Annotated in this window: 60 protein-coding genes (1 of these 60 cut by a window edge); 28 read left to right on the forward strand and 32 right to left on the reverse strand. The window is 65.8% G+C overall.

Annotated features, from left to right (window positions below):
- Positions 1–125: 125 nt before the first annotated feature.
- Together ispG and ABD050_RS08490 are read right to left on the reverse strand one after the other, a co-directional pair.
- Complete coding sequence (gene ispG, locus ABD050_RS08485) at positions 126–1,244, reverse strand: flavodoxin-dependent (E)-4-hydroxy-3-methylbut-2-enyl-diphosphate synthase (RefSeq protein WP_343888846.1); 1,119 nt, start codon at positions 1,242–1,244, stop codon at positions 126–128.
- Between the two features lie 64 nt (positions 1,245–1,308).
- Complete coding sequence (locus ABD050_RS08490; protein ID WP_343888847.1) at positions 1,309–2,157, reverse strand: LytTR family DNA-binding domain-containing protein; 849 nt, start codon at positions 2,155–2,157, stop codon at positions 1,309–1,311.
- A gap of 89 nt (positions 2,158–2,246) precedes the next feature.
- On the opposite strand from ABD050_RS08490, the gene ABD050_RS08495 reads away from it, so the two are divergent.
- The 4 genes from ABD050_RS08495 (at position 2,247) to ABD050_RS08510 (ending at position 6,538) form a co-directional block, all read left to right on the forward strand.
- Positions 2,247–3,416, forward strand: a complete 1,170-nt coding sequence (locus tag ABD050_RS08495) for an acyltransferase family protein (RefSeq protein WP_343888848.1) — start codon at positions 2,247–2,249, stop codon at positions 3,414–3,416.
- Between the two features lie 115 nt (positions 3,417–3,531).
- The gene (locus tag ABD050_RS08500; RefSeq protein WP_343888849.1) at positions 3,532–4,695 is read left to right on the forward strand and encodes an acyltransferase family protein; all 1,164 of its coding nucleotides are present in this window, start codon (positions 3,532–3,534) and stop codon (positions 4,693–4,695) included.
- A 2-nt stretch (positions 4,696–4,697) separates the two neighbouring features.
- The gene (locus tag ABD050_RS08505) at positions 4,698–5,627 is read left to right on the forward strand and encodes an isoaspartyl peptidase/L-asparaginase family protein (protein WP_343888850.1); all 930 of its coding nucleotides are present in this window, start codon (positions 4,698–4,700) and stop codon (positions 5,625–5,627) included.
- 47 nt (positions 5,628–5,674) lie between these two features.
- Positions 5,675–6,538: a S1/P1 nuclease gene (locus tag ABD050_RS08510; RefSeq protein WP_343888851.1), complete on the forward strand. Its 864-nt coding sequence runs from the start codon at positions 5,675–5,677 to the stop codon at positions 6,536–6,538.
- Positions 6,539–6,708: 170 nt separating this feature from the next.
- Here ABD050_RS08510 and ABD050_RS08515 read toward each other — a convergent pair whose 3' ends face one another.
- Positions 6,709–8,157 carry an efflux transporter outer membrane subunit gene (locus tag ABD050_RS08515; protein ID WP_343888852.1) on the reverse strand — a complete coding sequence of 483 codons (1,449 nt, stop codon included), beginning with the start codon at positions 8,155–8,157 and terminating at the stop codon, positions 6,709–6,711.
- A gap of 88 nt (positions 8,158–8,245) precedes the next feature.
- On the opposite strand from ABD050_RS08515, the gene ABD050_RS08520 reads away from it, so the two are divergent.
- The 3 genes from ABD050_RS08520 (at position 8,246) to ABD050_RS08530 (ending at position 13,099) form a co-directional block, all read left to right on the forward strand.
- On the forward strand, positions 8,246–8,866 hold the full coding sequence (locus tag ABD050_RS08520) for a TetR/AcrR family transcriptional regulator (RefSeq protein WP_343888853.1): 621 nt from the start codon (positions 8,246–8,248) through the stop codon (positions 8,864–8,866).
- A gap of 67 nt (positions 8,867–8,933) precedes the next feature.
- Positions 8,934–10,031: an efflux RND transporter periplasmic adaptor subunit gene (locus ABD050_RS08525; protein ID WP_343888854.1), complete on the forward strand. Its 1,098-nt coding sequence runs from the start codon at positions 8,934–8,936 to the stop codon at positions 10,029–10,031.
- Positions 10,028–13,099, forward strand: a complete 3,072-nt coding sequence (locus ABD050_RS08530) for an efflux RND transporter permease subunit (protein ID WP_343888855.1) — start codon at positions 10,028–10,030, stop codon at positions 13,097–13,099. Before ABD050_RS08525 ends, ABD050_RS08530 begins: the two co-directional genes overlap by 4 nt.
- Before the next feature lie 210 nt (positions 13,100–13,309).
- Here the strand turns inward: ABD050_RS08530 and ABD050_RS08535 are convergent, their stop codons facing one another.
- The 9 genes from ABD050_RS08535 to ybgC all read right to left on the reverse strand — a co-directional run bounded on the left by ABD050_RS08535 (position 13,310) and on the right by ybgC (position 19,499).
- On the reverse strand, positions 13,310–13,579 hold the full coding sequence (locus ABD050_RS08535; RefSeq protein ID WP_343888856.1) for a hypothetical protein: 270 nt from the start codon (positions 13,577–13,579) through the stop codon (positions 13,310–13,312).
- A 112-nt stretch (positions 13,580–13,691) separates the two neighbouring features.
- On the reverse strand, positions 13,692–13,898 hold the full coding sequence (locus tag ABD050_RS08540; protein WP_343888857.1) for a type II toxin-antitoxin system antitoxin: 207 nt from the start codon (positions 13,896–13,898) through the stop codon (positions 13,692–13,694).
- 11 nt (positions 13,899–13,909) lie between these two features.
- Positions 13,910–14,812, reverse strand: a complete 903-nt coding sequence (locus ABD050_RS08545; RefSeq protein WP_343888858.1) for an SPFH domain-containing protein — start codon at positions 14,810–14,812, stop codon at positions 13,910–13,912.
- Positions 14,813–14,955: 143 nt separating this feature from the next.
- Positions 14,956–15,447, reverse strand: a complete 492-nt coding sequence (pal, locus tag ABD050_RS08550) for a peptidoglycan-associated lipoprotein Pal (protein ID WP_343888859.1) — start codon at positions 15,445–15,447, stop codon at positions 14,956–14,958.
- A 115-nt stretch (positions 15,448–15,562) separates the two neighbouring features.
- Positions 15,563–16,984: a Tol-Pal system beta propeller repeat protein TolB gene (gene tolB, locus ABD050_RS08555; RefSeq protein WP_343888860.1), complete on the reverse strand. Its 1,422-nt coding sequence runs from the start codon at positions 16,982–16,984 to the stop codon at positions 15,563–15,565.
- A gap of 11 nt (positions 16,985–16,995) precedes the next feature.
- Complete coding sequence (locus ABD050_RS08560) at positions 16,996–17,877, reverse strand: cell envelope biogenesis protein TolA (RefSeq protein WP_343888861.1); 882 nt, start codon at positions 17,875–17,877, stop codon at positions 16,996–16,998.
- 16 nt (positions 17,878–17,893) lie between these two features.
- Positions 17,894–18,343 carry a protein TolR gene (tolR, locus tag ABD050_RS08565; RefSeq protein ID WP_343888863.1) on the reverse strand — a complete coding sequence of 150 codons (450 nt, stop codon included), beginning with the start codon at positions 18,341–18,343 and terminating at the stop codon, positions 17,894–17,896.
- Positions 18,343–18,999: a protein TolQ gene (gene tolQ, locus ABD050_RS08570; protein WP_343888952.1), complete on the reverse strand. Its 657-nt coding sequence runs from the start codon at positions 18,997–18,999 to the stop codon at positions 18,343–18,345. Before tolQ ends, tolR begins: the two co-directional genes overlap by 1 nt.
- Before the next feature lie 32 nt (positions 19,000–19,031).
- Positions 19,032–19,499 carry a tol-pal system-associated acyl-CoA thioesterase gene (ybgC, locus tag ABD050_RS08575; protein WP_343888864.1) on the reverse strand — a complete coding sequence of 156 codons (468 nt, stop codon included), beginning with the start codon at positions 19,497–19,499 and terminating at the stop codon, positions 19,032–19,034.
- Between the two features lie 127 nt (positions 19,500–19,626).
- Between ybgC and ABD050_RS08580 the strand changes: the two genes are divergently transcribed.
- Genes ABD050_RS08580 through ABD050_RS08600 form a run of 5 tightly spaced genes read left to right on the forward strand, consistent with a single transcriptional unit; the run spans position 19,627 to position 22,934 of the window.
- Positions 19,627–20,064, forward strand: a complete 438-nt coding sequence (locus tag ABD050_RS08580; protein ID WP_343888865.1) for a hypothetical protein — start codon at positions 19,627–19,629, stop codon at positions 20,062–20,064.
- 37 nt (positions 20,065–20,101) lie between these two features.
- The gene (locus ABD050_RS08585) at positions 20,102–20,542 is read left to right on the forward strand and encodes a hypothetical protein (RefSeq protein ID WP_343888866.1); all 441 of its coding nucleotides are present in this window, start codon (positions 20,102–20,104) and stop codon (positions 20,540–20,542) included.
- Positions 20,535–20,744: a helix-turn-helix transcriptional regulator gene (locus tag ABD050_RS08590; protein WP_343888867.1), complete on the forward strand. Its 210-nt coding sequence runs from the start codon at positions 20,535–20,537 to the stop codon at positions 20,742–20,744. Before ABD050_RS08585 ends, ABD050_RS08590 begins: the two co-directional genes overlap by 8 nt.
- 22 nt (positions 20,745–20,766) lie before the next feature.
- Positions 20,767–21,501, forward strand: a complete 735-nt coding sequence (locus ABD050_RS08595) for an ABC transporter ATP-binding protein (protein ID WP_343888868.1) — start codon at positions 20,767–20,769, stop codon at positions 21,499–21,501.
- Entirely contained in the window at positions 21,498–22,934 is a 1,437-nt protein-coding gene (locus ABD050_RS08600) for a hypothetical protein (RefSeq protein ID WP_343888869.1), read from the forward strand. The genes ABD050_RS08595 and ABD050_RS08600 overlap by 4 nt, the downstream gene beginning before the upstream one ends.
- On the opposite strand, the gene ABD050_RS08605 is transcribed toward ABD050_RS08600, so the two are convergent.
- The gene (locus tag ABD050_RS08605; protein WP_343888870.1) at positions 22,935–23,483 is read right to left on the reverse strand and encodes a TetR/AcrR family transcriptional regulator; all 549 of its coding nucleotides are present in this window, start codon (positions 23,481–23,483) and stop codon (positions 22,935–22,937) included. It abuts the gene before it with no gap.
- A gap of 89 nt (positions 23,484–23,572) precedes the next feature.
- On the opposite strand from ABD050_RS08605, the gene ABD050_RS08610 reads away from it, so the two are divergent.
- Complete coding sequence (locus ABD050_RS08610; protein ID WP_343888871.1) at positions 23,573–24,289, forward strand: alpha/beta fold hydrolase; 717 nt, start codon at positions 23,573–23,575, stop codon at positions 24,287–24,289.
- On the opposite strand, the gene ABD050_RS08615 is transcribed toward ABD050_RS08610, so the two are convergent.
- From ABD050_RS08615 to ABD050_RS08625, 3 genes are read right to left on the reverse strand one after another with little or no spacing between them, the layout of a single operon-like run.
- The gene (locus ABD050_RS08615) at positions 24,258–24,863 is read right to left on the reverse strand and encodes a YdeI/OmpD-associated family protein (protein WP_343888872.1); all 606 of its coding nucleotides are present in this window, start codon (positions 24,861–24,863) and stop codon (positions 24,258–24,260) included. The two genes, ABD050_RS08610 and ABD050_RS08615, sit on opposite strands and share 32 nt — an antisense overlap.
- Before the next feature lies 1 nt (position 24,864).
- Entirely contained in the window at positions 24,865–25,851 is a 987-nt protein-coding gene (locus ABD050_RS08620) for an NAD(P)H-dependent flavin oxidoreductase (protein ID WP_343888953.1), read from the reverse strand.
- A gap of 29 nt (positions 25,852–25,880) precedes the next feature.
- Positions 25,881–27,140: an aspartate kinase gene (locus ABD050_RS08625; RefSeq protein WP_343888873.1), complete on the reverse strand. Its 1,260-nt coding sequence runs from the start codon at positions 27,138–27,140 to the stop codon at positions 25,881–25,883.
- A gap of 52 nt (positions 27,141–27,192) precedes the next feature.
- Between ABD050_RS08625 and ubiG the strand changes: the two genes are divergently transcribed.
- Positions 27,193–27,981, forward strand: coding sequence for a bifunctional 2-polyprenyl-6-hydroxyphenol methylase/3-demethylubiquinol 3-O-methyltransferase UbiG (ubiG, locus tag ABD050_RS08630; protein ID WP_343888874.1), 789 nt, complete (start codon positions 27,193–27,195; stop codon positions 27,979–27,981).
- Positions 27,982–28,542: 561 nt separating this feature from the next.
- On the opposite strand, the gene ABD050_RS08635 is transcribed toward ubiG, so the two are convergent.
- The gene (locus ABD050_RS08635; RefSeq protein WP_343888875.1) at positions 28,543–30,075 is read right to left on the reverse strand and encodes an ABC transporter permease/substrate-binding protein; all 1,533 of its coding nucleotides are present in this window, start codon (positions 30,073–30,075) and stop codon (positions 28,543–28,545) included.
- Positions 30,072–30,854, reverse strand: a complete 783-nt coding sequence (locus ABD050_RS08640; protein ID WP_343888876.1) for an ATP-binding cassette domain-containing protein — start codon at positions 30,852–30,854, stop codon at positions 30,072–30,074. Before ABD050_RS08640 ends, ABD050_RS08635 begins: the two co-directional genes overlap by 4 nt.
- Before the next feature lie 56 nt (positions 30,855–30,910).
- Between ABD050_RS08640 and ABD050_RS08645 the strand changes: the two genes are divergently transcribed.
- Entirely contained in the window at positions 30,911–31,717 is an 807-nt protein-coding gene (locus ABD050_RS08645; protein WP_343888877.1) for an SDR family oxidoreductase, read from the forward strand.
- Between the two features lie 39 nt (positions 31,718–31,756).
- Here the strand turns inward: ABD050_RS08645 and ABD050_RS08650 are convergent, their stop codons facing one another.
- A complete protein-coding gene (locus tag ABD050_RS08650; RefSeq protein WP_343888878.1) occupies positions 31,757–32,050 on the reverse strand; it encodes a 4a-hydroxytetrahydrobiopterin dehydratase in 294 nt (97 codons plus the stop codon).
- A gap of 48 nt (positions 32,051–32,098) precedes the next feature.
- Here ABD050_RS08650 and ABD050_RS08655 point away from each other — a divergent pair, with 48 nt between their 5' ends.
- The 3 genes from ABD050_RS08655 to ABD050_RS08665 are packed head-to-tail and all read left to right on the forward strand — an operon-like array spanning position 32,099 to position 33,740.
- A complete protein-coding gene (locus ABD050_RS08655; RefSeq protein WP_343888879.1) occupies positions 32,099–32,512 on the forward strand; it encodes a metallopeptidase family protein in 414 nt (137 codons plus the stop codon).
- Positions 32,509–33,099, forward strand: coding sequence for a heme ABC exporter ATP-binding protein CcmA (gene ccmA, locus ABD050_RS08660; protein ID WP_343888880.1), 591 nt, complete (start codon positions 32,509–32,511; stop codon positions 33,097–33,099). Before ABD050_RS08655 ends, ccmA begins: the two co-directional genes overlap by 4 nt.
- Positions 33,096–33,740: a heme exporter protein CcmB gene (locus ABD050_RS08665; protein WP_343888881.1), complete on the forward strand. Its 645-nt coding sequence runs from the start codon at positions 33,096–33,098 to the stop codon at positions 33,738–33,740. Before ccmA ends, ABD050_RS08665 begins: the two co-directional genes overlap by 4 nt.
- 39 nt (positions 33,741–33,779) lie before the next feature.
- On the opposite strand, the gene ABD050_RS08670 is transcribed toward ABD050_RS08665, so the two are convergent.
- The 11 genes from ABD050_RS08670 to coxB form a co-directional block, all read right to left on the reverse strand.
- Positions 33,780–34,649, reverse strand: coding sequence for a class I SAM-dependent methyltransferase (locus tag ABD050_RS08670; RefSeq protein WP_343888882.1), 870 nt, complete (start codon positions 34,647–34,649; stop codon positions 33,780–33,782).
- Between the two features lie 16 nt (positions 34,650–34,665).
- The gene (gene thrC / locus ABD050_RS08675; protein WP_343888883.1) at positions 34,666–36,066 is read right to left on the reverse strand and encodes a threonine synthase; all 1,401 of its coding nucleotides are present in this window, start codon (positions 36,064–36,066) and stop codon (positions 34,666–34,668) included.
- Positions 36,067–36,121: 55 nt separating this feature from the next.
- Complete coding sequence (locus tag ABD050_RS08680; RefSeq protein ID WP_343888884.1) at positions 36,122–36,754, reverse strand: SURF1 family protein; 633 nt, start codon at positions 36,752–36,754, stop codon at positions 36,122–36,124.
- Positions 36,751–37,134: a DUF983 domain-containing protein gene (locus tag ABD050_RS08685; RefSeq protein ID WP_343888885.1), complete on the reverse strand. Its 384-nt coding sequence runs from the start codon at positions 37,132–37,134 to the stop codon at positions 36,751–36,753. The genes ABD050_RS08680 and ABD050_RS08685 overlap by 4 nt, the downstream gene beginning before the upstream one ends.
- A complete protein-coding gene (locus tag ABD050_RS08690) occupies positions 37,121–37,627 on the reverse strand; it encodes a DUF3291 domain-containing protein (RefSeq protein ID WP_343888886.1) in 507 nt (168 codons plus the stop codon). Before ABD050_RS08690 ends, ABD050_RS08685 begins: the two co-directional genes overlap by 14 nt.
- A gap of 4 nt (positions 37,628–37,631) precedes the next feature.
- On the reverse strand, positions 37,632–38,561 hold the full coding sequence (locus tag ABD050_RS08695; RefSeq protein WP_343888888.1) for a cytochrome c oxidase subunit 3: 930 nt from the start codon (positions 38,559–38,561) through the stop codon (positions 37,632–37,634).
- 34 nt (positions 38,562–38,595) lie between these two features.
- Complete coding sequence (locus ABD050_RS08700) at positions 38,596–39,129, reverse strand: cytochrome c oxidase assembly protein (protein WP_343888889.1); 534 nt, start codon at positions 39,127–39,129, stop codon at positions 38,596–38,598.
- Positions 39,126–39,320 carry a hypothetical protein gene (locus ABD050_RS08705; protein WP_343888959.1) on the reverse strand — a complete coding sequence of 65 codons (195 nt, stop codon included), beginning with the start codon at positions 39,318–39,320 and terminating at the stop codon, positions 39,126–39,128. Before ABD050_RS08705 ends, ABD050_RS08700 begins: the two co-directional genes overlap by 4 nt.
- Complete coding sequence (locus ABD050_RS08710) at positions 39,317–40,225, reverse strand: heme o synthase (RefSeq protein WP_343888890.1); 909 nt, start codon at positions 40,223–40,225, stop codon at positions 39,317–39,319. Before ABD050_RS08710 ends, ABD050_RS08705 begins: the two co-directional genes overlap by 4 nt.
- Before the next feature lie 212 nt (positions 40,226–40,437).
- On the reverse strand, positions 40,438–42,099 hold the full coding sequence (gene ctaD, locus ABD050_RS08715) for a cytochrome c oxidase subunit I (protein WP_343888891.1): 1,662 nt from the start codon (positions 42,097–42,099) through the stop codon (positions 40,438–40,440).
- Between the two features lie 4 nt (positions 42,100–42,103).
- Positions 42,104–43,225: a cytochrome c oxidase subunit II gene (gene coxB / locus ABD050_RS08720; protein WP_343888954.1), complete on the reverse strand. Its 1,122-nt coding sequence runs from the start codon at positions 43,223–43,225 to the stop codon at positions 42,104–42,106.
- A gap of 212 nt (positions 43,226–43,437) precedes the next feature.
- Here coxB and pyrE point away from each other — a divergent pair, with 212 nt between their 5' ends.
- The 6 genes from pyrE to maiA are packed head-to-tail and all read left to right on the forward strand — an operon-like array spanning position 43,438 to position 47,837.
- Positions 43,438–44,022: an orotate phosphoribosyltransferase gene (gene pyrE / locus ABD050_RS08725; RefSeq protein ID WP_343888955.1), complete on the forward strand. Its 585-nt coding sequence runs from the start codon at positions 43,438–43,440 to the stop codon at positions 44,020–44,022.
- Positions 44,019–44,750, forward strand: coding sequence for a pyridoxine 5'-phosphate synthase (locus ABD050_RS08730; RefSeq protein WP_343888892.1), 732 nt, complete (start codon positions 44,019–44,021; stop codon positions 44,748–44,750). Before pyrE ends, ABD050_RS08730 begins: the two co-directional genes overlap by 4 nt.
- A 22-nt stretch (positions 44,751–44,772) precedes the next feature.
- Positions 44,773–45,177 (forward strand): holo-ACP synthase, encoded by a 405-nt coding sequence (gene acpS, locus ABD050_RS08735; RefSeq protein WP_343888893.1) that lies wholly within the window; start codon positions 44,773–44,775, stop codon positions 45,175–45,177.
- 9 nt (positions 45,178–45,186) lie between these two features.
- The gene (lepB, locus tag ABD050_RS08740) at positions 45,187–46,146 is read left to right on the forward strand and encodes a signal peptidase I (protein ID WP_343888894.1); all 960 of its coding nucleotides are present in this window, start codon (positions 45,187–45,189) and stop codon (positions 46,144–46,146) included.
- Complete coding sequence (locus ABD050_RS08745) at positions 46,147–47,214, forward strand: AI-2E family transporter (RefSeq protein ID WP_343888895.1); 1,068 nt, start codon at positions 46,147–46,149, stop codon at positions 47,212–47,214.
- On the forward strand, positions 47,211–47,837 hold the full coding sequence (gene maiA / locus ABD050_RS08750; protein ID WP_343888896.1) for a maleylacetoacetate isomerase: 627 nt from the start codon (positions 47,211–47,213) through the stop codon (positions 47,835–47,837). The genes ABD050_RS08745 and maiA overlap by 4 nt, the downstream gene beginning before the upstream one ends.
- A 379-nt stretch (positions 47,838–48,216) precedes the next feature.
- Here maiA and ABD050_RS08755 read toward each other — a convergent pair whose 3' ends face one another.
- Positions 48,217–49,311, reverse strand: coding sequence for a glycosyltransferase (locus tag ABD050_RS08755; protein WP_343888897.1), 1,095 nt, complete (start codon positions 49,309–49,311; stop codon positions 48,217–48,219).
- Between the two features lie 214 nt (positions 49,312–49,525).
- Between ABD050_RS08755 and ABD050_RS08760 the strand changes: the two genes are divergently transcribed.
- From ABD050_RS08760 to ABD050_RS08770, 3 genes are read left to right on the forward strand one after another with little or no spacing between them, the layout of a single operon-like run.
- The gene (locus tag ABD050_RS08760) at positions 49,526–50,428 is read left to right on the forward strand and encodes a hypothetical protein (RefSeq protein WP_425542422.1); all 903 of its coding nucleotides are present in this window, start codon (positions 49,526–49,528) and stop codon (positions 50,426–50,428) included.
- Positions 50,415–50,954, forward strand: a complete 540-nt coding sequence (locus tag ABD050_RS08765; protein ID WP_425542423.1) for a DUF2141 domain-containing protein — start codon at positions 50,415–50,417, stop codon at positions 50,952–50,954. Before ABD050_RS08760 ends, ABD050_RS08765 begins: the two co-directional genes overlap by 14 nt.
- Before the next feature lie 8 nt (positions 50,955–50,962).
- Positions 50,963–52,168, forward strand: a complete 1,206-nt coding sequence (locus ABD050_RS08770) for a glycosyltransferase (protein ID WP_343888898.1) — start codon at positions 50,963–50,965, stop codon at positions 52,166–52,168.
- On the opposite strand, the gene ABD050_RS08775 is transcribed toward ABD050_RS08770, so the two are convergent.
- Positions 52,147–53,610 (reverse strand): ArnT family glycosyltransferase, encoded by a 1,464-nt coding sequence (locus ABD050_RS08775; protein ID WP_343888899.1) that lies wholly within the window; start codon positions 53,608–53,610, stop codon positions 52,147–52,149. The genes ABD050_RS08770 and ABD050_RS08775 overlap by 22 nt on opposite strands.
- Before the next feature lie 115 nt (positions 53,611–53,725).
- Between ABD050_RS08775 and ABD050_RS08780 the strand changes: the two genes are divergently transcribed.
- Positions 53,726–55,063: the 5' portion of an alkaline phosphatase D family protein gene (locus ABD050_RS08780; protein ID WP_343888900.1), read on the forward strand. It continues 282 nt past the right edge of the window; the window shows 1,338 of its 1,620 coding nt (coding positions 1–1,338); the start codon lies at positions 53,726–53,728; its stop codon lies off the right edge, out of view.

The raw sequence follows: 55,063 nt of genomic DNA on the forward strand, positions 1-55,063 counted from the left end.
CGCTTGCTCCCGTCGTTCACACAGGAGCAACATACAATGTATCTTACTTCAGTTCCAGATGACTAGCCCGCCGCGGCTTAGATCAGCGATAACGCTTATGACGAAGAATGTCTTAAAGCCCCGGCTCAGGCCGCGGCGCGCGCTTCGTCAGCTGCCTCGATCTCGGCTGCCTTGTTCTCGACCAGCCTGACGATGTGCTCGATCATGTCCTCGCTCTGGACAGTGTGGTCGGTGACGCCAGAGAGATAGACCATATGCTTGCCGTTGCCGCCGCCGGTGAGGCCGATATCGGTCTCGCGCGCCTCGCCCGGGCCGTTGACGACGCAGCCGAGCACCGACAGCGACATCGGCGTGCGGATATGCTGGAGGCGCTCCTCCAATGCCTGGACGGTGCGGATCACGTCGAAGCCCTGGCGGGCGCAGCTCGGGCAGGAGACGACGCGGACGCCGCGATTGCGGATGCCCAGGGCCTTCAGGATCTCGAAGCCGACCCGCACTTCCTCCTCGGGCTCAGCCGAGAGCGAGACGCGGATCGTGTCGCCGATGCCGTACCAGAGCAAGGAGCCGATCCCGATCGCCGACTTGACCGTGCCGCCGACGAACCCGCCCGCCTCGGTGATGCCGAGATGCAGCGGGCAATCGACGACTTCGGCAAGCTGCTGATAGGCGGCGACCGCGAGGAACAGGTCGGACGCCTTCACCGCGACCTTGTATTCGTGAAAGTCATGGTCCTGCAGGATCTTGATGTGATCGAGCGCGCTTTCGACCAGCGCCTCGGGGCAGGGCTCGCCGTACTTCTCGAGCAGGTCCTTCTCGAGGCTACCGGCATTGACGCCGATCCGGATCGCACAGCCATTGGCCTTGGCCGCGTTGACGACTTCCTTCACCCGCTCCGACGAGCCGATATTGCCGGGGTTGATGCGCAGGCAGGCAGCGCCGGCATCGGCGGCTTCGAGCGCGCGCTTGTAGTGGAAATGGATGTCAGCGACGATCGGCACGCGGCTGGCGCGGACGATCTGGCGGAGTGCCGCGGTCGATTCGACATCGGGGCAGGAGACGCGGATGATGTCGACCCCGGCATCCTCGCAGCGCCGGATCTGGTCGATCGTCGCTCTGGCGTCGGAAGTCAGCGTGTTGGTCATCGTCTGCACGGTGACGGGGGCGTCGCCGCCGACCGGCACGTTGCCGACCATGATCTGACGGCTCTGACGGCGCGTGATATCGCGCCACGGGCGAAGGGACATGCGGGCAACCTTTCGAATTCACGCCTCATATAGCGCCGCATGCCGCGGCACGGAAGGCATAGGCTCAGCCCTGCACCGATTCGCGATAGCGCCTGCTTCCCTTCAGCTCGGTCCCGTTTTCGAGCACCACGGTGAAGTCGCCGCTGCGATCGGTCTCGATCCGGCGGATCGCCGCGCGGCGGACAAGTCGGCTGCGATGGATCTGGACGAATCCGGCGCCCAGTTCAGCCCCGACGCCGGCCAGCGTCGCGCGGTGAAGCAATGTCCGCGGCGCCCAGGCGATCTCGACATAATTGCCAGCGGCGGTGACATGATCGATCTGGTCGACGGGCACTTGGTGAGTCACCGCACCATCCGCGACGGTCAGCATCCGCTGGGTCGCGGGCACGGCGACGGGAAGGCCGGCACGGGCGATGAGCCACTGCGCGATCACGGCCAGGCCGGCAAACTGCAGATACGTCGCGAAATCCTTGCGATATTCGTAGAGCAGGCGATCGGCGATCGAGCCGAACAGATCGAAGAAGTGATAGCGCCCGCCCTCCATGGCGTAGAACAGCTTCCGCAGCCCGACCATGAGGGCGATATGCCAGAGCGAGACCGGCACGCTCGCAAGCAGAATCAGCAGCGCGACAACGACCCAGGAGAAGCGGGGCGGACGCACGCGGAGGACAAGCCACCAGATCGCCGGCGTCGCCGTCAGCCAGGCGATGATGCTGGTCGTTTCCCAGCTCCAGATATGGACCGCCGTGTCGTGTTTCCCGCTGAGCGCGAGATCGCTCATCATCGATTCGGCGTCGGCAACCAGGATCGCCAGCAGCACGATGGCGAAGCCGGCAGCGAGCAGCAGCGCGAGCCGGCGCTGCGCACCGTTCATCCCGTGTCGACCGCCGCTCGTCCCCATGCCCGTCGCCATCGTCCCTCCGGTGCCGCCTCCCGCCCCATCCCGATACCGGGGCCGGGCGCCGCTCGCTAGCCGTCACCCATCGATCATGGAGGCAAGGAATGGAACGGCATTGCGGCATGGACTGGCTGCGGATCGGGGCCTTTGGCCTGCTGATCTTCTATCATATCGGCATGGTCTTCGTGCCCTGGGGATTCCAGGTGAAGACCGCGCAGCCGGCCGACTGGGTCGCCGTGCCGATGCTGCTGACCAATGCGTGGCGCCTGACCCTGTTGTTCGTGGTGTCAGGCTATGCCAGCCGTGCCTTGTTCGCAAAATCGGCGAGCGTCCGCAGCTTCCTCGGCAATCGCAACACCCGCCTGCTCTTGCCGCTCCTCTTCGGCATGGCGGTGATCGTGCCGCCGCAAAGCTGGGTCGAGCTGACCACCCAGCACGGCTATACAAGGAGCTTCGCCTGGTTCTTCACCAGCGACTATTTCCGGTTCGGCACGCTCGACGGGATCATCCTGCCGACCTGGAACCATCTGTGGTTCGTTGTCTATCTCTGGGTCTACACGCTGGCGCTCGCCGCGCTGCTCGCACTGCCGCGTCTGGCGGGAGCGCAAGCTGCGTTCGACCGGGCCTTTGCGGGCCTGCGCGTCCTTTGGGTGCCGATCGCCTGGCTGCTCGTTTTCAACCTGCTCCTGTTCCGGCGTACCGAGGATACGCATGACCTGTTCCACGACGGCGTCGCGCATCTCGCCTATTTCCCCGCCTTTCTGTTCGGCTTCGGCCTTGCAGGGTCGAAGCCGGCAATGGCGGCGCTGGCGCGGCTCTGGCGGCCATCCGCCGTGCTCGCGATCGCGGGCTATCTGATCGTCGCGTCGGTCGAGATTGCCTATCCGGGCTTCGCCATGCCCTCCAAACCGATCGCCGCGCTCTACCATGTCGCGCGCGAAGTGCAGTGCTGGGCGAGCATCGCCGCGCTGATCGGAATCGCCGAGCGCTTCTGGAACAGCGACACGGCATGGCAGCCGATGCTGACCGAGGCCGTCTTCCCCTTCTACATCATCCATCAGACGGTGATCGTGGTCGCCGAATATTGGCTGCGGCCCCTCCAGATCGGCCCGGTCGCGGAGTTCGCGATCCTCGTGCCGGTCACGGTCGCCGGTTGCTGGGCCTTTTATCTGACCGGCCGACAGATTGCCTGGTTGCGGCCAATGATCGGGCTGCGCCGCCGGCCCCACCGTGATTCTTCCGACGTACCGGCGCCAGAATTGCGTAGCGCCTGACGCCGATCGAGCCCGGCCGCGACAACCGACGCGGCCGGGCCACCACCCGTCGCGCGACGGGGGTATGGCACACCTCAATGCTGGCCATCCGCGGCGGCCACGCTAAAGGCCGGGGATGGATCGGCACTACGGCCTCGACTGGCTGCGTATCGGCGCGTTTGCGCTTCTCATCTTCTATCATGTCGGCATGGTCTTCGTGCCGTGGGACTTCCATGTGAAGACCAGTCATCCGACTGAATGGGTCGCGATCCCGATGCTCGCGGCAAACAGCTGGCGGCTGATGCTGCTGTTCGTCGTCTCCGGCTACGCCAGCCGCGCGCTGCTGGTGAAGGGCGGCCATGTCGGCGGCTTCATCGGATCGCGCAGCAAGCGGCTGTTGATTCCGCTCCTGTTCGGCATGGCGGTGATCGTGCCGTTGCAGCCCTGGATCGAGCTGATGGGCAAGCATGGCTATGCTCAGGGCTTTGCCTGGTTCTGGCTCCACGACTATTTCCGCTTCGGCAGCCTGGAAGGGATGATCCTGCCGACCTGGCAACATCTCTGGTTCGTCGTCTATCTGTGGATCTACACCATGGCGCTGGCCGCCGGACTGTGGCTGGCGCGCGGCCGGAGTGTGCAGCCTGTGTTCGACCGGGTGTTCGGCACGGTCGCGGTGGTGCTGGTGCCGATCGCCTGGCTGCTCTTCGTCGACATGGTGCTGTTGCAGGGTGCGCAGGAGACTCATGACCTGTTCGACGACCCACTCGCTCATCTCCATTATCTGCCGGGCTTCCTGTTCGGCTTCGCGCTCGCTCGCTCGGGGCCGGCCATGGCGGCGATCGGCCGCTGGTGGCGGCCGGCGGCGGTGGTCGCGGCGCTGAGCTATTGCATCGTCGCCGCGATCGAGTGGCGCTGGCCGGGCAGTGCGATGCCCAGTCCTTTCGGCGCAATCTTCGCCGCGGCGCACGCGGTGCAGGGCTGGTGCACGATCGTCGCACTGATTGGCGTCGCCGAGCGTTTCTGGAACCATGATCACCCGTGGCGCAAGACGCTGACCGAGGCGGTCTTCCCCTTCTATATCGTCCACCAGACGGTGATCGTCGGCGTCGAGTGGATCTTGCTTGGCCAGAATCTGCCGGCGGCCGAGGAATTCGCCATTCTCGTGGCCGCGACCATAGCCGGGTGCTGGGCCTTCTATCTGCTCGGCCGCGAGATCAACTGGCTGCGGCCGCTGATCGGGTTGCGAACCAAGTCGGCGCGGCCTCGCGTCAACGATCGCCTGTCACCGTCGGGAGCCTGAGCATGACCGAACCGGCGATCTGGACCCTGGTGCTGCATGGCGGGGCCGGGATGATGACCCGGGAGCGGATCGACGCCGCAACCGATGCGGGCGCGCGGGCCGGGCTATCGGCGGCGCTCGACGCCGGATCGGCGATCCTGGCCGGAGGCGGCAGCGCCATCGATGCCGTCGAGGTGGCGGTGCGCGTGCTCGAGGACGATCCGCACTTCAACGCCGGGCGCGGCGCCGCGCTCAGCCATGAAGGCGTGGCCGAGCTCGATGCGGCGATCATGGATGGCAGCAGCCGCGCGGCTGGCGCGGTTGCCGGCGTGACGGCGACCCGCAACCCGGTCAGCCTCGCCCGCGCGGTGATGGAGGAGAGCCAGCACGTCCTGCTCGGCGGCGAGGGCGCCGACCTCTTCTCCCGCGAGCATGGGCTCGAACAGGCGGGGCAGGACTGGTTCATACTGCCCGAGCGGCGCCGGCAGCTCGAGGAGCTGAAGGCGCGCGGCGCCGACTCGTTCGATGTGGACATGAAATATGGCACGGTCGGCGCGGTCGCGCTCGACACGCGCGGCCATGTCGCCGCCGCGACCTCGACCGGCGGCGTCACCGGCAAGCGCTGGGGCCGGATCGGCGATTCGCCGCTGATCGGTGCCGGTACCTATGCCGATGATCGCGCCTGTGCCGTCTCGGCGACTGGATCGGGGGAATATTTCATCCGCCTTGGCGTCGCGCATGAGATCTGCGCGCGGGTCCGGCTGGCGGGAGAACCCATTCAAGCCGCAGCCGACGCGGTGATGGCCGAGGTGAAGGCGCTGGGCGGCCGAGGCGGCGTGATCGTGACCGGGCCGGGCGGCGAGACCGTCTGGAGCTTCAATACGGCCGGCATGTTCCGGGCGATGGCCGATTCGAGCGGTGCGCGGCGCATCGCCATTTACGGGGACGAATAGCCGCCCGCCCGCTTCCGCACCGCAGGCGCAGCGGCTAGAGCATTGCCATGAGTCGCATCCTCCCAGCTCTCGCCGCCGTCGCGCTCGCCGCGACCGCTTCCCCAGCCGCCGCTTATTGGGAATATGGCCACCAGACCGTCGCCGAGATCGCGCGCGCCAATGTCCGCCCGCAGACCCGCGTCGCGATCGAGCGCCTGCTCCGTCAGTCGACCGCGTTGCTCGACACGCCGACCTGCCCGACGCGCACGATCGAAGAGGCAAGCGTCTGGGCGGACTGCATCAAGACGATCAAGACCCCCGACGGCAAGCGGCCCTATGATTATGCGTTCGCCTGGCACTTCCAGGATGTGAACATCTGCAAGCCCTTCGACCTGGTCGAGCCCTGCAAGGACGGCAAGTGCGTCTCGGCGCAGATCGAGCGCGATGTGAAGCTGCTCAGGGACAAGCGCACGCCGGCCAAGGACCGCGTCCAGGCGCTTGTGTTCCTGATCCACTTTGTCGGCGATCTCCACCAGCCGCTCCATGCCGGCGAGAAGGACGACAAGGGCGGCAATGATGTCGGCGCGACCTATGGCATTTATGCGACTCCCCATTTCAACCTCCACTCGGTCTGGGATGGACCGCTCGCCGAGCGTGCGATCACGACCGGGCCATCACTGGTGCGGCGCTATCCCGCGGCCGTGCGCACCCGCATCGCGGCCGGCACCGTGACTGACTGGAGCCGCGAGAGCTGGCTGGTTGCGCATGACAGCGTCTATGCCAGCGCGCTCGGCGGCGACCCCTGCGCGCCGAACCCAGCGCATGTCACGCTCGACGAAGCGACGATCGACAAGCTCGTGCCGGTGGCCAAGCTTCAGGTCGAGCGCGGTGGTTTGAGGCTGGCGAAACTGCTCGACCAGGCCTTGAGTTAACCCGCGCTCGACGCTGGTAGCGCAGGTTTCGACGCGGTTGAATCGATGACGGGTGGACGGTGCGACGTCCTCCATCTGTTGGGAATGTCATGCAAGGCGCTGACATTTCCAATTGTACAGAACATTGTACAATGTTTCGTGCAGCCTGCGATATTCCTGAGCCTGCCGGCCTAGAGAGCTGCTCGCTCCGCACTCGACCATCCGCCACCCAGGGCCCGGAACGAGGAGATCGCCGCGCGTGCGGCTTCGGTCCGCGCCTGTATGCGCGCATCGCGGGTCGCAAGCAGACGATTGTCGGCATCCAGAACCTCGATCAGGCTGACAACACCGCCTTGATAGGCGGCAAACGAGGCCTTGCGCGCGCGGACCAGCGAGTCCTCTCCCTCGGCCAGAGTGCGTTCCTGCTGCTCGCGTTCGACCAGGCTCGAAAAGGCATTCTCCACATCTTCCGATGCACGCAGGACCGCCAGCCGATAGGCCGCCAGGGCCTCGGCATCGCGCCCCCGCGCAGCGGCGATTTCCGCATCGACCCTGCCAAAATCGAATAGCCGCCAACGCAGGCCCAACACCCCCTGCGCCTGGGTTGCCCCTGAACCGAACAGCCCGCCAGCCGCGGTCGTGGCGGTACCAAGCAACCCGCTCAGGGAGAGCTTGGGATAATATTGGGACACGGCCTCCCCGATCCTTGCATTGGCCGCGATCAGTCTCTGCTCGCTTGCAAGCAGATCGGGCCGCCTGCGCAGAAGCTCCGCCGGTCCGCCCGCATCAGCGATCGCGGGTGGAACCGGGATTGGGCTGGGCGCCGCCAGGCGGCCATGATTGCTGCCCGGCTGGGATCCGAGCAGCACATCCAGTGAATTCATGGCCGACTCGAGCGCTTCGCGCAGGACCGGCAGCGTCGCGGCGACTTGCGACAGCGCCCCTTTCGCCTGGTTCAGCTGCAGTTCGGCGGCGACGCCCTTGCGGTATTGAAGGTCAATGATGCCGACCAGGCGGCGCTGCGTATCGACCTGCTCCGTCGCGATCGCGATACGGTTTTGCAAGCCACGGATCGCCACATAGGTTTCCGCCGTCTGCGCCGCGACCGCTATGCGCGCGCCCGCGACGTCAGCCTGCGACGCGCCATAATCGGCACGCGCCGCCTCCCGTCCGCGACGCAACCCGCCGAACAGATCGATTTCCCAACTCGCGCTGACGCTTCCATCATAGAGTTCGCCGTCGCGCGCGAAGCCGGGCACGCCGCTCAGCAATCGACCCGTTGGCGTTTCGAGCGACTGATGCGCGGTGGCCGCATTGGCCGAAATCTGTGCCGATGGCAGCAACGCAGCGTTCGCGGCGCGGAGCCCCGCCCTTGCCTGGGAGACCCGCGCGACCGCCTGCGCCACGTCAAGGTTATGATCGAGCGCCTCCTCGATCAATTGAGTCATCAAGGGATCGTCGAAGCCGTTCCACCAACTCACCAGGTCCGATGGCACGGCAGCGGCACGCGCAGCGACCGCCGGCTGCCCCATGAAGCGGCCGGCCGACGCGACTTCCGGGCGGTGATAATCCGGCCCCACGGCACAACCACCCGGACCCAGCGCCACCAGAAGGAGACCGGCAATTCTGGCGTTTCGCATGACACTCGTTCCTTTCGTGAACGAGTAACTAATATACGTTTTGGTCACAAGTTGTCAAACATGGCCGCCATGGCTATACGTCCTGATGATGAACGACCTTCAGGAGAGCCCCGTGGACGGGCAACGCGGCCCGGCGGACCACAATATACGCGAGCAGATTATCGCCGCAGCCTATGACCATTTCGCGCACTACGGATATGGCAAGACCACGGTTTCCGATCTGGCCAAGGCAATCGGATTTTCCAAAGCGTATATATACAAATTCTTTGACTCTAAGCAGGCCATTGGCGAGGCTATTTGCAGCAATTTCCTATCCGAAATTATTGTGACTTTGGAAGAGTCGGTCTCATCCGGCCGTTCCGCGACCGAAAAATTTCGTATAATGGCCGAGACATTGACGGACACAGGGGTATTCCTGTTTTCCAATGACAGAAAACTTTACGATATCGCTATCCATTCGTGCACCGAAAAATGGTCTTCATCCCTCAAATATATCGAGAATATTGAGCATATTCTCGCACGAATCATCCTGGAGGGCCGGGAATCGGGCGAGTTCGAGCGCAAGACGCCGCTCGATGAGACCTGCCGAGCGATCATGGGGGCAATGAAGCCTTTCGTGAACCCAGTGATGCTTCAATATAATCTGGACGATCTGCCCCGTGACAAGAACGAGATGATCAGCCTGGTCCTGAGGAGTCTCGCGCCCTGAATTTGTAACCAGTGACCAATTGACATATCCGTCACAATCGTTCAGGCAGCATTTCTCCTCATGAGAGATGTCCGCCATGTCGTCCTGGTATCGAATCCTGTCCGCGCTTATCGCCACCACAGCATCGCTGTCCCTTGCCGGCTGCGGCAGATCCGAGGCCGATCCCCGGACCGCACCTCAGCTGGTGCGGGTAACGACCCCCATTCCGGCAGCGGGCGCTGAACGCGAATTCACGGGCGTCGTCTCGGCACGCGTCCAAAGCGACCTGGGATTTCGGGTCGGCGGCAAGATCACGGCGCGACTGGTCGATGCCGGCCAGAAGGTCCGGAGAGGCCAGCCGCTGATGCGAATCGACTCGACCGATCTGGCGCTCGCGGCGGCGACGCAGGACGGCGCGGTGACGGCGGCGCGCGCCAGGGCGGTCCAGACCTCCGCTGACGAGGCGCGATACCGCGAGCTTGTCGGCGCGGGCGCTGTGTCCGCTTCAGCTTATGATCAGATCAAGGCAGCGGCCCAATCGGCACGCGCGCAATTGGTGGCCGCCGAGGCGCAGGCGCGGGTTGCGAGAAACGAGACTGGCTATTCCACCTTGCTCGCAGACGCCGACGGCGTTGTGGTCGAGACATTGGCCGAGCCGGGGCAGGTGGTATCGGCCGGCCAGATCGTCGTCCGCCTCGCCCAGGCGGGGCCCCGCGAGGCAACGATCAGCCTGCCGGAAACCGTTCGTCCCGCGATCGGTTCGGCGGCACGCGCCAATATCTATGGCGTCCCGGCCTGGGGCGCCGCCCGGTTGCGCCAGCTATCCGATGCAGCGGACCCGAAATCCCGAACCTTCGACGCGCGCTACAGTCTGGAAGGTCCTCCGGCGGCGGCACCGCTTGGCGCCACTGTCCGCATCGCCCTGCCGCTGGCCGGCAAAGCCTCCGGCATGCAGATCCCATTGGCAGCGCTGTACGACAGCGGGCACGGGCCTGGGGTGTGGGTTCTCACCGGCGGCGAGCCAAAAGTCGCCTGGCGCCGCGTGACCATCGCCGGACTCAGCGACGAAACCGCAACGATCTCATCCGGCCTTGCCCCGGGCGAGCGCATCGTCGCGCTCGGTGCCCATCTCCTGCATGAAGGCGAGCGGGTCCGTGTGGATGCCGTCGCGACCGCTTCGCTGTGAGCGGGTTCAACCTCTCGGCGCTCGCGGTACGCGAGCGGTCGGTAACGCTCTTCCTCATCATCGCCATCTCAGCGGCAGGCCTGTTCGCCTTCCTCAATCTCGGCCGCGCCGAGGACCCCAGTTTCACGGTCAAGGTGATGACCGTCGTCAGCGCCTGGCCCGGTGCGACCGCGCAAGAGATGCAGGACCAGGTGGCGGAACCGCTCGAGAAGCGCATGCAGGAACTGACCTGGTACGACAGGAGCGAGACCTTCACGCGCCCCGGCCTGGCTTTCACCCAGTTATGGCTGAAGGACGCGATCCCCCCCGCCGCCGTTCCCGAACAAATCTACCAGGCCCGCAAAAAGCTCGGTGACGAGGCAGCGAAGCTCCCCCGCGGCGTGATCGGACCGCTGATCAACGATGAATTCGGCGACGTCACCTTCACGCTCTATGCGCTCAAGGCGAAGGGCGAACCGCAGCGACTGCTGGTGCGGGAGGCCGAGCGCATTCGGCAGCGGCTCCTGCATGTGGCGGGCGTCAAGAAGGTGGAGATCATCGGCGAGCGGCCGGAGCGGATTTTCGTCAATTTCTCGCACGACCGGCTTTCGAATCTCGGCGTTGCGCCACGCGATGTCTTCGCGGCCCTCAACAACCAGAATCTCCTTGTGCCGACCGGCACGGTCGAAACCAAAGGGCCTGAAGTCCAGGTGCGGCTGGACGGACAGCTGGATGATCTGGGCAAGATCGCGCAGACGCCCGTTATCGCCAACGGCCGGACCTTTCAGCTTTCGGACATCGCCGAGATCAAGCGGGGATATGAAGACCCGCCGACCTATCTGATCCGCCACCAGGGTGAACCGACGCTGGAGTTGGGCGTCGTGATGAAGGATCGTTACAACGGACTCCAGCTTGGCAAGGATCTCGACAAGGAGGTCGCCTCGATCACGGGTGAAATGCCCGCCGGCCTCAGCTTCACCAAGATCACCGATCAGTCGGTCAATATCGAGGAAGCGTACGGCGAATTCATGCTGAAGTTCTTCGTCGCGCTTGTCGTGGTGATCGCCATCAGCCTCATCACCCTGGGCTGGCGCGTGGGCGTCGTCGTGGCTGCCGCGGTGCCGCTGACGCTTGCCGGTGTGTTCATCATCATGCTCGCGACCGGCCGGGATTTCGACCGGATCACGCTTGGCGCGCTGATCCTCTCTCTCGGGCTGCTGGTCGACGATGCCATCATCATCATCGAGGCAATGGTGGTGAAGATGGAGGAAGGGCACGACCGGATCTTCGCCTCGAGCTGGGCATGGGGACACACCGCCGCGCCGATGCTGGCCGGAACATTGGTCACCGCCATTGGCTTGATGCCCGTCGGGTTCGCGAAATCGACCGCCGGCGAATATGCGGGCAACATCTTCTGGGTCGTGATGTTCGCGCTGTTGACCTCCTGGGTCGTCGCGGTCGCGTTCACGCCCTATATCGGCGTGAAGCTTCTCCCCGATATCGCCCGGGTAAAGGGCGGCCACGAGGCGATCTACGGCACGCCGGCATATCAGAGGCTGCGCAAGGCAATCGCCGGGCTTGTCGCGCGGCGCAAGACAGCAGTATTCGCCGTGGCGGCGCTTTTCCTGATCGCGGTGCTTGGGCTCGGGCTCGTCAAGAAGCAGTTCTTTCCGATCTCCGATCGGCCGGAAGTCCTGGTCGAACTGCAATTGCCCGAGGGCACTGGAATCGCCGCGACCACCGCAGCCACGGTCAAGGTGGAGTCCTGGCTCCGTCGGCAGCCCGAGGCGAAAATCGTCACCAGCTATATTGGGCAAGGTGCGCCGCGCTTCGTCCTCAACATCTCCCCGGAAATGCCCGATCCCTCCTTCGCCAAGATCGTCGTCATGACCGAGAGTGCGAAGACGCGGGAGATATTGAAGCGGCGAATCCGCCTTGCCGCTGCCCAGGGGCTGGCCCCCGAGGCGAAGATACGCGCCACCCAGGTCGTATTCGGGCCGCCTTCCCCTTTCCCCGTCGCCTTCCGGGTGATGGGCCCCGACGTCGCAAAAATACGCGAGATTGCGGAACGCGTGCGCACTGTAATGCTCGCCAATGCGTCGCTGCGACAGGTGAACACCGATTGGGGCGAGCGCGTGCCGGCGCTTCACTTCGTGGTCGATCAGGACCGCCTGAAAGCGATCGGCCTGACGACGCGGGACGTCGCCGAACAGCTCCAGACCTTCCTGACGGGCACGACGGTGACCGAAGTCCGCGAGGATATTCGCTCAGTGGGCGTCGTCGCGCGCAGCGCCGGGACCGACCGGCTCGACCCGGCGAAACTCAATGGCTTTACCTTGGCCGGCAATACAGGCGAGCGCATCCCGCTCGACCAGATCGGGCACACCGAGATCAGGATGGAGGACCCGATCCTCCGCCGCTATGACAGGTTTCCGACGATCACCGTGCGCGGCGATGTTGCCGAGGGCACCCAGCCGCCCGATGTCGCGAACCAGGTGTTGACGCAGATTGCGCCGATCATCGCCAGCCTGCCCGCGGGCTATCAGATCCAGACCGGTGCTTCGCTCGAGGAAGCCACCAAGGCCAACAAGGCTTTGGCCGCTGTCTTCCCTGTCATGCTGATCCTGATGATGGTGGTGATCATCTTCCAGGTCCGCTCGATGACGGCGATGGCGATGGTTCTGCTCACCGCGCCACTCGCATTGGTCGGCGTGGTGCCGACTCTGCTCCTGTTCGACCAGCCATTCGGCTTCAACGCGATCCTCGGGATGATCGGGCTGGCGGGGATCATCATGCGCAACACGTTGATCCTGATCGGCCAGATCCATTCGAACGAAGCTGACGGGATGGATCCCCATCGCGCGCTCGTCGAGGCCACCGTACAGCGCGCACGACCGGTTATCCTGACCGCGCTGGCCGCCGTGTTCGCGTTCATCCCCCTCACCTTCTCCGTCTTCTGGGGATCACTCGCTTTCACGCTCATCGGTGGCACCATCGGCGGAACCGTGTTGACGCTCGCCTTCCTCCCCGCGCTCTATGCTTTGTGGTTCAGGATCAAGCCCGTTGGCGCTGCGGCGGAGGGCCACTGAAGAAGGTAGTGCGCGAGTATCGTCGCTGCGCTGCAAACTTATGAAATAAGATGACATTTCCTCGATCCTCCCCCGCCAGGGCAGGGCTATCGCATATGGAAGACAGACGGAGAACATCGGCCCATTTGTTCGTCGAGCGATTCCGGTCTGTTCCCCGTCCGCCCCTGGTCCAGAAGCCATATGCGATAGCCCTGCCCGCCAGGGGGAGGATTAGCCGCGAGATCCCCAGCGCCAGTGCCAGCCGCCATCGGTCTTGCGCGCGGCGATCGTCATGAACGCCGCGGTGAGCGCCAGGCCGATGACAAGCTTTGGTACGATGCCGGCGACATAGCGCGTATCGAGCAGGAGCGCCGCCGCCAGGCCGAAGGTCAGTGCCCAGCCCTGCCATGTGACCGGCGTCGCGCCCAGGCCGAACAGCTTGGGGGCGAACCAATAGCCCTCCCGAATATGCAAGGCGCGCTTCACATCGTCGAACGTCATTTCAAAGTCCTTCAGTCAGACGCAGCAGCAGCCCAAGGCCGATACCGAGCAGCGTAACCGATAAGGCGATGAGCCAGGGCAGGCGGCCCCGCGTCGTGAAGATGCCGATCATTTACGTGTCTCCGGTCTTTGCCGGCCGGCCGCGCTTGGCCCGCACCGGCGCTTCGAGTTTCACCCCGCGCCTGGCCAGCGCCTCGCGCAGCAGGCATTCGAGCTGGGCGTTGACGCTCCTGAGATCGGCGGCCGCCGTGCGCTCGATCGCCGCGTAGAGCGCGGGATCGAGACGGAGCGGGAACGCCTTTTTGGGAGGAGCACTCAACGCTGCCGGCCTTATTGGTACAGGCTGCCGGCGTTCACGACGGGCTGGGTATCGCGCTCGCCGCACAGCACGACCATCAGGTTCGAGACCATCGCGGCGCGGCGCTCGTCGTCGAGATGGACGACATTCTTCTCGGACAGCATTTCCAGCGCCATCTCGACCATGCCGACCGCACCCTCGACCAGGGTCTTGCGGGCTGCGACCACCGCCTGGGCCTGCTGGCGGCGCAGCATCGCGCCGGCAATCTCCTGCGCATAGGCGAGATGGGTGAAGCCGCACTCGTCGACGGTGATGCCCGCGACGACCAGCCGGGCGATCAGCTCGGTGCGCAGCTCGGCGCTGACCTGATCGTGATTGCCGCGCAGCGTGACCTCCTGATGCTCGAAATCATCATAGGGATAACGCGCGCCGATGGTGCGCACCGCCGCCTCGATCTGGACGATGACGAAGGACTTGTAGTCGTCGATATCGAACAGGGCCTGGGCGGTGTCGGTCACGCGCCACACCACCTGCGCCGCGATCTCGATCGGGTTGCCGCGCAGATCATTCACCTTGAGCCGCTCGGAAATCATGTTGTTGGCACGAAGCGAGACCTTCTTGCGCCCGAGCCATGGCAGCAACCAGCGCAGGCCGGTGTTGCGATCCGTGCCCTGATAGGATCCGAACAGGGTGATCGCCACCGCCTGATTGGGCTGCAGCATGTAGAAGCCGCACAAGATGAAGGAGAAGGTGACCGTCGCGGCGGCCATGATCGTGCCGCCGAGCGCTGGATCGTTCCGCATCAGGCTCGCGCCGAAGATGCCCGCGACAAGCGCAAGCAGCATGATCAACAGCATGATATAGCCGCTCGACGTGGCGGCCGTACGTTCGCTCGACAGCGTGAGCGCGGTATTCCTGGCAACCGAATCCGACATGGGATCCTCCCGTTAATGTGATATCACTTTTATATCGGGATTTGCTTCGGCGCAAGGGGAATCGAATCCGCGCAAAAGCGCCGCCCAAATCTCGCGATCGGGGCGGCGCTTTTCTTGCTTGGTCCCGGCCCGAGCCGGGGGCTTCAATTCAGGACAATCGTCACCGCACGGCGGTTCTGGGCCCAGCTCGCCTCGTCCGAGCCGAGCGCGATCGGGCGTTCCTTGCCATAGCTGATCGTCGAGATGCGCGCCGGGTTGATGCCGCGCGACGCGAGATAATTCTTCGCTGCATTGGCGCGGCGATCGCCGAGCGCGAGGTTATATTCGCGGGTGCCGCGCTCGTCGCAATGCCCCTCGAGGCTGACCGGAACGTTCGGCCAGTGCGCGAGCCACGCCGCCTGGCTGTCCAGGATCGCGCGCGCTTCGGGATCGATATCATATTTGTCGTAGGCGAAATGGATCGTGTTGCTCGTCACCGAGCGTTCGAAATCGGCACGCGAACCGGGAACCACCTTGTCTTCGGTGACCGGGCCGTGATCGCTCGGCGCCGGCGGGATATATTTCGGCTTGGGGCTGCATCCGGCGGTCGCGGCTAGCGCGGCGGCGACGATGAGCGTTGTCGTCAGTCTGGCCATAGGGCGTCTCCTTCGATCAAGGGTCGTTTCGGTTGCGCTTCAACATTCGACGCCTCGGGGCATCGTCGTTTGGTTAACGAGAGTCAATCTTGAGCCGAAATGGCTGGAATCGACCCTAGGGGCGTAACGGCCCCCATGCCGGATCGGATCCGTCGAGGGGGGTCGCGAGCCTGCGCTCATTGACCCCGGTCAGATCGACCGACCAGAGATCGGCGTTTCCGGCGCCCCCCTGATGCGACCGGAAGAACACCAGAACGCGGCCATTGGGCGACCAGCTCGGCTGCTCGTCCTGCCAGCTATCTGTCAGCAGGCGCTCATTGCCGCCGGTCGGGCTCATCACGCCGATGCGGAAACCGCCGGCAATCTTGGTGAAGGCAATCAGGTCGCCGCGCGGGCTCCACGCAGGCGTTGCATAGCGACCGTTACCGAAGCTGATGCGTTGCGGGTTCGATCCGTCGGCCCCCATCACATAGATTTGCTGCGTTCCCGAGCGATCGCTCTCGAACGCGATCCGGGTGCCGTCGGGCGAATAGCTGCCGCCGGTATCGATCCCCGGGCTGTTGGTCAGCCGCTGCGGCGAGCCGCCGGCCGTCTCGACGCGGTAGAGGTTGGTATTACCGGCGACCGCCATCGAGAACAGGATCCAGCGCCCGTCGGGCGAGAAGCGCGGCGCGAAGGTGAGGCTCGGATTATTGACCACGAGATGCTGCCGGGCTGTCCCGATATCGTACAGATAGATCGCCGGGCGATCATTCAGGTAGCTCATATAGACGATCGATTTCTGGTCCGGCGAGAAACGCGGGGTCAGCACGATCGACTGGCCATTGGTCAGGAAGCGGTGATTCGCGCCGTCCTGATCCATGATCGCCAGCCGTTTCAGGCGGTGCGCCTTGGGGCCCGTCTCCGAGATATAGACGATCCGGCTGTCGAAATAGGGGCCTTCGCCGGTCAGCCTCGTATAGACCATGTCGGCGCATTTATGCCCCGCGCGGCGCCAGTCGGAAGGCGAGACGACAAAGCCCTGCCGGGTCAACTCGCTCCGGGCGAAGATGTCGTAGAGATAGCAGCCGACGGTCAGCGTGCCGTCGCCATTGGCGCGCACAAAGCCCTGGACCAGTGTCTGCGCCCCGGCGCCGCTCCAGAAATCGAAGGTCGGCGCGGTCACCTCGCCATAAGGGACGCTCTTGAGCGCCCCCGGACCGACCGGGTTGAACAGCCCGGAGCCCTTGAGGTCGTTGGTGACGATCTGGGCGAGCTGCCGGCCGAGCTCGTCAGTACGCCCCGCCGGCGTGTTCACCGCCGACGCGGTCGGCATCACCGGGATCGCAATCCCGAGCGGCGCCGACGTGCCGCCCGTCACCGACACCTCGAGCGGTGGCGGCGTCTGATCGCCGGTCGCCGGCGGTTGCTGCTGCTGGTCCGGCGCGCGCGGCGTTTGCGCCGCGACCGGCGCTGACTGCGCCTGCGCCGAAACCGGCACGGCAAGGGCGGCAAGCGCGACCAGCCAGGACAATGCGAGCGAATATCGAAGGGTCATGCGTGCCTCGCTTAATGCTTCAATTGCCAAGTGAAGTTGATGTTGTTCCAGCCGCCCAAGGCGGTCTGATAATATTCGTCTGGCAATTTGAGCGGTGAACAGCCCTTGAACGCGGCGACGCCGAGATCAACCACACGCTGGACATAGCGTCCATTGTCTTCATCCACCCCGCTCGGGCTGCCGACCATTTTCGGCGTCGCCGAAAGCGTGCCGTCGCGATTGAGCCGCAGGTTGAGCTTGACCGAGATCTGGTTGGCGCCCGGCCCGGGAATGACCTGACGATCGGCGCAGGGCTGGATCTGCCGCGCGATCGCGGACTGGATGTCGGCCATTGCCTTCGCGTTCATCACGGCAGCCGGCGGCGCCTTTGATTTCGACTGGGATGGCCTGGTGCCGAGACCGTCGTTCAGGATATCGTCGATATTGAATCCACGCTGGTGGTTCTTGCTCGACGTCGCGCTGCTGCCGGTCCCCCGGGTCGTGGCTGCGGTGCTCGCCGGCGCGGCGGCACGTTTGGTCTCAGTCTTCGCCTTGTCAGGCGACGGCGCGACCGGCTTTTTCGGGAGCGGTTTCGCGATAGGGGCCGGCTTGGGTGGCGGCGCTGCTTCGGGCTGGGGCGTGGGCGGCGTCGGGTCGGGCTCGGCCGGCTGCTTCGCCGCGGCGGCAGCCTCCTCCGGCGGGCCCTGCTCGGGCGCCTTGGATTCCGACGGCGCTTCAGTCGATTGCGGTGCCGTCGCGGTCAGGCCGACATCATCGACCAGCGATACCTCGATCGGCTTGGCCTTTGGCGGCTCGATCTTGGGCGACGAGCAGAAGCTCAGCGACAGGAGCGCGAACAACAGGCCGTGGCCGAGCAAGGCCACGCCGAGCCCAGCCATTTCGGATCGCTGCATCAGGCCGCCCGTCCGGTCACTTGCTCTCGTCGCCGATCGTTACCAGGGCCACACGGTTGAGCCCGGCACGATTGAGCTCGCCCATCACCCGCATCACCCGACCATAATCGAGACTCTTGTCGGCGCGCAGGAAAACCTGAGGCGGCTTGGCCCCGTCAGCCCCGTTTCCGGCTTTTGCGACGATCTGCTGGAGGACATCGGGCAGGATCGTCTCGGTCACCTCATCCTTGTCGACGAAGATCTTGCCGCCTGCCTCGATCGTGATCTGGACCGGCTGCTGGTCCTGGTCGAGCGCCTTCGCGCGGCTGTCGGGCAGATTGACCGGGACGCCGGCAGTGAGCAGCGGCGCCGTGACCATGAAGATGATCAGCAGCACCAGCATGACGTCGACCAGCGGCGTGACGTTGATGTCCGCCATCGGCGCCCGCCGGCCGCGGCCGCGCTGCGAGGGGAGCTGCATCGCCATCAGAGCTTCCTCACGTCCGTTTCGAGCTGGCGGCTGAGCGTTGCATGGAAGCCGTCGGCAAAGCGGTTGAGCCGCGCCTCGATCTTGTTGATGCCGTGGCCGAAGCGGTTGTACGCGATGACCGCCGGAATGGCGGCGAACAGGCCGATCGCGGTTGCGAACAGGGCCTCGGAAATGCCCGGCGCCACGACGGCGAGCGAGGTGTTCTGCGCGCTGGCGATGCCGGAAAAGCTGCCCATGATGCCGAGCACGGTGCCGAACAGCCCGACAAAGGGCGCGACCGAGCCGATCGTCGCGAGGATGTTGAGACGATCCGAGAGCTTGTCGATCTCGTTGGCGACCGCGGAGCCCATCGCCGTCGCGAGCCGCTCGCGCGTTCCTTCGCGATCGACCGTGCCGGCGGCGGTCGACCGGCGCCATTCCCTGACGCCTGCCGAAAACACCCTGGCGACCGGCAGATCGCTTTCGCCCTCGATCCGGTGAAAGGCGTCGATATCCTCGGCCTTCCAGAAATCGCGCTCGAACCGGTCGATCCTGCTCCGCGTCCGCCCGATCCGGTACCAGAAGCTGACGATGATCGCCCAGCTCCAGACGCTGGCGAGCAGCAACCCGCCCATGACCACCAACACGACGATATGGGTCACAAATGGCGACATCGTCGCTGCATTGGTATTCAAGACAAGGTCAGTCACGAATCGTCGTCCCCTTGATCCACCAGGCGCCTGAACGCCTCGATCCATTCCGGCGGCTGCCGCTTTGGGCGGCCCGATGCTCCCACCAACGCCGCCGTCACATCTGCGTCGCTTAGTATCTCAGCCCCGCGCATGACTCTCTGCTGAATATCGACCGACGCGGCGCGCACCTGTGTCAATCTGGTCACCACCACCAGCGCGTCGTCGAGCCGTGCCGGACGGCGGTAGCGGATCGCGAGGCTGCTGACCGCATAAGCGCCCCCGCCCGCCTCATGGACGGCGCGCTGGTCGATCCCGGCGAGCCGCAGCATGTCCGACCGGGCGCGCTCCATGTAGCGCAGATAATTGGCGTGATAGACGACCCCCGACAGATCGGTGTCCTCGAAATAGACCCGCACCGGGAATCGATGCTCTTTCCCGTCGAAGCGGCCTTCGACCGGCTGATCCATTTGCGCCTGCACCATGCCCGGTCTCCTACCGGAGCGATCCCCGCGAAGAAACCCCGTTCGCCCCTCGCGCGACACTACTTGACGCCAAAGTAACCTGTGGGTTACATGAAACCTATAGGTTACACGACTCGGGGAAAATGACATGACCTGCGACATCGACATGGCCGAGCGCGCCGGCCGCCGCCGCGCACGGATCGTCATTGCATCAGCGGCGGTGTTCGTCGCCACACTGGCCGCGAGCACGAGCGAGCAGCGGCTGGTCGACCATGTCCGGATGATCGGCTGGGTCGCCTGGGGGGCGATGCTGCTGATCGTCCTGGCAGGCGGCGGCGGCTGGTTCCAGCCGCTCGGCGTGCGCAAGCTGATGAACGACGACGTCACCCGCGACAATCGTCAGCGCAGCCTGGCGGTCGGATTCTGGGTTGCGATGGGAACGGCGGCGCTGACCTTCGTGGTCGACCGCTACAAGCCGTTCCAGGGTCAGGACGCATCGCGCATCATCATCACCTTCGGCATCGCCGCCGCCTTGTTCTGGTTCGGCAAGCTCGAACGCAGTGCCTATCGCCACCAGGACCAGTGACGACCCATATCCATTCTTCGGATCGAGGAGCTGCATCATGGCCAGTCACGCCGATCTTGCCGACCGTATCGCCTGGGGCCGCGCCCGCGCCGCGACGGTGATGGCGCTCGTGTTCGTCGCCGCGCAGATCGGGAGCTTTCCCGACGACCTGCCGCTCAACCGGCCGCAAACACTCCATCTTGCCGCATGGATCGTCTGGGCGGCGGCGTTGCTGCTCTTCCTCTCGGTCGGCGGCGGCCTGTGGCGCGGGCGGCGCATGCGTGCGCTGCTCAACGACGAGACGACGATCGATCATCGCAGGCGCGCGATGGCGCTCGGCTTCTGGGGCACGATCGCCACTGCCGCGCTCGTCTATGGCCTGAGCTTCTACGAGCCGATCACGGCGCGGGAGGGTGCACGGCTGATCATCACCTTCGGCATTGCGCTCGCGCTGCTTCGGTTCGGCACGCTCGAGCGCAAGGCGCTGAAAAATGGCTGAACGGCTACTCAACAGCCTGAAGGACGAGCGCGCCCGGCTCGAGCTGACCCAGGCCGAGCTCGCTGACCGGGTGGGCGTCAGCCGCAAGACGATCAACACTGTCGAGAATGGCGTGTTCGTCCCGTCGACGATCCTCGCCCTGAAGCTTGCGGCCGCGCTTGGCCGTTCGGTCGAGCAATTGTTCCGGGTGGACGAAGGCTGAGCACGGCTTATTGTCCCGCTCCATGACCGAATCCGCCCTGCGCATCCGCGGCCTTGCCAAGAGTTTCGACAAGCCGGTGATCGCGGGGCTCGACCTCGAAATCGCAGCCGGCCAGCTCTACGCCCTGCTCGGCCCCAACGGCGCCGGCAAGACGACCACGCTCAGGATGGTGACCGGGCTTACCCGCCCCGACACCGGCAGCATCGAGATTTTCGGGATCGACGCCCGGCGGCATCCGCTGGAGGCCAAGGCGATCACTGCCTGGCTGCCCGACGAGCCGATGCTCTACGACAAGCTCAGCCCGAGCGAATATCTCGCCTTCGTCGCCGGGTTGTGGCGGATGGACCCGAGGAGCGCAGCCGAGGAGGCTGAAAGGCTGCTCCACTGGCTCGATCTGTGGGAGGAGCGCGACACGCGGTGCGAGGGCTTTTCGCGCGGCATGAAGCAGAAGGTCGCGCTGGCCGGCGCGCTGATCCACGATCCCAGGCTCCTCATCCTCGACGAACCGCTGACCGGCCTCGACGCCAACATGGCCCGCTCGGTGAAGGATGCGCTGCGCGCTCAGGTCGATGCCGGCAAGACTGTGATCGTCACGACTCACATCCTCGAAGTCGCCGAGCGGATGGCTGACCGGATCGGCATCATCGCCGGCGGCAAGCTGCTCGAGGAAGGCACGCTCGAGGAGCTTCGCGGGCGCGCCGGCAGCGAGGGGATGACGCTCGAGGACATCTTCATCCGCCTGACGAGCGGCGCTTGAGACTCGGCGTCAGGCCGGCGCCGGGCTCGTTCGCCTGGCTTGCGCTGCACGAAATCCGGCTTGCCTGGCGCACCCGGTCGCGGCGCGGCGCCACGCGCTGGATCGGCTATGCGCTGATCCTCGGGTGGTTCGCGCTTGGCTGTTTCCTCGGCTGGATTCTCCGCGACCACCCGATCCCCGATATTCCTGGCCTGCGCGCGGGCGTGCTGGCCGGCAGCATCGCCGTCTTCAGCTTCATGACCGCCCAGGCAATGATCGGCAGCCAGCGCACGCTGTACGAGACGGGCGATCTCGCCTTGCTCTTCACCGCACCGATCGAAGGGCGGACGGTGCTGCTCGCCAAGCTGCTCGGCATCGCCGGCACGATCGTGCTGACCTATGCCGTGCTGCTGCTGACGATCGTCGTGCCGATCGCCGCACTGGGCCATCCGCGGCTGTTCGGCGTCGTCGCGCTGCTCGCCGCGCTGGCGCTGGCCGCCGCAGCGATCGGCGTTGCGATCACGCTTGCGCTGGCGACGCTTGTCGGGCCCCGCGCCGCCCGTACCGTCGGCCAGGTCGCAGCGGCCCTGCTCGGCGGCGCGCTGTTCCTGACCCAGCAGATCGCATCGCATAGCGGCCGGCGCGAATCGAGCGTCGCGGTGTTGTTCGAACGCCTGCGCGCCAACGGCTTCGGCGAGAGCGGCGTGAGCGCCCTGCCGGGCCGCGCCGCTTTTGGCGATCCGCTCGCCATCGTGACGATGTTCGGGGCGGGCCTGCTACTGTTCATCCTCGCGGGCGTGACGCTGCAGCGGCTGTTCCTCACCGGCTATCAGGACGGCGGCGCCAGGCTTTCGCGAGCGCGGCCGACGGGGCGGAGGATCGCGCGGCTGTTCCACGCCAGCCTGTTCCGGTCGATCTTCGCCAAGGAATGGCGCCTGCTGGCGCGCGACCCGGCGCTCGCCTTCCAGATCGTGCTGCGGCTCGTCTATCTCACGCCGCTTCTGTTCGTCGCCTTTGGCGGCGGTGATCAGATACCGCTCGCGCCCGGGCTCGCCTTTGCCAGCGTGCTGATCGCGAGCCAGCTGGTCGGCAGCTTCGCCTGGCTGACCGTCTCGGCCGAGGATACGCCCGATCTGCTTGCCGTCTCCCCGGTCGCCAAGTCCGAGGTGGATTTCGTCAAGCTGATGGCCGCCCTCGCCATGGCCGCGCCACTCGGCGTGGTCCTGCCGATCGCGATCGCGCTGCAGACGCCGTCCGGCGCGCTCATCACGCTGGTCTGCACGGGCGCCGGCGGCGGGCTGGCGGGACTGGTCGAACTCAAGCTCGGCAAGCACGGGAAGCGGAGCAGTTTCCGGCAGCGCCGCTCGGGATCGATGGTCGCTGGCATCCTGTCGATCATGATCGCTGTCGTCTTCGGCGGCGCCGCGGCGATGGCAGTCCATTTCCTGGGCTGATCACGGACGCACCGGCGCCGACATGGCCGGCTTGATGCCGGCCTCGTTGAGGACCTCGGCGACCTTCTCGATCGGCCAGGGGCAAGGCTGGCGCAGCCACCAGGACATCAATTCGATGGTCACCGCAATCGCCAGGGCAATGCCGAGCTCAGCCGGGAGCCCGTTCTCGCCGGCGCGCGGTGCTGAAACCTCGCGACCCTGGCGCAGCAGCTCCTCCTTGACGGCGCCGGCCGCCCCGCCGGTCAGCAGCGTAGTCCATAGCGGCCGGTGCTGGTCGACATAAGTGCAGAGAGTCACACAGGCTGCGAGCGAGTCAGCACTATCGTACACTGGCACGGTGTACGCGACGAGGCTGCCGATTTCCTCGGCGATCACCTCGTCGAGCAGGGCCTCCTTGTTCGGATAGTGCCGGAAATAAGTGGTGTAGCCGACACCTGCCAATGCCGCGATATCCCGGATCGTGATCTGCTCCAGGGGTTTGGCGGTCAGGAGATCGACAAAGGCCCGGCGAAGATTCGCGCGGCTGCGACGAACGCGGGCGTCGTCCATCAGCTACAGGATCCATTGCGTTTCGGAATACAGTATTCCATATCTCGGCACTCCCAAGGTGTATAACGCCAGAATCAAAGGAGACGGCAATGGCGACGTTCGTGCTGGTTCATGGCGGCGGGCATGGCGGCTGGTGTTACCGGAAAGTGGCCCGGTTGCTGCGCGACGCGGGGCATGAGGTCTTCACGCCGACCTTGACCGGACTCGCCGAGCGATCGCACCTCTGCACCCCGGAGACCGATCTGGAAACGCACATCGCCGATATCGTCAACCTGCTCCGCTTCGAGGATCTCGAGAATGTCATTCTGGTCGGCCATAGCTATGGCGGCATGGTGATCACCGGGGTGGCTGATCGCGCTTCGGATCGGATCGCGGAGCTGGTCTATCTCGACGCAGCGCATCCGCGTGACGGCGAATCGCTGGCCACGCTCGCCCCGCAGCAGATGGAACCGACTTACGCGGGCGTGCGGGTCGTCAATGGGGTGGAACTCGTCATGTGGCCCTTTCCGGGCATGGCGCAGTTCTTCGGCATCACTGATCCCGATGATGCTGCCTGGACGGAAAGCAAGCTGACCCCGCATCCGTGGAAATGCTTTGCGCAGCCGCTCGCCCTCCTCAATGGCGACGCCGCGGCGCGGCTGAAGCGGACCAACATCAACTGCACCGCCTCGCTGGCCAGTAGCCCCGACGACGCTCGCGCCCGGCAGCTGGAGGGAAACCGCAATTTCGAGATCGACACCGGCCATGACCTGATGATCACCGAGCCGGAGGCAGTTACCGGCTTCCTTTTGCAGGTCGCGGCGTAGCGTGCACCTTCTCCCCGCGCGCGCACATGCCTGTGAATTTCGCGATCCGCGCGGCGCGGGTCTCGGGCTTCTTCGCTTCATGGACTCGGTAGAGGATGGCGTAGCGATTGGCTGAATCGAGGCTGTCGAAAAAGGCGCGCGCGCCGGGCTCCGTCTCGAGCGCGGCCGCCAGATCATCGGGCAGCGCGGCGGTGCTTTGCGGGGCATAGGCGGCGTCCCAGCGGCCGTCCGCCTTGGCCGACTCGATCTCGCATTGCCCCGCCGCCGCCATCCGCCCGGCCGCGATCAGCTCGCCGGCACGGACGCGGTTCTTCTCGGACCATTTGCTCTGCGCCTTGCGGGGCGTGAAGCGGATCAGCCACCAATGCGCGTCATACGGGTTCAGCTGGCCGTCGATCCAGCCATGGCACAGCGCGCCGTCGATCGCTTCGGCCTTCGAGACTGAAGGCGTACCCGCCTTTGCCTTGGCGAGCTTGAGCCAGACGCCCGCCGAGGTGCGGGGCTGCGCGGCAAGCCATGCCTCCCAGGCCGCCGCATCCGGAAAGGCGAGGATCGGCAGGCCGGCGCGCTCCATCTCAGGCCGCCCGCTTCTCCAGCGCGTGCGCGGCTTCGGCCATCAGCGTCGCGATGATCTCGGCGACCGGCTCTTCCTTCGTCACCATGCCGACCGACTGGCCAGCCATCAGGCTGCCATGCTCGACATCGCCCTCGATCACAGCACGGCGGAGCGCGCCCGCCCAATAATGCTCGATCTGGAGCTGGGCCTCCAGCATCTCGATCTTGCCCTCGTCGAGCAGCTGCGCGACTTCGCGCTGCTTGGCGGTAAACAGCTCGCCGCCGGCGTTCTTGAGCGCGCGGACCGGAATGACCGGCAGGCGCGGATCGATCTGGACGCTCGCCACCGCGTCACGGGCCGAAGCACGCAGGAACGCCTTCTTGAAATTGGCGTGCGCGATCGATTCGGTCGCGCAGACGAAGCGCGTGCCGAGCTGGACGCCCGCCGCACCCATGTCGAGATAGGCGGCGATCGCTTCGCCCCGGCCGATGCCGCCGGCCACGAACACCGGCACCTGCTCGGACACTTCGGGAAGGATCTCCTGCGCGAGCACGCTGGTCGAGACCGGACCGATATGGCCGCCGGCCTCCATGCCCTCGACGACCAGCGCGTCGACGCCCGAACGGATCAGCTTCTTCGCAAGCGACAGCGCGGGCGCGAAGCAGATCAGCTTCGCGCCGTTCGCCTTGATCGCATCGATCGAACCGGTCGGCGGCAGGCCGCCCGCGAGCACGACATGGCCGACGCCGTGCCTGTTGCAGACCTCGATCAGATCGAACAGCCCGGGATGCATGGTGATGAGGTTCACGCCGAACGGCTTGTCGGTGAGCGCCTTTGTCCCCGCGATCTCGGCATCGAGCAGCTCGGGGGTCATCGCCCCGCAGGCGATCAGGCCGAAACCGCCCGCATTCGACATCGCCGAGACGAGATGGCGCTCGCTGACCCAGGACATGGCGCCGCACAGAATCGCGACCTCCGAACCCAGGAATTCAACGCCTCGTGCCATCCGGCGGGCGAGGCGCTCCTCGCCAACGCTCACGCAGCGTCCTCCGCGTCGAGCCCATAAGCGGTGTGCAGCACGCGCACCGCGAGCTCGGTATAATCTTCCTCGATCAGCACCGAGACCTTGATCTCCGAGGTGGTGATCGCCTGGATATTGATGCCGCGCTCGCCGAGCGTCTTGAACATGGTCGCGGCGACGCCGGCATGGCTGCGCATGCCGACCCCGACGATCGAGATCTTCGCGACGCGGGTATCATGGACCAGTTCGACATAGCCGATATCGCCCTTCGCATTGCCGAGCACTTCGAGCGACCGTGCCAGATCGGCCGAGGGCACGGTGAAGGTCACGTCGGTCGATCCGGTCGAGTGCGCGACGTTCTGCACGATCATGTCGACGTTGATGTTCGCATCCGCCAGCGGCGTGAAGATCGAGGCCACCGCGCCGGGACGGTCGGGGACCGACGTGAGCGTGATCTTGGCTTCGTTCTTGTCGTGCGCGATGCCGGTGATGAGCTGGCGTTCCATATCGTCGATCTCCTCTTCGCCCACGATCATCGTACCGGGCAATGTGTCCGCCATCGGCGCGTCGTCGTCAGTGAACGACGACAGCACCTGGACGCGGACCTTTTCCTTCATCGCGAGCCCTACCGAGCGCGTCTGGAGCACCTTGGCCCCGACGCTCGCGAGCTCGAGCATTTCCTCATAGGTGACGCGCTTCAGCTTGCGCGCGCGCGGCACGATGCGCGGGTCGGTCGTATAGACGCCGTCGACATCGGTATAGATGTCGCAGCGATCGGCCTTCATCGCCGCCGCCATCGCCACCGCCGACGTATCCGAGCCGCCGCGGCCGAGCGTGGTTACCCGCTCGCCCGCCGCGAGGCCCTGGAAGCCCGGGATGACCGCAACCTCGCCCTGCGCCAGCGACTTGTTGAGCGCGGTGGTGTCGATCTCGGCGATGCGCGCCGAGCCGTGCCCGTCCGAGGTGCGGATCGGCAATTGCCAGCCGAGCCAGCTCCGCGCCGGCACGCCGACCGCCTGGAGCGCGATCGCGAGCAGGCCGCTGGTGATCTGTTCGCCGGCCGAGACGACGACGTCATATTCGTGCGGATCGTAGAGCGAGCTCGCCTCGCGGCAGAAATTGACGAGCCGGTCAGTCTCGCCGGCCATCGCCGAAACGACGACGGCGACCTGGTTGCCGGCCTCGACCTCGCGCTTGATGCGCGCGGCGACGCTCCGGATCCGCTCGATCCCGGCCATCGACGTGCCGCCGAACTTCATCACGATACGGGCCATGAGGGTGCTGGAAATCCTTGGGGTGGGCGGGGCGCCCTGATAGGAAGGCGCAATGGGCATAGCAAGCATTGCGGCATCCGCCGCGCAGACAATTGCGGCATCCGCCGCGGGGACAAGCGCCCCCGTAACGACGATCAACCCGGCCGAGGCCGCGCATTTCGGCGCACTGGCCGCCGATTGGTGGGACCCCAGGGGTTCCTCGGCGATGCTCCACCGCCTCAACCCGGCGCGGCTCGGCTATCTCCGCGAGGCGATCGACCGGCATTGGGGGCTGGACGCGGCGGGCTTCACCCCGCTTGCCGGCAAGACAGCACTCGATGTCGGATGCGGCGCCGGATTGCTGTGCGAGCCACTCGCCCGGCTCGGCGCTGCGGTGACGGGAATCGACGCAGCGGCGGAGAATATCGCGGCGGCCCATGCCCATGCGCTGCAATCGGGCCTGACCATCGATTATCGCACCGGCGGAATCGAGGGGCTGGGCAGCAAGCGTTTCGATCTGGTGACGAGTCTCGAGGTGATCGAGCATGTCAGCGATCCGGCAGCCTTCATCGCCGGCCTGGCGGGCGCGCTCGCCGAGGGCGGGCTGATGGTGCTTTCCACCCCCAACCGCACGGCGCTGTCGCATCTCGCGATGATCACGATCGGCGAGGGGACCGGGCAAATCCCCAGAGGCACGCATGACTGGAACAAGTTCCTGACGCCCGAGGAGCTCGGCGGGCTGCTCGAAGAGGCGGGGTTGACCGTAATCGATACGCGCGGGTTGCGCTTCTCGCCGGCGAAGGGCTTCGTGATTTCGGACGATTTGAAGCTCGATTATTTCGTAACGGCGGTGCGGGCCTAGGATATCGCGCGCGACCTTGGAGCGCCTCGCGGGAAATCCGGATCGCCAGATTGAGGGAATCCGGTTCCGGGTTGCTTATGCCGGGCCCTGAGTGGACCCGACCGCGAGCCCAGCCGCGATCCCGATTCCCGCTGTTCCCCGCTGTTCCCCGCGATTTTTTATTTTCGCCGCTGTTATGTTGGAGTTTCCGTTCAATTTCTCCATTCGTTATCAACATCTTACTGAGCATCCCGCTGTTATTCAGGAACAGCGGCATAACAGCGGGGGAACAGCGACGATAACAGCGGCGGAACAGCGGCGGAACAGCGGGGAACAGCGGGGAACAGCGGGCCTGTGGGAGTGGCCGCCCGCCCATCGAATAAAACGGTCATGTCAAAGAGCAGGCGGAACCGGGACGGCATCCCGCCCGCTCGCGCATCTTCCACACCCTCCCCCGGGATTGAATCGAACCGACCCATTCCTGATCGCCGGATCAGGTTCACGCGCGGCACCCCAATAAATTATCGTATTATTTCAAGATATTACCGTCATCCTAGGCTTGTTCCGGCATGACGAAGAGATCTATAACCCGAGCTTCTTCTCCAGCCACCGCGCCGCGACTTCCGGCGACACCTTGTCGTCGTCGCGATCGACCATGTAGTTCGCCTCGCGCATCGCCTCGACGGGAATGCGCCCGACCAGCGGCGAGATCGCTTTCAGGAAGCGGGCATCGTGCGCGCGCCGCGGCGAGACCATCAGGATCGCGTCATAGCCCGGAATCGCGCCCTTCGGGTCGGCGAGCACGGTGAGCTTGTCGGCAGCGATCCGCCCGTCAGAGGAGAAAGCAGGGATCACGTCAGCGGTGCCGTCGGTCAGCGCGCGGTACATGAAAGTCGGCTGATAGGGGTGGGCCGACTGGAATTGGAGGCCGTAAGCCCGCTTCACCGCTGCCCATTCGGGCCGTTCGAGAAACTCGATATCGGTGGCGAGCCTGAGCTGCGGGGCGATCGCGGTCAGATCGGCAATGCTTGCCACGTGCCGGCGCGCGGCATCGTCGCCGCGCATGGCGAAGGCATAGGTGTTCTCGAAGCCGAGCGTGCCGATGAGTCTCACGCCATGTTCGCGCGCCGCCCACTCGCCGACACCCTGGACGATCGCCGGCCGCGGCGGGGTGTCGGTGCGCCTCATCTCGTTGGTCCAGATCGTGCCCGAATAATCGACATAGGCATCGATATTGCCGGAAGCGGCGGCGGCGAAAGCGACGACCGAACCGAGCCCTTCGCGATACTCGACATGATAGCCCGCCGCTTCGAGCCGGTGGCCGATCACCCGCGCCAGGATATATTGCTCGGAGAAACCCTTGGCGCCGATCACGACCGTTTCGCCCGAACGCGGCCACATCGGCGCGAGCGCGACGATCACACCCGCGGCGAGCACGGCCGCCGCGATCCAGGCGCTGACTCGGTGCCGCGTGGCGATGCCGCGTTCGATCACCCCGAGCAGCGCATCGACCGTGAGCGCGAGCGCCGCCGCGCTCAGGCAGCCGGCGAGCACCAGTGCCCAGTTCTGGGTCTGGAGGCCGGCGAAGATGATGTCGCCGAGGCTCGGCTGGCCGACCGTGGTCGAGAGCGTCGCGGCGCCGATCGTCCAGACCGCGGCGGTGCGGATGCCCGCCATCAATACGGGCGCGACCAGCGGCCCCTCGACCAGGCGGAGCTTCTGCCACGCCGTCATCCCCATGCCGTCAGCCGCCTCGATCACCGCCGGATCGATGCCGGCGAGGCCGGTGACGCCGTTCCTGAGGATCGGCAGCAGCGCATAGAGAGTCAGCGCGAGCAGCGAGGGCAGGAAGCCGAGCGCCGGAATGCCGCCGCCGACCAGCGTCGAGAGCGACAGGAGCAGCGGGTAGAAAAGCGCGAGCAGGGCAAGCGACGGGATGGTCTGGACAAGGCTGGCGAAGCCAAGCGCGATCCGCGCCACCGCCGGATGGCGGGCTGACCAGATCGCCAGCGGCAGGCTGATGACCAGGCCGAGCGCCAGCGCCGAAAAGGCAAGCAGCAGATGCGCGGCAAGCAGATCCGGCACGCGGGCAAAGGCATCGAGAAAGGCAGTCACGCCCCCTGCTCCAGCGCATGCAGCCGCCGCGCCTGCTCGCGCGGCACGGCAACCAGCGCATCCGCCTCGGTGCCGCCCTCGCCCGCCAGCAACGCTTTCGGTGTCGCATCGGCGACGATCCGGCCCGCCGCCATCACCAGCACCCGGTCAGCGAGCAGCAGCGCCTCGGCCATGTCGTGAGTCACCATGATCGTGGTCAGGCCGAGCCGATCGTGCAGCGCACGGATCGCCGCGCCGAGCTGATCGCGCGTGACCGGATCGAGCGCACCGAACGGTTCGTCCATCAGCATCAGCCCCGGCTGGCACGCCAGCGCCCGCGCGACACCGACGCGCTGGCGCTGGCCGCCCGACAGCGCATCGGGCATCCGCAGGGCGAAGTCGCGCGGCAGGTCCACCAGATCGAGCAGCTCGGCAACGCGGGGCTCGCGATCCTTCTCGCCCGCGAGCCACGGACCGAGCCCGATATTCTCGCTGACGCTCATGTGCGGGAACAGGCCGATATTCTGGAAGACATAGCCGATTCCCCGGCGGAGCCGGGACAGCTCGGTCCTCGTCACTTCCTCGCCGGCGATCATGACGGTGCCGGCGCTCGGCTCGACCAGCCGGTTGACCATCTTGAGCAGCGTCGACTTGCCCGATCCCGACGCGCCGACCAGCGCGACGAAGCTGCCGCCGGCAATTTCCAGCGAGACAGTATCGACGGCGACCGTACCGCCCGGATAGCGTTTCGTCACATCGGCAAAGGCGACCGAGGGGCCCGGGGCGTGCGATTCTGGCATCGCCTTTGGTTGTGCGGGACGATAGGCATAGCGTCAAACAGGAACAGGGGGCGGATATGGGCGACACAGGCCAGAGGGCGATCTTCATCACCGGCGGCGGATCGGGGATCGGCCAGGCGACCGCCAGGCTGTTCGGTGCGCGCGGCTGGCGCGTCGGCCTGGCCGACGTCAACGCAGCCGGCCTTGCCGAGACCGCCGCAATGCTGCCGCCGGGCATGGCGACCACCTATGTGATGGACGTCCGCGACCGCGACGCCTGGGTCACGAGTCTCGACACGTTCACGGCCGTGACGGGCGGGCGGCTCGACGTGTTGTTCAACAATGCCGGAATCGCCACCGGCGGCCCGCTTGCCGAGGCAAGCTTCGACGATATCGACCGGACGATCGCGATCAATCTGATGGGCGTGCTGAATGGGGCGCGAATCGGCTATGCCTATCTCGCCCGGACACCGGGATCGTACCTGCTCAACACCGCGTCGGCGTCGGCAATCTACGGTTGCTCGGGCCTGGTTCCCTATTCGATGACCAAGTTCGCGGTCCGCGCGATGACCGAGGGACTCGACGGCGAATGGTATGGCGCCGGCATCAAGGTGCGCGATATCGTGCCGGGCTTCATCGATACGCCGCTGCTGAAGGCACCGGCGGGCGGATCGAATCAGTCGATCCGCGAGACAGTGACGGCAGCGGGGCTCGAGCTGACCGCCGTGGAGGAGGTCGCCGAGGCCGCCTGGGCCGCGGTGCATGGCGACAAGGTCCACACCTATGTCGGCAAGACCGCTCACCGTATGGCCTTTGCCGCGCGCTGGATGCCGGGCAAGCTGCGCACGATGATGCGGCGGGGCATGGCTGCACCTACTGACTAGCCGCTTGCTCCCCCTCGCGCATGCCCGGAGCGGAACACGTCACTCAAGCAGCAGGTCGATCGCCTCGGCCATGTCGACGTCGCGCCGTGAGAGCCCGCCGGCATCATGCGTGGTCAGCAGGATCTCGACCCTATTCCACACATTCGACCATTCCGGATGATGGTCAGCCTTCTCGGCGAGCAGCGCGACGCGGGTCATGAAGGCAAAGGCCTCGCTGAAATCCGCGAACAGGAATTTGCGCGTGATCGCGTCGCGCGCCTCGTCATAATCCCATTCGTCGAGCGCATCGAGCGCCTCCGCCCGGTCCTCGTCGCTCAGCTGCTCGATCGTCATCCGCGCCTCCTGTAGCGCTCGATGCGCCTTCACCTTATGGCATAGCCGATGGCGACACCCGATCAACCACGCACCGCGCCCGGCCTCGACACGATCGAGGCGATCGCGCGCGCGACGCTCGCCAGCCTGCCGCCCGAATTCCGCGCGCATCTCGGCGATGTCGTGCTGATTGTCGAGGACCTCGCCGATGACGAAACCCTCGACGCGCTGGGCATCGAGCATCCGCTCGACCTGAGCGGGCTCTATCACGGCCGGCCGATAGGCGAAAAATCGTCGATGGAATCGGGCGCGCTGCCGGATCGTATCCATCTCTATCGCCGCGCCATCCTCGAAGAATGGATCGAGACCGGGGTCGGGCTCGACGAGCTGGTCGCGCATGTGATGATCCATGAGGTCGGCCATCATTTCGGCCTCTCGGACGAGGACATGCATGCGCTTGAAGAGGCAGTGGGCGAATCGTGACCGGCAGCCTCGCGTTCCGGAACCTGGCGTGCGCGCGCGGCGGGCGGGTGCTGTTCGAGTCGCTCTCCTTCGCTATCGAGCCCGGCGGCGCGGCACTGGTGACCGGGCCGAACGGCATCGGCAAATCGAGCCTGATCCGGATCGCGGCGGGGCTGCTGAAGCCGCTTTCGGGCAGTGTCGAGGGATCGGCGACACGCGCGCTGATGGCCGAGGCCAGTGCGCTCGATTCGGATCGGCGGCTGGCTGACGCGCTCCGCTTCTGGGCGGCGCTCGACGCTGGCGGCGCGCCCGGCGACCGGGTTTACCGCGCGCTCGACGCAACCGGCCTCGCCTTACTCGGCGATGTACCGGTACGCCTGCTCTCGACCGGCCAGCGCCGCCGCGCCGCCTTTGCGCGGGTTGTGGCGAGCGAGGCGCCGGTCTGGCTGCTCGACGAACCCGCAAACGGGCTCGACGAGGCCAGCGTCCGCACCCTCGAGGCGCTGATCGCGCGCCACCGCGCCGCCGGTGGGGCTGTGCTGATTGCCACGCATCTGCCGATCGACGCGCCCGACGCGCAGTCGATCGTGCTGGGGAGCGCGGCGTGAGGCCGCTTCTCACCCTTGTCACGCGCGACCTGCGCCGTGCCTGGGCGGGCGGGAGCGTTACCTATACGCTGGCCTTCTTCCTGCTTGTCGCCATCCTGTTTCCCTTCGCGATCGGGCCCGATGCCGCGCTGCTGGCGCGGGTCGGCGGCGGGGTGATCTGGGCGGCGGCGTTGCTTGCGGCGCTGATGCCGGTCGAGCGGCTGATCGGGCCCGATGCCGAAAGCGGCGTGCTCGATCAATTCGCCGTGCGCGGGCTGAGCATGGCGAGCGTGGCGGCCATGAAGATCGCCGCGCACTGGCTCGCCTTCGGGCCGCCGCTGATGGTGGCGGCGGTGATCGCCGCGGGGCTGCTCGATCTGCCGGGCGCGATATTGCTGCGGGTCGAAATCGGGTTGCTGATCGGCACGCCGGGGCTCGCCGCGCTGGCGGTGGCGACCTCGGCCCTGGTGTCGGGCCTGCGCGGCGCGGGGGCGGTCGCCGGGCTGGTGATGCTGCCGCTTGCGGTGCCGTTGCTGATCTTCGGGGCTGGATCGATCGAGGGCGGGATGGGCGCGGTGAAGTTGCTGGCTGCGGTGAGCCTGGTGTTGATTGCGGGCGCGCCCTTCGTTGCGGGCGCGGCGATGCGGGCGGGGATGGAGTGACCCTTCTTCCTCCCCCTCCCGCTTGCGGGAGGGGAGGGATCAGCGCGACCACCGCGCCCAGATTGCGGTCGGGAGCAGCAGCCCGCGTGCTTCTTCACGCACCGCCAGTTCCCCCGCCTCGATCCTCCCGCCGAGATCCGCAAGCGCCTGGTTGAGCAACTCGCCGATCGCCAGCGCGGACATCCGCACCGCATAGACGGTCAGGAACAGGAAGCGCGACTCGCCATCGAGCAGCTTGCGGCAATCGGCGATCAGGCCGGGCAACCCTTCCTCGAGCCGCCACACCTCGCCTTCTGGCCCCCGCCCGAACTTGGGCGGATCGAGCAATATACCGTCATAGCGCCGCCCCCGTCGCACCTCGCGGGCGATGAACTTGGTCGCATCGTCAGTCATCCAGCGGATCGGCTTGTCGGCCATGCCGGAGAGCTGGGCGTTGGCGCGGGCTGCCTCGACTGATTTCTTCGAGGCGTCGACATGGACCATCTTCGCACCCTTCGCCGCCATGGCGAGCGTACCGACACCGGTATAGCCGAACAGATTGAGGCATTCGGGCGCCTCCATCCCAGCAACGCGCTCGCGCATCCAGCTCCAGACCGGCGCCATGTCGGGGAAGAAGCCGAGATGGCGGAACGGCGTCGTCTGGGCGGTGAAGCTCACATCGTCCCATTTCAGCGGCCAGCCTTCGCGCGGCACCGGTTCGGCGAACTCCCAGCGGCCGCCGCCATCCTCGTCGGAACCCGGGACGAATTCGGCATGCGCCCGCCAATCGTCCCTTGCCGGCTTCCACAAGGCCTGGCCCTCGGGCCGGATGAAGCGGAAGCGGCCATAGCGTTCGAACTTGCGGCCACCCCCTGAGTCGACCAGGCCGTAATCGGCCCAGGGCTCGCCGATAAGGGTTTGAACGTCCATCAGAACAGGCCGGTGTTCACGGCCGCGCCACCGCCCGCTCGGCGATATAGCCGGTGACCGCCTCGAAGGTGCCGGGGAGCGTCGCGTAGCGCTCCTCGCGATCGAACAGGTCGCCGATCCGCGCCGGGAGCGCGGGCCGTACACCCGTCGCGCGTTCCACCGCATCGCCGAATTTCGCCGGATGCGCCGTCGCGAGCGTGACGATCGGCACATCCATCGGCAGGTCGGCACGGCGCGCCGCGGCGAGGCCGATCGCGGTGTGCGGGTCGATCACCTGCCCGGCGCCATCGCACGCCCAGCGCATGGCGAGCGCCATGTCGTCGAGATCGATCCGGTCGCTTGCAAACAGGCGTGAGGCGCCCTCGCGTTGCGCGTTGGTAAGGCGCATTGCCCTGGTCGCTTCGAAGCCGCGCATCTGTTCCGCCGTCGCGGCGCCGTCGCGGCCGCCGAGATCGAACAGCAGCCGTTCGAAATTGCTCGAGACCTGGATGTCCATCGACGGGCTCGGCGTCGGCACCACCGTCCCTTGCGAATAATCGCCCGCGCTGAGCGCGCGGTGGAGAATATCGTTGACGTTGGTCGCGACCACCAGCTTCGCGACCGGCAGCCCCATCTTCGCTGCGACATAGCCGGCAAAGACATCGCCGAAATTGCCGGTCGGCACCGAGAAGGCGACCGGCCGCTCGGGGGCGCCGAGCCGGACGGCAGCGTAGAAATAATAGACCACCTGCGCCATCAGCCGCGCCCAGTTGATCGAATTGACCGCCGACAGCGCGAACTTCCCCGAAAAACCGGGATCGTTGAACATCGCCTTCACCAGCGCCTGGGCGTCGTCGAAACTTCCCTCGATCGCGATATTATGGATGTTGGGCGCGAGCACCGTCGTCATCTGCCGCCGCTGCACGTCGGACACACGGCCCTTCGGGTGGAGCATGAAGACATCGACCCCCGAGCGCCCCGCCAGCGCGTCGATCGCCGCCGAGCCGGTATCGCCGGATGTCGCGCCAACGACGGTGAGGTGCTTGTCCGTGCCGGCCAGGAAGCGCTCGAACAGCAAGCCGAGCAGCTGAAGCGCGACGTCCTTGAAGGCAAGCGTCGGGCCGTGGAAGAGCTCGAGCAGCCAGTGGCGCTGGTCGAGCTGGACCAATGGGGTGACGGCGGCATGAGCGAAGCGGCCATAGGCCTGGACGCAGAGCGACCGAAGCTCCTCGCGGGTCAGCGTGCCCTCGACGAAGGGCGCCATCACTGCAACCGCGGTGTCGACATAGGAAAGGCCGCGCAGGCCCCCTATCTCCTCGGCGCTCAGGCTCGGCCAGGCCTCGGGAAGATAAAGCCCGCCATCATTGCCGAGGCCGGCCAGGGTGACCTGTTCGAAATCGAGGACGGGGGCTGCCCCACGGGTGCTGATATAGCGCATGGCTTTCGCGCCTAACCGCGGCGCGGCAAAGTCACAAGCACGTCATCGAGCCAGGTCAGGGCTTCAGTCGCCGTCTCAGCGCAATCCCGTAGATGATCGCCGCCACCGCTGCGAACAGGAACCACTGGACCGCATAGGCGAGATGGTTGTTGGGCACCGCCGACAGGTCAGCCTCGGGATTGGCCTCGAGCCCCGCCACGGGCTTGTCGGCGACGAGCATCAGCATCTTTGGGGCATGCGAGAAGATCGCGGCGATCAGCGGCTGATGGTCGGGCGCGTGCGTGATATAGCCGCTCACCTCGCCGCCCTTCCAGCCGGGCTTCGCATCGACCGTGGAAGAGACGCCGATCTGCACCGCGAATCCGGGCCCCTCGGCGCCGGTGCGGCATTGCGCGATCTGGCGCCAGCCGGCACCCCCCTTCGCGTTGCGCCCGCCTTCGACCTTGTAGCTGACCGGCTCGAGGCAAAAGGCGCTGGCGCGGCGGAACAACAGGCTTTCGCCAACCGGGATGCGGGGGAAGGCGATCGGCGGCAAGGTGCGATTCGCTGCATATTGCGCGAGCAGCGCCTCTTTCTCGTGCTTGCGCTGGAGCTGCCAGAAGCCGAGCGCGATCATCGCCGCGATGGCGAGCCCGACCACCAGGGTCGCGACGATCGGAAAGCGTTTCGTCGGGGGAAGAGATTTCATTGATCCGAAATCCGACCCTCGCGCGCCGCATTGCGATATTCGAGCGCGAGCAGCACGCCCTTTGCGAGCCGCAGCGCGCCGATGACGCTCACCACGCCGAGCGGCACGAGAATGATCGCCAACAGCCAGAGCGGCGGCTCGATCGTCAGCTCGAGCGTCAGAGACAGGCCCACCAGAAGCCCGCCCAGGATGAAGGTGAGGAATGCGGCCGGTCCGTCGCCGACATTGAAGGTCGTAAAATCGAGCCCGCAGGCGCGGCAACGATCGGTAAATTTCACCGGTCCCGTGAACAGGGTCTGCGCGCCGCAGCGCGGGCACAGTCCCTTCAGCGCCACCTGAGCGGGCGTCGGGCCGTGCTGGCGGGGCTCAGGCTCGGCCAACGCACCACGGATCGGGCTGCATGTCGATCGGCAGACCCGGAAGGCCGGGCGCCGGAAATCGCGACTTGAAAGTGAAGGCGCGCGCGCTCGGGCCGAAGCGATCGATCAGCCAGAGGCGGGCGAGGCCGTCCTCGACCGTCGGTAGCGTTCCGGCTTCGATCCACCAGAGCGCCTGATACGCGCCCTCCATGGGCGCGAACCACTGACGCCGCTGCGCCATTACCGGCGTGTGGGCGGTGCGATAGACGAAGGCGAACAGCGCCTCGGCATCTTCCCAGACCGACATGTTGACGAGCACGAGCGGGTCCGGCGTCGGCTGCAGGTCGGTCGCGTCGTTGCCGTCGCCGACCAGGCGCCACACAAAGCCCGGGCTGGCATCGGCCAGTGCGTTGATCCGATCAAGCTCGGCGAAGAAACCGGCGACCTGCGGATCAGTGGCGGGCGCAACCATGCGCCCGACATTGATCTGCGCCAGTTCCCAGCCGGTCTTCATGGTGTCAGCCCGCGTGGACCGGCGCGCCCCAGCCGCCCCAGACATAGATGGAGACGAACAGGAACAGCCACACCACGTCGACGAAATGCCAGTACCAGGCAGCCGCCTCGAAGCCGAAATGCTGGCGCGGCGTGAAGTCGCCCTTATAGGCGCGGATCAGGCAGACGGTCAGGAAGATCGTGCCGATGATGACATGGAAGCCGTGGAAGCCGGTCGCCATGAAGAAGGACGCGCCATAGTTCAGTCCCTGGAAGGGAAAGGGTGCGCCGGCATATTCATAGGCCTGGATCGAGCTGAAGGTGATGCCGAGGATGATCGTCAGCCACAGGCCCTTGAGCACGCCGTCGCGGTTGCCGACGCCGAGCAGGCCCCAGAGGCCGGTCTTCTCGCCGCCGCGCTGGCCGTGGATCAGTGCGTGATGCGCCCAGGTGACGGTGGTGCCCGAGGTCAGCAGGATCAGGGTGTTGAGGAGCGGGAATTTGAAGGCATTGAGCACTTCGATGCCCTTGGGCGGCCAGGTCGCGGCGCCCGCGGCGGCATCGGTGATCAGGCTCGTCGTGTGAGTCGCCATGTCATAGGCGACGGGCGCCGGGAACAGCGAGAAATCGAAGAACGCCCAGAACCAGCCGACGAAGAACATCACCTCGGAAGCGATGAACAGGATCATCCCGTAGCGCAGATGAAGCTGCACGACGGGAGTGTGGAAGCCCTGATGCGCTTCGCTGATTACATTGGCCCACCAGCTGAACATGGTGGTGAGCACCATGGCTACCCCAAAGAAAAACAGGATGCCGCCGCCATTGGGATGGCCGACATGGCCGCCATGCATCCACATGATGGCACCGGCCGCCATCGCGAGCGCCGAAAAGGCGCCGACGAACGGCCAGATATCGGGTGCGAGAATATGATAATCGTGATTCTTGGCGCCGGCCATTTCGGTCCCCGTTTCAATAGGCTGTAGATGCGCTCTAGCTTGCGGCTTTCGCGGAATCCACAGGGTAAAAAGTGTAGCTCAAGGTGATCGTCTTGACGTCCACCGCATCGGGGTCGTCGAGGATCTTTGGATCGACGAAGAAGATGACCGGCATGCGTGCCGTCTCACCCGGCTTCAGCGTCTGCTGGGTGAAGCAGAAGCACTGGATCTTGGTGAAATATTTGCCCGCCTCGGCGGGGGCCACATTATAGGTCGCCGTACCGGTGATGCTGTGGTCGCTCGTGTTGGTCGCCTCGAAAAAGGCCATGTCGCGCGCGCCGATCGCGACCACGTCCGATCGATTCTCGGGCACGAACTTCCACGGCATTTTCGGCGCGACATTGGTATCGAACGCAATCCGTATCTGATGGTCGACCGCGCCCGGCGCGACCTTGCCGCGCTGAGTCGTGCCGTTCCACCCGGTCGCCTGGCAGAAGACCCGGTAGAGCGGCACGCTCGCCCAGCCCAGGCCGCTCATGAAACACACGCCGAGGACGAGGAGGACAAGGGTGCGCGTCTTGCGGGTCAATGCGCCATCCCTCCCTTGATCTTGGCGATCGAGATGCCGAACATCAGCACGACGAACGCGCCCAGCAACAGCGCCATCACGATCGAGCGGCTGCGCTGGCGCTTGCGGATCGCGTCATTCTCCGCCTCGGTCGGCTTCTGCCATATCGAGGGCGGCACGCTCGAGCGCGGTGCGTCTTCAGGCCGGTTCATGCAAATACCCAGCGGTCGATCACGACTGCCCCGAAAAGGATGAAAAGATAGAGGACCGACCATGCGAAGAGCCGCTTCTCGGGGCGCATCGCGTCCTTGGCGCCGGTGGTGCGGAGGCTCACCTGAAGCGCGAGCGCTGCGAACACCAGCGTGGCGATGGCGGCAACGAGGCCATATACTGCACCGGTCAGGCCGAGCGCCCAGGGCGCGATCGCCGCGACCGCCATCGGAATCGTGTAAAGGCCGATCTGAGTCCGGGTCACGCGCTCGCCGGAAACCACCGGCAGCATCGGCACGCCGGCGGCGGCATAATCGCTCTTCATGAACAGGGCGAGCGCCCAGAAATGCGGCGGCGTCCACAGGAAGACGATGGCGAACAGCAGCAGCGGCAAGGTGGCGACATGGCCAGTCGCGGCGGCCCAGCCGATCAGCGGCGGAAAGGCGCCGGCGGCGCCGCCGATGACGATGTTCTGCGGCGTCCGGCGCTTCAGCCAGACGGTATAGACCAGCACGTAGAACAGGATCGAGACAGCGAGGATCCCGGCCGCCAGCAGATTCGCGGCCAGCCCCATCAGGATCACGGAAAAGCTGGCGAGCCCCACACCGAAATGCAGCGCCGACTGCCGATCCATCCGCCCGGCGGGCAGCGGCCGGCGCGCGGTGCGCTTCATCTTGGCGTCGAGATCGGCCTCATACCATTGGTTGAGCGCACCCGCCGCACCGGCGCCGAGCGCGATGCACAGGATCGCGGTGAAGCCGAGCACCGGATCGATGGCGACCGGCGCCGCCAGCATCCCGCACAGCCCGGTGAAGACGACGAGCGTCATCACCCGCGGCTTGGTCAGCGCGAGGAAATCGCGCCAGTCGGCGGGAAGGATGATCGGCGTTGCGGTCGTCGTGGTCATTTGTTCAACTCTCCCCTCCCGCTTGCGGGAGGAGTGTCAGGCCGGAACTGGGTCCGAAATGCCCCCCCCGGGGCATTTCTCGATCATGCCGGGGCATGATCGACCCAGTGCCGGCCTGACACTGGGGTGGGCTCGCGCCATCCGCGCGAATTCCGGTTGGGGAGAGCGGGCGCCCTCCCCAACCCCTCCCGCAAGCGGGAGGGGCCTTATGCTCAGTCGATACGCGGCAGGGTCTCGAACTGGTGGTAGGGCGGCGGGCTCGACAATGTCCATTCGAGCGTCGTCGCGCCGTCACCCCAGGGGCTGTTGCCAGCCTTCGGACCGTTGAACAGCGAGTAGAAGAGGTTGAAGAAGAACACGACCATCGAAAGAGCCATGATCACATAGCCATAGGTCGCGATCGTGTTCCAATGCTCGAGCGCCGGGGTGTAATCCGGAACGCGGCGCTGCATGCTCTGCAGGCCGAGGAAGTGCATCGGGAAGAACAGGATGTTCACGCCGATGAAGAACACCCAGAAATGGGCATGGCCAAGCGTCTCGTTCATCATCCGGCCCGACATTTTCGGGAACCAGTAATAGAAGCCGGCGAACAGGCTGAACACGGCGCCGAGGCTCAGCACATAGTGGAAATGCGCCACGACATAATAGGTGTCCTGCACATTGTCGTCGACGCCGCCATTGGCGAGCACCACACCCGTCACGCCACCGACGGTGAACATGAAGATGAAGCCGATCGCCCACATCATCGGCGTCTTGAAGCTCAGCGAGCCGCCCCACATCGTCGCGATCCAGGAGAAGATCTTGATGCCGGTCGGCACCGCGATCACCATCGTCGCCGCAGTGAAATACATCTTCACATCGACCGACAGGCCGGTGGTGAACATGTGGTGCGCCCAGACGACGAAGCCGACCACGCCGATCGCGACCATGGCATAGGCCATGCCGAGATAGCCGAAGACGGGCTTGCGCGAGAAGGTCGAGATAATCTGACTGACCATGCCGAAGCCCGGCAGGATCATGATGTAGACCTCGGGGTGGCCGAAGAACCAGAAGAGATGCTGGTACAGGATCGGATCGCCGCCGCCGGCCGGATCGAAGAAAGTGGTGTGGAAGTTGCGGTCAGTCAGCAACATCGTGATCGCCGCGGCGAGCACCGGCAGCGCCAGCAGCAGCAGGAAGGCGGTGACCAGCACCGACCAGACGAACAGCGGCATCTTGTGCAGCGTCATGCCCGGCGCGCGCATGTTGAAGATGGTGGTGATGAAGTTGATCGCGCCGAGGATCGAGCTCGCGCCGGCAAGGTGAAGCGACAGGATCGCCATGTCCACCGAAGGACCGGTCTCCTGCGTCGAAAGCGGCGCGTAAACCGTCCAGCCGGTGCCCGCGCCGCCGAAGAAGGGCGAGGCGAAGAGCAGGATCATCGACGGGACGAGCAGCCAGAAGCTGATATTGTTCATCCGCGGGAACGCCATGTCGGGCGCGCCGATCATCAGCGGCACGAACCAGTTGCCGAAGCCGCCGATCATCGCCGGCATGACCATGAAGAACACCATGATCAGACCGTGTGCGGTGATCAGCACGTTCCAGAGGTGGTGCGCGTCGTCGATCGTGCCGGGGCCGTGCAGCCAGGTGTACCAGGTGCCGAGATACTGGATGCCGGGATGAGCGAGTTCGGCGCGCATCAGACCCGAGATCGCGCCGCCGACGATGCCGGCGAAGATCGCGAAGATCAGATAGAGCGTGCCGATGTCCTTGTGGTTCGTCGACATGAACCAGCGCTGGAAGAAAGCCGGCTTGTGATCGGCATCGTGATGCGCGTGATCGTCATGATGATGCGCTTCGAATGCTGACGGGTGGAGGGCGGTGTCGGTCATTGTCTTACTGTCCAGCGTTGCCGGCCGCGGCGGCCTGATTGATGGCGGGAGCGGCGCTGGTCGCGTTCTCGACCGGTCCGGTGGTGTTGACGATCTCGGCGGTGTTCGTCTCGAGCGCCGCGCCGGGCTGCGCCGGCGCCGCGGTCGAAGGCTTGCCCGCGCTCGGCCCCGTATTCGGCATCGTGCCACCCTTTGCCTTGACCCAGGCAGCGAACACGGCCGGCTTCACTGCCTCGACGGTGATCGGCATATAGCCGTGCCGCGCGCCGCAAAGCTCCGAACAGACGCCATAATAAACGCCTTCCTTGTCGATCGTGAAGCTCGTCTCGTTGACCCGGCCCGGGACCGCGTCGAGCTTGATCCAGAAAGCCGGGATCGACCAGCTGTGGATCACGTCGTTCGAGGTGGTGAGCAGGCGGATCGGCACGCCGACCGGCAGCACGACGCGATTGTCGGCTGCGAGCAGCTTCGGGCCGTCGGCGTCGGTCCGGGCGCGCTCGCCGGCCCCAACCTCGTCCTTTTCCTTGAGCATGTTGGCGGTGATCTCGAAGCCGCCATTGTCGGGATATTGATAGCTCCAATACCATTGGTTGCCGATCGCCTTCAGCGTGACCGCGCCGTCGGGCGCCGGCTTGTACTGCTGCGCAAGCAGGCCGATCGAGGGCGCCGCGATCAGCGCGAGGATGATCACCGGGACGCCGGTCCAGATGATCTCGATCAGCGTGTTGTGCGAGGTCTTCGACGGCACCGGATTGGCGCTGGCGCGATAGCGGAACATCACCCACAGCAGCAGCGCCAGCACGAACAGCGAGATGGCCGTGATGACGGGGACCAGGATGTGGTTGTGGAATCCCAATGCGCGTTCACCGGTCTTCGTCGCCTGGGGCTGAAGGCCGATCTCGCCGGCGACCGGCATGCCGACGCCCGGCGTCGGCAGCATTGCGGGCGCGCCGTCCATCGCAAGCATCGGATCGGTCGGCGTCGCAGCGGCCGGCTTGGCCGCGGCGGGCGTGCTGCCTGAAGGTGCCGCTGCAGGTGCTGCGGGCGCCTGCGGCGCGGCATGGCCGACACCGGCCAGCGCGAGCCCGGCGGCCAGCACGATCGACTTGAGACCCAACATGCGCATCTTCATTCGTTACCCCTGGCGGATGCGCCGTAGCCCCGGCGCCCGGACGCGGATACGCCCGTTTGGGAGGGCCTATACGCGCAGGTCCCCACTGTCTCAAGCGTGTCACGCGCGTTTTTTGGCGCTGGCCCGGGCCGGGGCGTTGCGCGACCCTTGCAGCACTCCTATCAACCCCGCGCACGAGAGGACCGCGCGCCATGACCCCGCCCCACATGACCGATGCCGAAATCCTGGACGAGTTCCGCGCCGCCGATGCGCTGCTCGAAGGGCATTTCATCCTGTCCTCGGGCCTGCGCAGCCCGCGCTATCTGCAATGCGCGCGCGTCTTGATGGATCCGGCGCGTGGCGCTCGGCTGGCCGGCGCGCTGGCGGCACGAATCCCCGCCGAGATCCGCGATCGCATCCAGGCAGTCGTCTCGCCGGCGATGGGCGGGGTGATCGCCGGGCACGAAATGGCGCGCGCGCTCGGCGTCGAGGCGATGTTCCTCGAGCGGCCCGAAGGCGTGTTCGAACTGCGCCGGGGATTCCGCCTAGCGCCCGGGACGCGCGTATTGATGATGGAGGACGTCGTCACGACCGGCCTCTCGTCACGCGAGGCGATCGCCGCGATCGGCCGCGCCGGCGGCGAGACGATCGCCGCCGCGGCGCTGGTCGATCGCTCAGGCGATACCGCAAATCTCGGCGTGCCCTTCTTCCCGTTGATCCGGCTCGACGTGCCGACCTACAGCGCCGATTCGCTCCCGCCCGAGCTGGCGGCGATCCCGGCGATCAAGCCGGGCAGCCGGGCGGCGCCATGACCGCGACCTCTTTACGCCTCGGCGTCAATATCGATCATGTCGCGACGGTCAGGAACGCGCGCGGCGCCGGCTATCCCGATCCGGTCCGCGCCGCCCTGGTCGCTGCCGAAGCCGGTGCCGACGGCATCACCGCGCATCTCCGCGAGGACCGGCGCCACATCACCGACGACGATATCGCGCGGCTGTCCGAGCAGCTGACGATCCCGCTCAACCTCGAAATGGCGGCGACCGACGAGATGCTCGCGATCGCGCTGCGCCACCGGCCGCATGCCGCCTGCATCGTCCCCGAAAAGCGCGAGGAGCGAACCACCGAGGGCGGGCTGGACGCGGCCGGCCAGCATAACCATCTCCAGCATCTCGTCGGCGAACTGGGGCGGGCGAAGATCCGCGTGTCCTTGTTCATCGAGCCCGATTCGCGCCAGATCGAGGCTGCGCTCCGTCTCGGCGCACCGGTCGTCGAACTTCATACCGGTCGCTACGCCGAACTTTCCGGCCAGGCCCAGGCCGAGGAATTGCGCCGCCTCGCCGATGCCGCGGCGCTGGCCGCGAAGAACGGCATCGAGGTCCATGCCGGCCACGGCCTGACCTATGACAATGTCGCGCCCATTGCCGCGATCCCGCAGGTGCGTGAGCTCAATATCGGTCATTTCCTGATCGGCGAGGCGATGTTCGTCGGGCTCGGCGAGGCAGTGCGGCGGATGCGAGCAGCGATGGATGCAGTGCGGTGAGCCGATTTGTTCGTCGGCCGTCATGATCATCGGCCTCGGCTCCGATCTCTGCAACATCGAGCGAATCCAGGCGTCGCTCGATCGCTTCGGCACGCGCTTCGAACAGCGCGTCTTCACTGAGATCGAGCGCGCCAAGGCCGAGCGGCGCCCCTTCACCAAGGCGGGCACGCTCGCCAAGCGCTTCGCCGCCAAGGAGGCTTTCTCCAAGGCAGTCGGCACCGGCTTCAAGCGCGGCGTGTTCATGAAGGACATCGGCGTGGTCAACGCCCCCTCAGGCGCGCCGACGCTGGCGCTGACCGGCGGCGCCAGGGCGAGGCTTGACGCGCTGACGCCTGCGGGCCACCTCGCTGTCGTACATCTGACGCTAACCGACGATCATCCATGGGCCCAGGCCTTCGTGGTGATCGAAGCGATCAGGACCGAGTAAGGACCAGGAATGAGCGAGGAGTTGGCGTTGGACGGATTGCCCGGGACTGAACCGGACCAGGAGGCAGACCCCGACAAGGAGGCCGCCACCAAAGCTCCCGCGAAAACGGACTGGTGGGGCGAGGTCAAGGGCATCGTCTGGCTGGTTCTCGCCGTGCTGGGGTTTCACAGCTTCATCGCCAAGCCCTTCTATATCCCGTCGGAATCGATGCTGCCCGGGCTCGAGGTCGGCGATCAGCTGATCGTCACCAAATATGCCTATGGCTGGTCCTTCGTCTCGCCGACCATCCCCAACCCGGTCGCCATCTTCCGCAGCCTGGTGCTGCGCCAGGAGATCGAGAGCTGGGGCGTTCAGCTGCCCTTCATCCATGGCCGGCTGTTCGGCCGCATGCCCGAGCGCGGCGATGTCGTGATCGTCACCCCGCCCGGTCGCAACACCGATTATATCAAGCGCCTGATCGGCCTGCCCGGCGATACGATCCAGGTGCGCGGCGGCACGGTGTTCCTGAATGGGACGGCGGTGAAGCGCGGACCAATCCACGACACGCTGATTCCGATCGATGCGAACAGCCAGTGCAAGCCCGAGGATTATGGCGAAAGCGCCCGCGTCACCGGTGCCGACGGCAAGCCCTATTGCAAGCTCCCGCTCGTCACCGAGACGCTGCCCAATGGACGCCACTATGACACGGTAGAGCTCGGCTATAGCGACGGCGACAATTACGGCCCGGTCGTGATCCCACCCGACCATGTCTTCCTGATGGGCGACAATCGCGATCGCAGTGCCGACAGTCGTTTCCCGGTCGAGCAGATGGGGCTGGGCGGCCCGGTCCCCTGGGAGAATCTGGGCGGCCGCGCCGAATTCATCACCTTCTCGAAGAGCGGCAACGGGAGCTGGAACCCCTTCAGCTGGGGGCAGAGCTTCCGCTCGGGCCGTGCGGGCACCTCGTTGCACGCAGCCAGGGACAAATAGATGGAGCCCGCAGCCGAGGTGGTCGTGTCGGAACCCGGCCCCAACGAGCTGCGTGATCCCTTCGTCCGCAAGGAATTGAAGCGCGCGACGGTATGGCTCGGCCTCGCTGCGGCGATGGCGCTGGTCGTTCTGCTGATCCAGCCGCTGCTGATCATCTTTGGCGGCCTCGTGTTCGCCTCGATGCTCGACGGCGGGGTCCGCCTGCTCGGCCGTATCCTGCCGATCCCGCGCGGCTGGCGGCTGCTGATCGTCATGCTCTGCACGGTCGCCTTCATCCTCGGCATCTTCTACCTGACCGGCGTTCAGGTCGCCGCCCAGGCCGAGCAGTTGCGCGTGACGCTCGAAACCCAGGGCAACCGGGTCATCGCCTGGGCATCGAGCCTCGGGCTGATGCCGGGACGGGCCGACATCAACGGCCTTGCCCAGCAGGCAATGGGGTCGTTCGGCAAGCTGACCTCGTTCGTCGGCTCAGCCGTCGGCGCGGTCAGCAGCCTGTTGATGGTCGTCATCATCGGCCTGTTCGTGGCGATGGAGCCGCGGCTTTACGAACGCGGGCTGCAATGGCTGATCCCTTCCGATTCGCGGCCGGAGTTCGCCATCACCATCGAACGAATGGCGCATACGCTCCGCCGCCTCCTCGCCGGGCGGCTGACCGGCATGCTGGTCGAGGGCATATTGATCTGGGTCGTCTTGTCGATCGGCGGTGTGCCGATGGCGCTGGTCCTCGGTTTGATCGCCGGCGTGCTTGCCTTCATCCCAAATATCGGCGCGATCGTCACCGGCGTCCTGATGGTCGCTGTCGGCTTCAGCGCGGGCTTGCACACCGGCTGGTGGGCGGTCGCGACCTATTTCATCGTCCAGAATTTCGACGGCTATGTCGTGATTCCGATGGTCGCGCGCCGCACCGTCGACATGCCGCCGGCGCTAACCCTGTCGTCGCAGATCCTCGCGAGCACCTTGTTCGGGGTGCTCGGCCTGGCGCTCGCCGATCCGATGGTCGCGATGATCAAGGTGGCGCTCGAACGTAATTCGGAACCCGCTATAGGCAATGAAACAGGCCCGGCATGATCCTGCTCCATGATTATTGGCGGTCGTCGGCCGCGTATCGGGTGCGTATCGCGCTCAACCTCAAGCATGTCGATTATCAGCGCCACGACATTTCGCTGCTCGAGGGGCTTCACCGCGCGCCCGAAAACCTGGCCCGCAACCCGCAGGGGTTCGTGCCGACACTCGAAGTCGATGGCGAGGCGATCACCCAGAGCCTCGCGATCATCGACTATCTCGATGCCATCAACCCCGAACCGCCGATGGTGCCGCGCGACCCGCTCGCCCGCGCCCGCGTGCTCGCCCAGGCGCTGGTGATCGCCGCCGATATCCATCCGGTCAACAATCTCCGGATCATGAAGCGGCTCGAATCTCAGTTCGGCGCTGACCAGGCGGCGCGGGACGACTGGTATCGCCACTGGATCATCGAGGGTTTCACCGCCCTCGAGGCGCTCGCCGGTGCCGGCCCCTTTCTCGGTGGTGCCGCGCCCAATCTCGCTGACGTCTGCCTCGTCCCCCAACTGTATAATACCCGGCGCCTTGCCGTGCCGCTCGATGCCTTTCCGAAACTGGTCGCCGCCGATGCCGCCGCGGCCGCGATTCCCGAAATCGCCGCAGCCCATCCGGATCGGGTCAAGCCGGCGTAGCACCGGGCGCGAATCATCGTGAAACGCCGATTCAACGCGTCCGCGATCGTCATCATATTGCGTGACCCCGACTCGCCCAGGCGTTTCGGGCCTGCTTCTCTCACCGCCGGAACGAGGCTGGACCCTCCCTGTTATGTCGCCCGCTCTCCCTGTTACGCCGCGCCATCCTCCCTGTTATTCGATAACAGGGAGAAATACCATTATCCTATTGCAATTACTTGATAAAATCTGGCGGCGCTTCCAACATAACAGGGAGAAATCGACGCAAAAAAATATTCCGGCCATTAACAGGGAGGAACAGGGAGAGCGGCGTCGCGGATTCGGCGGCTAGAGTCATTTGCAGCTTGGCTGAATCGGTGCCGTCTTATTCAAAACGGCTCTAGCCGCGCCGACGCTCCGCCACGACCGAGTCGAACAGATCGAGGTAATGCAGCGCCGCGTCGATACCCGGCTCGGGGACCGGCATCGGGCGAAGCCGGTTTGGCGCGAGCCAGTGATCGAGCGCATTGACCAGCGCCTGGGCATTGCCCGCCGGCACGATGCTGCCATGCGCCGGCGACGAGACGATCTCACGCACGGCGACGCTCGAATCGGTGGCGACAACCGGTGCGCCCTCCGCGAGCGCTTCGCGCAGCACGCCGGGAACCCCCTCGAAATCCGAGGTCAGCACCACCGCTGCCGCGCGCGCGAAGGCCGGGCGCGGATCTGGATCATAGCCGGGCAGATGAACGCGGCCGCCAAGGCCGAGCGCCGCGACCTGCGCCTCGAGCGCCGGGCGCGCATCGCCTTCGCCGAGAATGACCAGCTCGGTATCGCGCTGCGCGAGCCAGGGCAGCGCGTCGATCATCCGGTCCCACCTCTTCTGCTGCGCCAGGCGTCCGACCCCGAGCAGGAAGCGACCACTCGGCAGCCATGTCGGCGCCGTGGCGGCGAGCCGGCGTACCGGCGGATTCGGGATCACGCTGACTCGGCCGGGGGCGATGCCCATCGTCCTGATCGCCTCGTCGCGCATCGCCGGCGACATCGCGACGACGTGATCGCAAAAGCCGGGATGGAGTTTCAGCCAGGCGCGATAGCCCTGGGCGATGCCGAACGGCTGATCAGTGCGCGCCAGTCGATTCGAGACCTTGGCGACGATCGGCGGGCAATGCCGGCCGAGCCGCATCCGCATGAAGGCGGCGACGCCGGTATAATGGTTGCCCGGGCAGAAAACCACGTCGGGCGACAGTTCCCGCACATGGCCGGCGAGCGCCAGCATCGCACCGAGCGAGGGATCGCCGAGGACGCGCAGATCGACGTCGGACGGCAATTCGGCGGCGAGAGGCCCGCTCGCATCGCCGATCAGCAGCGTGACGCGACGTCCCATTTCGCTCCAGCTCTGCGCCAGGCGCAACAGCGTGCGCTCGACGCCGCCGCCGTTCAGCGTCTGGGCATAGGCCATGATATTGGCCGCGGCGGAGTGTGGGCTCACCATTTCGATTCGGCCCTGTAACGGACAATTGTCGCAGAAGTTTCGCGGTGCAGCAAAAAATGGACATGATTGGGGCATAGGTTGCAAATTGCAGCGCGCACGCGATCTAGCTAAAGCCGCGCCGGCCCGGTTGAGACCGGCGTGGTTAGGCAGTCGGTGCGACGTGGACGGATTGGGCTCGAAAATTCCTATCATAGACAATGTGAAACCGCCGCTGGTGGCAGTCCCCGACATCGCGGGGCTCGAGCCCATGGAGACGTTGAAGCGGCGTTGGCCGATGGTGATCGGCGCGATCATCACCGTCGCGATGATCGCCGGACTCGGCCGGGAGCTGCTGGGATCGGGGCTCGCCGGGCTGAGCCGCGCGGTTCCCCACAACCCGCTTTTCTATATCGCCTTCGCGCTGCTCTATATGTCGTCGCCGGCCGGCGACTACATCATTTTCCGCCGGCTATGGGGCATCCCGCTATCGGGATTCGCCGCGCTGCTGAAGAAGCGAATCGCGAACGACGTCGTGCTCGGCTATTCGGGCGAGGCCTATTTCTACGCCTGGGCGCGGCAGAATGCGAAGATGGTCGCGGCTCCCTTCGGCGCGGTCAAGGATGTCAGCATCCTCTCCGCGATTGCCGGCAACACGGTCACTCTGGCGATGATCGCGGTGGCCTTGCCATGGGGGCTCCATCTGCTCACCGCCCCGCAATTGAGCACGCTGGAGACCTCGGCCGCTATCACCTTTGCGATGTCGCTGCCCTTCCTGATCTTCTCCAAGCGGGTCTTCTCGCTGCCGCGTGGCAAGCTCTGGTGGATCTTCGGGGTCCATTGCCTGAGGCTGATTTCGGGCTCGGTCTTCATTGCCTTCGCCTGGCATTATGCGCTGCCGACGGTCTCGATCGGCATGTGGCTGATCCTCGCGGCGGCGCGGCTCCTCGTGTCGCGTCTCCCATTGGTGCCGAACAAGGACCTTCTTTTCGCCAATTTCGCAATCCTATTGATCGGCTCGGATGCAGCACTTTCGGATCTGATGGCGATGACCGCTGCCCTGGTGCTGCTGGTCCATGTCGCGTTGATCGGTTCGTTCAGCCTGCATGGTTTGCTGAGGACGAAGAATGACGCTGCATGAATTCCTGGCGGGCGCCGCAGTTGGCGTTGCGTTGACCTTGTCGATGCCGGTTCAGGCGCAGGCCGGCGTACTCGGCAGTGACAGTGCCGCCTGCTCGGGCGGGGCCGGCCCCGCGATTCGCGCCAATGTCTCAGGGCTCAAGGATCGCACCGGCGAGCTGAAGCTTGAGCTCTATCCGGCCAATGAAGCCGATTTCCTGAAGGATGACCGCGACCTGATCAAGGAAGGCAAGTTCTTCCGCCGGATCCGCGTGCCGACCCCACAATCAGGCGCGGTCGCGCTGTGCATCAAGGCACCGAATCCGGGCCGCTATGCGCTGCTCTTCACGCATAATCGCGATGGCAGGAACAAGTTCGATTTCTGGGTCGACGGCGCCGGCTTCCCGAGCAACATGAAGCTCGGCCGCACCCGCCCCAAGCTCAACATGGCGGTGATCGATGTCGGGCCGGGCGTGACGGTCACTGACATCAAGGCGCAATATCTGCGTGGTTTGGGCGGCTTCGCCCCACTGAACAACGGCAATTGAACCAGCCGATGCGCATCGTCGACGTCAACGAATTCTACTCGCCGACCGGCGGCGGGGTGCGCACCTATATCGATCGCAAGATGGGGATCATGTCCGATCTGGGGCATGAGCTGATCGTCGTCGCAGCCGGCCGCGAGAATGCGGTCGAGGAGCGGCCCGGCGGCGGACGGATCATCTATGTAAAGGCATCGCGCCTGCCCTTCGACAAGAATTACGGGCTGTTCTGGGATGACGCGCCCGTCACCAGACTGCTCGACGAACTCAAGCCCGATGTGGTCGAATGCTCGTCGCCCTGGCGCCCGGCCTGGATCGTCGGGGAGTGGCAGGGGGACGCCGTGAAGGTGTTCTTCATGCATAACGACAATGTCGCTGCCTATGCGATGCGCTGGTTCGAGGGGCTTGCCGCACCCGACCGGGTCGAGCGCGCCTTTGCCTGGTACAGCCGCTATATGGATCGCTTCCTCGACAAATATGATGCGGTCGTGACGAACGGGCCGGCGCTCGAAAAGCGGCTGAAGGCACGCGGCGTCCATATCGATGCGGCGATGCCGCTCGGCATCGAGCGCGGTCATTTCTCGCCGACGCTCCGCGACGAACGGCTGCGCGCGGCCTTGCTCGCGCAATGTGGCCTGCCGCCCGAAGGCCATCTGCTGCTCGGCCTTGGCCGGCATCACCCTGAAAAGCGCTGGCCGCTGGTGATCGACGCGGTCGAGCGCGCCGGCTCGTCGCTGCCGGTCGGCCTGATGCTGCTCGGCACGGGGGTCGAGAGCCGCGCGCTCGAGAAGCGGATCGCGGGCAGCCCGCATATCCGAATGTTCCGCCCGGTCTATGATCGCGAGCGCCTCGCCCGGATCGTGGCGAGCTGCGACGCGCTGATCCATGGCTCCGAAGCCGAGCCCTTCGGCCTGGTCGCCTCCGAGGCGATGGCAGCGGGGCTGCCGCTGATCGCGCCCGATACCGGCGGCTGCGCGGAGATCGCCGACCCCTTCTGTTCCGAGCTCTATACGGCACGCGACGCCCTCTCGGCCGCGCTGGCGATCGACCGGCTGTTCGCGCGCGATCCGGCCATGCTGCGCCGCGCGGCGATCGTCGCCGCGGGCAAGGTGCGCAGCGACCGCGAGCATACTGTCGAGCTGATGGACTATTATGCCGGCCTGGTCGCAGCGAAACGCGATGCGGGTATCACCCGGCTTTACGGAGCCGCCCGCTCGTAGATCTGGATTGCCTGCGCGCCCAAGGGTCGGGTCGCGCGCAGCCGATAATGGCGCCGCATCTCTTGGATCGCCATCGCGCGCAACGTGGCGCGCTCGCCGAAATAGGGCGGGCGGAACACCACGATCTCGGGTTTGAGCGCCAGGATTCGCTCGATCTCCGCCTGCTGGTCGACGCCGATCGCCCCCTCCTCGCGCAGCCGGCCGAGATGGCTCGGAAATATATAGCGGGTCAGCGCGCACCGGCCGCTGGCGGGATAGAACATGCTTTCGCCGGAAAAGACGTAAAGGCACCCCGGCCCATGGCCGATCGCTTCGACCACGCCGGCGAACTGCGCCGCAGTCCCGCGATTGTGCCGTTTGATGAGCAGCAGCGTCTGGCCGCCGAGAAAGCCGATCAGCAGGAGCGGTAACACGATCCGCCGGCCGCTCCGGTGATCGCCGAAAAAGCCGGCCGCGCAGATCGACAGCGGCACGAGCACGGGCAGCGCATAATGTTCGAAATAGGAGCCGAAGACGAGCAGCCCGAACCACGCGACGCCGAGCCAGGCGAACAGCCAGGCGCGAACCGGGCGGTTCGCCACGCCCCGCGACAGCCAGGCAAGGACGCTTGCTGCGATCAGCGGCGAGGTGATCAGCAGGATCTTCATCAGATTGCCGAATTGCTCGAGCGCGGGATCGGGACGACGCGCGGCGATTGAGGTGATATTCGCGTAGAGCCACGCCGCGTCCGCGCCGATCCGGTGATAGGCGAACCAGGCAAGTGCGGTCGGCAGCAGTGCGGTGACCGCCAGGCCCGCGCCGAGCGGCACGATCGACCAGCGCCGCCCGCCCCGCCATGCCGACCACAGCAGCCAGAGCCCGAAGAAGAGGCCCTCGAACAGGACTGAATATTTGATCTGAAGCGCAATCCCCATCAGCGCCATCGCTGCAAAGCCCGGCAAGAAGCGCGGACCCCTGTCGTCGCGCGGCATGATCAAGGTCGCCGCCCCGATCACCAGCAGGTTATAGAAGATCGGCGCCTGCCCGCCCTGTCCGTCGACGAAATCGACCCACAGCACATATGCCAGCGCGCCGGCCAGCGCGCCCCTGCCCCATCCCGCCCGCCCGGCGAGCCGCGCGATCAGCCAGGCGGTGCCGACGAGGCTGGCCAGCGCCATTGCCTGATAGACCCAGATCCCGGCCTTCAGCCCGAACAGCGCCGCCGGCAGATAGACGATGAACAGCCCGATCGGCTTGCGATCCCAGATGTCGATATACGGCGTCGCGCCGTGCAGCCAGGCATAGGCGGTGGTAAAATAAAACTCCTCGTCGACATGAACGACCGGGTCGCCGAAGGTGATTGCCCGAGCGACGACTGCGACGACAAGAATGATCGACAGCTGCCGCCGCGCCGTCGAGGCCGATGTCAGGCGGTGGGCGAGAGCCGGGATGAAATCGCGCATGAGTCTCCATTCGGCGATCGCCATGAACGCCCGGCAATAGGAGCAGCAGACAAGACTGTCACGAAGGCGCAATTTGCACCGGGCAGGGACCAGGTGCGGAACCCGAGGAATCACCATGACATTGAGAATCGATCGCCGTTCTTTCGTGCTGACTGGCTCGCTCGGGATTGGCGCCTTCGCCATCCCCGGCTTTGCCCAGACGCTCAACCGGGCGACCGGCTTCACCCATTCCGTTGCATCGGGCGAACCTTCAGCCGATTCGATCCTGCTCTGGACCCGCTACATCCCCGCCAATGGCGACTCGGTCGAGCTGAGGGCCGAAATTTCTGAGACCGCTGATTTTGCAAAAATCGTTGGTGCGGGCGCCCAGGTCACCGGCCCATGGCGCGACCACACAGCGAAGATCACGATCGGCGGCCTGGCGGCGGGGCGGACCTATCATTTCCGCTTCGTCGCGCCCGACGGCAGCCTTTCGCCGACCGGCCTGACGAAGACATTGCCCGAAGGCCCGGTGCAACGCTTTCGCGCCGCGATCTTCTCCTGCTCCAACCTGCCCTATGGCTATTTCAACGCCTATGCTCACGCGGCCGCGCGCGACGATATCGACCTCGCCATCCATCTCGGCGACTATCTGTACGAATATCGGACCGGCATTTACCCGGCGCTGAAGGATGTTGTTCCCGGCCGCCGGCTCGAACCGGCCGACGAGCTGCTCCACCTCGCCGATTATCGGCTGCGCTATGCAAGCTATCGCAGCGACCCTGATCTCCAGAAGCTTCACGCCAGGATGCCGATGATCGTCCAGTGGGACGATCACGAATCGGCGAACGACAGCTGGGAGGGCGGCGCCGAGGACCACCAGCCCGACGAAGGGGACTGGAATGCCCGGCGCGGCGCCTCGATCCAGGCGTATCGCGAATGGATGCCGGTCTCCGACGAGCCCTGGAAAGCCTATGACATCGGCACCCTCGCCACCCTGTTCCGTACCGAGACCCGGCTGCTGGCACGGACGAAGCAACCCGATATCGCGCCCTTGTTCAAACAGGCTGATCCGATCGCCGCGCTGAAGGCGTTCCGCGACGGCGCCTGGGCCGATCCCGCGGCCACCATGATGGGGTCGCAGCAGGAGGATTGGCTGGCCCATGCGATGCGCGCTTCGGTCAAGGCGGGTCAGCGATGGCAGGTTGTCGGCTTCGGCACGATCATGGGGCAGACCGTGATGCCGCCCGCGGCGGCTGACTGGATAAGCCCCGGTTCAGCGAAACCGGTGCGGGACGGCATCGCCGCGGGCATCGCCGCCGCCAGGGTGGGCCTGCCCTATAATTACGACAATTGGGGCGGCTACCCCGCAGCACGTGCCCGCTTCCTGCGATCGGCGCAGGCGCTCGGCGCCGACCTGATCGTGATCACCGGCGACAGCCATAATGCCTGGGCCTATGATCTGGCGCAGGAT

The organism is Sphingomonas oligophenolica, from assembly GCF_039522915.1.
Taxonomy (GTDB): domain Bacteria; phylum Pseudomonadota; class Alphaproteobacteria; order Sphingomonadales; family Sphingomonadaceae; genus Sphingomonas; species Sphingomonas oligophenolica.

Bases quoted from the DNA above. Each gene is read 5' to 3' on its own strand.
- ispG (WP_343888846.1), bottom strand. From the start codon at position 1,244: ATGTCCCTTCGCCCGTGGCGCGATATCACGCGCCGTCAGAGCCGTCAG.
- ABD050_RS08490 (WP_343888847.1), bottom strand. From the start codon at position 2,157: ATGGCGACGGGCATGGGGACGAGCGGCGGTCGACACGGGATGAACGGT.
- ABD050_RS08495 (WP_343888848.1), top strand. From the start codon at position 2,247: ATGGAACGGCATTGCGGCATGGACTGGCTGCGGATCGGGGCCTTTGGC.
- ABD050_RS08500 (WP_343888849.1), top strand. From the start codon at position 3,532: ATGGATCGGCACTACGGCCTCGACTGGCTGCGTATCGGCGCGTTTGCG.
- ABD050_RS08505 (WP_343888850.1), top strand. From the start codon at position 4,698: ATGACCGAACCGGCGATCTGGACCCTGGTGCTGCATGGCGGGGCCGGG.
- ABD050_RS08510 (WP_343888851.1), top strand. From the start codon at position 5,675: ATGAGTCGCATCCTCCCAGCTCTCGCCGCCGTCGCGCTCGCCGCGACC.
- ABD050_RS08515 (WP_343888852.1), bottom strand. From the start codon at position 8,157: ATGCGAAACGCCAGAATTGCCGGTCTCCTTCTGGTGGCGCTGGGTCCG.
- ABD050_RS08520 (WP_343888853.1), top strand. From the start codon at position 8,246: ATGAACGACCTTCAGGAGAGCCCCGTGGACGGGCAACGCGGCCCGGCG.
- ABD050_RS08525 (WP_343888854.1), top strand. From the start codon at position 8,934: ATGTCCGCCATGTCGTCCTGGTATCGAATCCTGTCCGCGCTTATCGCC.
- ABD050_RS08535 (WP_343888856.1), bottom strand. From the start codon at position 13,579: ATGACGTTCGACGATGTGAAGCGCGCCTTGCATATTCGGGAGGGCTAT.
- ABD050_RS08545 (WP_343888858.1), bottom strand. From the start codon at position 14,812: ATGTCGGATTCGGTTGCCAGGAATACCGCGCTCACGCTGTCGAGCGAA.
- pal (WP_343888859.1), bottom strand. From the start codon at position 15,447: ATGGCCAGACTGACGACAACGCTCATCGTCGCCGCCGCGCTAGCCGCG.
- tolB (WP_343888860.1), bottom strand. From the start codon at position 16,984: ATGACCCTTCGATATTCGCTCGCATTGTCCTGGCTGGTCGCGCTTGCC.
- ABD050_RS08560 (WP_343888861.1), bottom strand. From the start codon at position 17,877: ATGCAGCGATCCGAAATGGCTGGGCTCGGCGTGGCCTTGCTCGGCCAC.
- tolR (WP_343888863.1), bottom strand. From the start codon at position 18,343: ATGGCGATGCAGCTCCCCTCGCAGCGCGGCCGCGGCCGGCGGGCGCCG.
- tolQ (WP_343888952.1), bottom strand. From the start codon at position 18,999: ATGTCGCCATTTGTGACCCATATCGTCGTGTTGGTGGTCATGGGCGGG.
- ybgC (WP_343888864.1), bottom strand. From the start codon at position 19,499: ATGGTGCAGGCGCAAATGGATCAGCCGGTCGAAGGCCGCTTCGACGGG.
- ABD050_RS08580 (WP_343888865.1), top strand. From the start codon at position 19,627: ATGACCTGCGACATCGACATGGCCGAGCGCGCCGGCCGCCGCCGCGCA.
- ABD050_RS08585 (WP_343888866.1), top strand. From the start codon at position 20,102: ATGGCCAGTCACGCCGATCTTGCCGACCGTATCGCCTGGGGCCGCGCC.
- ABD050_RS08590 (WP_343888867.1), top strand. From the start codon at position 20,535: ATGGCTGAACGGCTACTCAACAGCCTGAAGGACGAGCGCGCCCGGCTC.
- ABD050_RS08595 (WP_343888868.1), top strand. From the start codon at position 20,767: ATGACCGAATCCGCCCTGCGCATCCGCGGCCTTGCCAAGAGTTTCGAC.
- ABD050_RS08605 (WP_343888870.1), bottom strand. From the start codon at position 23,483: ATGGACGACGCCCGCGTTCGTCGCAGCCGCGCGAATCTTCGCCGGGCC.
- ABD050_RS08610 (WP_343888871.1), top strand. From the start codon at position 23,573: ATGGCGACGTTCGTGCTGGTTCATGGCGGCGGGCATGGCGGCTGGTGT.
- ABD050_RS08615 (WP_343888872.1), bottom strand. From the start codon at position 24,863: ATGGAGCGCGCCGGCCTGCCGATCCTCGCCTTTCCGGATGCGGCGGCC.
- ABD050_RS08620 (WP_343888953.1), bottom strand. From the start codon at position 25,851: ATGGCACGAGGCGTTGAATTCCTGGGTTCGGAGGTCGCGATTCTGTGC.
- ABD050_RS08625 (WP_343888873.1), bottom strand. From the start codon at position 27,140: ATGGCCCGTATCGTGATGAAGTTCGGCGGCACGTCGATGGCCGGGATC.
- ubiG (WP_343888874.1), top strand. From the start codon at position 27,193: ATGGGCATAGCAAGCATTGCGGCATCCGCCGCGCAGACAATTGCGGCA.
- ABD050_RS08640 (WP_343888876.1), bottom strand. From the start codon at position 30,854: ATGCCAGAATCGCACGCCCCGGGCCCCTCGGTCGCCTTTGCCGATGTG.
- ABD050_RS08645 (WP_343888877.1), top strand. From the start codon at position 30,911: ATGGGCGACACAGGCCAGAGGGCGATCTTCATCACCGGCGGCGGATCG.
- ABD050_RS08650 (WP_343888878.1), bottom strand. From the start codon at position 32,050: ATGACGATCGAGCAGCTGAGCGACGAGGACCGGGCGGAGGCGCTCGAT.
- ABD050_RS08655 (WP_343888879.1), top strand. From the start codon at position 32,099: ATGGCGACACCCGATCAACCACGCACCGCGCCCGGCCTCGACACGATC.
- ABD050_RS08670 (WP_343888882.1), bottom strand. From the start codon at position 34,649: ATGGACGTTCAAACCCTTATCGGCGAGCCCTGGGCCGATTACGGCCTG.
- thrC (WP_343888883.1), bottom strand. From the start codon at position 36,066: ATGCGCTATATCAGCACCCGTGGGGCAGCCCCCGTCCTCGATTTCGAA.
- ABD050_RS08680 (WP_343888884.1), bottom strand. From the start codon at position 36,754: ATGAAATCTCTTCCCCCGACGAAACGCTTTCCGATCGTCGCGACCCTG.
- ABD050_RS08690 (WP_343888886.1), bottom strand. From the start codon at position 37,627: ATGAAGACCGGCTGGGAACTGGCGCAGATCAATGTCGGGCGCATGGTT.
- ABD050_RS08695 (WP_343888888.1), bottom strand. From the start codon at position 38,561: ATGGCCGGCGCCAAGAATCACGATTATCATATTCTCGCACCCGATATC.
- ABD050_RS08705 (WP_343888959.1), bottom strand. From the start codon at position 39,320: ATGAACCGGCCTGAAGACGCACCGCGCTCGAGCGTGCCGCCCTCGATA.
- ABD050_RS08710 (WP_343888890.1), bottom strand. From the start codon at position 40,225: ATGACCACGACGACCGCAACGCCGATCATCCTTCCCGCCGACTGGCGC.
- ctaD (WP_343888891.1), bottom strand. From the start codon at position 42,099: ATGACCGACACCGCCCTCCACCCGTCAGCATTCGAAGCGCATCATCAT.
- coxB (WP_343888954.1), bottom strand. From the start codon at position 43,225: ATGCGCATGTTGGGTCTCAAGTCGATCGTGCTGGCCGCCGGGCTCGCG.
- pyrE (WP_343888955.1), top strand. From the start codon at position 43,438: ATGACCGATGCCGAAATCCTGGACGAGTTCCGCGCCGCCGATGCGCTG.
- ABD050_RS08730 (WP_343888892.1), top strand. From the start codon at position 44,019: ATGACCGCGACCTCTTTACGCCTCGGCGTCAATATCGATCATGTCGCG.
- acpS (WP_343888893.1), top strand. From the start codon at position 44,773: ATGATCATCGGCCTCGGCTCCGATCTCTGCAACATCGAGCGAATCCAG.
- lepB (WP_343888894.1), top strand. From the start codon at position 45,187: ATGAGCGAGGAGTTGGCGTTGGACGGATTGCCCGGGACTGAACCGGAC.
- ABD050_RS08745 (WP_343888895.1), top strand. From the start codon at position 46,147: ATGGAGCCCGCAGCCGAGGTGGTCGTGTCGGAACCCGGCCCCAACGAG.
- maiA (WP_343888896.1), top strand. From the start codon at position 47,211: ATGATCCTGCTCCATGATTATTGGCGGTCGTCGGCCGCGTATCGGGTG.
- ABD050_RS08755 (WP_343888897.1), bottom strand. From the start codon at position 49,311: ATGGTGAGCCCACACTCCGCCGCGGCCAATATCATGGCCTATGCCCAG.
- ABD050_RS08765 (WP_425542423.1), top strand. From the start codon at position 50,415: ATGACGCTGCATGAATTCCTGGCGGGCGCCGCAGTTGGCGTTGCGTTG.
- ABD050_RS08770 (WP_343888898.1), top strand. From the start codon at position 50,963: ATGCGCATCGTCGACGTCAACGAATTCTACTCGCCGACCGGCGGCGGG.
- ABD050_RS08775 (WP_343888899.1), bottom strand. From the start codon at position 53,610: ATGCGCGATTTCATCCCGGCTCTCGCCCACCGCCTGACATCGGCCTCG.